The organism is Sphaerisporangium sp. NPDC051011, assembly GCF_040653595.1.
Lineage (GTDB): Bacteria > Actinomycetota > Actinomycetes > Streptosporangiales > Streptosporangiaceae > Sphaerisporangium.
In genome coordinates this window covers 342,888-400,283 of record NZ_JBFAGG010000002.1, presented here as the reverse complement: position 1 = coordinate 400,283, position 57,396 = coordinate 342,888, and the positions used below count along the sequence as shown (strand labels likewise).

Sequence of the window (57,396 nt, the reverse complement as noted above, 5' to 3'; positions counted from 1 at the left end):
GCTCAAGCTCGGCGCCCACGACCGCGCCCAGCTCGTCGTCATCGCCTACGAGACCGGCCTGGTCCGCCCCAGGTCCCTGTCCTGAGACCCCCCGCGCGTGGTAGTTCGCCGCGGGGCGTACGACGTTCGCGGTACATGAAGACCATCCGATCGGCGGACCTTTCGCGCTCGTCCCGGCCACGAGCCTTGTAAGGGTGGGCCTGCGGCGACGCCATCGTCCGGTGATGACCGGCGCGCAGGCCCGCCATGACACCGAGAGAAGTGGACCGATGTCGTTACTCGCAAGGCTGAGCCTCAAAAACCGGGGCCTCGTGGCACTGATCACGATCGCGGTGGCCGCGTTCGGCTTCTATACCATCCCGGCGCTCAAGCAGCAGTTGCTGCCCTCGCTCGCGTTTCCCGCCGTGTCGATCATCGCGCCGTATCCGGGGGCGGCGCCGCAGATCGTGGAGGACCGCGTGGCGCGGCCGCTGGAGGACGGCGTGCGCGGCGTGGCGGGCGTCACGGGGGTGACCTCGACGTCCCGGGAGTCGAACGCGACCCTCCAGGTGCAGTTCGAATTCGGGGAGGACCTCGAGGCGGCGCAGAACCGGATCCAGCAGGTCATCTCCCGGGTGAAGTCCCAGCTCCCGGACGGGGTGGACCCGCAGGTGTTCACCGGTAGCACCGACGACATCCCGGTCGTCCAGCTCGCCGTGGCCTCGACGCAGGACGAGCGGCGGCTCGCGGACAAGCTGCGTACCGAGGTGGTGCCCGCGCTCGCCGGCATCGACGGGGTCCGGGAGGCGACGGTCTCCGGCACCCGCGACGAGGTGGTCACGATCACCCCGGACGAGAAGAAGCTGGCCGAGCACGGGCTGTCCGCCGCGGCGATCGCCACCGCCGTCCAGTCGGCCGGCACCCCGCTGCCGGCGGGCTCGCTGACCGACTCGGGCAAGTCGCTGACCGTCCAGGTCGGGACGGCGCTCGGCTCGGTGAAGGACATCCGCGACCTGTACCTGCCCGCCGCCCCCGCCGTCCCGGGCGCTCAGGGTCAGGCGCAGCGGCCGGGCGCCCCGCCCGCGCAGCCCGTACCCGCGCAGCCCAAGCCCGTCCGTCTCGGGGACGTCGCGACCGTCGAGCAGGGGCTCACCGACTCCACCACGCTGACCAGGACGAACGGCAAGCCCAGCCTCGCCGTGGCGATCACGATGAAGCCGGACGGCAACGCGGTGTCGATCTCGCACGCCGTGCGGGACAAGCTGCCCGGCCTGGAGGCGTCGCTCGGCGGCGACGTGAAGTTCACGGTCATCTTCGACCAGGCGCCGTCGGTGGAGAAGTCCATCGAGAGCCTCACCACCGAGGGCCTGCTGGGCCTGGCCATGGCCGTGCTGGTGATCCTGGTGTTCCTGTTCTCGCTGCGCTCGACGATCGTGACGGCGCTGTCGATCCCGCTGTCGGTGCTGGTCGCGCTGATCGCCCTGTGGACGCAGGGCTTCTCTCTCAACATGCTGACGCTGGGCGCGCTGACGATCGCGATCGGCCGGGTGGTCGACGACTCGATCGTCGTCCTGGAGAACATCAAACGCCACCTGTCCTACGGCGAGGACAGGCGGACGGCGACGGAGAACGGCGTCCGGGAGGTCGCGGGCGCGGTCACCTCGTCCACGCTGACGACGGTGGCGGTGTTCCTGCCGATCGCCTTCGTCGGCGGGCTGGTGGGCCAGCTGTTCAGCCCGTTCGCGATCACGGTGACGGTGGCGCTGCTGGCCTCGCTGCTGGTGTCGCTGACGGTCGTCCCGGTGCTGAGCTACTGGTTCCTGAAGCCGCCGAAGAGCGGCGACGCCGAGGCGATCCGGCAGGCGGCCGACGAGAAGGAGCGCAACAACTGGATGCAGCGGGCGTACGTCCCGATGATCCGGTTCGTCACCCGCCACCGCATCTCGACGATCGCGGGCGCGATGGTGATCTTCGTGGGGACGCTGGCGCTGGTGCCGCTGCTCCAGACCAGCTTCATCGACAACTCCGGCCAGAACACGGTCAGCGTGCGGCAGACCTTCCCCGCCGGCACCTCCCTCGCCTCCGCCGACGCCATGGCCAAGCGGGTCGAGGACGTGATCGCGGGCACCAAGGAGGTCCAGTCGTACCAGGTGAACGTGGGCGGCGGGGGCGGCCTGTTCGGCGGGGGCGGGGGCGGGCAGTCCAGCGCCAGCCACTCCATCACCCTGCGCGACGGGACGGACGCCGGCGCCGTCGAGAAGCGGCTCACCGACCGGCTCGGCGCGATCAAGGGCATCGGCGAGGTCAGCGTGGGCCAGTCCGACGGGTTCGGCGGCGACGCGCTGGAGGTCGTGGTCCGGGCGTCCGAGCTCGACACGCTGCGGACGGCGACCAAGACCGTCCAGGACGCGATGGCCGCGGTGCCGAACGTCGCCGAGGTGACCAGCAGCATGGCGGACACCTCGCCGCGCGTCGAGGTCACCGTAGACCGCCGCAAGGCCGCCGAGAAGGGCCTCAGCGAGATCGCCGTCGGCCAGGCCGTGGCCCAGGCGTTCCGGGGCAGCACGATCACCCAGATCACCCTGGACGGCGGGGCGGCGGACGTGATCCTGCGCGGCGGGGACGTGCCCGCGTCCGTGGAGGCCCTGCGCGACCTGAAGATCGCCGGGGACATCACGGTCGGCGACGTCGCCACCGTCGACCGGGTCAACGGCCCCGTCGAGGTCACGCGCATCGACGGCGACCGCAGCGCGACGATCTCGGGCAAGGCCACGGGCTCGAACCTCGGCGCCACCACCCAGGAGCTGACCACCAAGCTGAAGGCACTGAAGCTGCCGACGGGGGCGACCTACACGATCGGCGGCGTGAGCGCCGACCAGGCGGAGGCGTTCGGCAACCTCGCGCTGGCGCTGGTCGCGGCCGTGGCGCTGGTGTTCTTCGTGATGGTGGGCACGTTCCGCAGCCTGATCCAGCCGCTGGTGCTGCTGGTGTCGATCCCGTTCGCGGCGACCGGCGCCATCGGCCTGCTGCTCGTCACGGGCACGTCGCTGGGCCTGGCCGCCATGATCGGCATGCTGATGCTGGTCGGCATCGTGGTCACCAACGCGATCGTCCTGCTGGATCTGATCAACCAGTACCGCGAGCAGGGGATGCCGCTGCACGAGGCGGTGGTCGAGGGCGGACGGCGACGGCTGCGGCCGATCCTGATGACGGCCCTGGCCACGGTGTTCGCGCTGCTGCCCATGGCGCTCGGCGTCACCGGGGGCGGCGGGTTCATCAGCAAGCCGCTCGCCATCGTGGTCATCGGCGGCCTGATCAGCTCCACCTTGCTCACGCTGCTGCTCGTCCCGACCCTCTACACGATGGTCGAGACCCGCAAGGAGAAGCGGCGGGCCAAGCGGCTGCGGCGCCAGGGCGTTACGGCGCCCGTCGAGGAGGCCCCGGCCAGGCACGCGGTCACGGGGGCGGGCAGGTCCTGATCGACCACTCGGGGAGGGAGACCGCGCGCCGGTCTCCCTCCCCGACGTCCACGCTCGCCTGACCTGTGTTCATGGCCGAGCCTCCGGCTCGGCGGTTCTGGGCGCCTCTTTTAGGCCCCGAACAACATCTCAGAGCAGGTGGTCGAGCAGGCCGTGGAGGGTGACCGCGCCGGTCAGGCGGCCGCCCTCCACGACGGCCACCACCGGGCTACGGGTGCGGGCCATCAGCGCGGCGACCTCCAGCACGGTCGCGTCCGGGTCGGTGATCGGCAGCTCGCGCGGCTGCTCGGGCAGGCACTCGCGCACGGTGCGGGAGCCGAGCGCGCGGACGAACAGGTCGGCGTGGCCCTCGTCCACGACGCGGGCCAGCGCCGGATCGTCCTGGCAGTAGCGCGGCACCGCCATGCGCAGCACCTGCGTGCCCGGCAGCACGCACAGCGGCCGGGCGTCCCCGTCCACGACGATCAGGCCGGGCAGGTCGTGCTCGGCCAGCAGCCGTGCGGCCTCCACCGCGGGGGTGTCCATCGCCACTGCGGGGAAATCGACGACGAGATCGCGCGCGTGCACCAGGGGCCTCCTTCGCCCGTACGACCAGCCTAACCGGCCAGGTAGCGGAGCCAGAGATAGGGAGTGGCCAGGCCGATCGTGACCACGGTGACGATGAGACCGTACTTCGTGAACTCCCAGAAACCGATGCGGACGCCGTTGCGGGCGGCGATGCCCAGCACGACGACGTTCGCCGACGCGCCGACCGCGGTCGCGTTGCCGCCGAGGTCGGCGCCGAGGGCCAGCGCCCACCACAGCACGTCGCCGCGCGGGCCCGCCGCGTGCGCCAGGTCCGCGACGATCGGGCTCATGGTGGCGACGTAGGGGATGTTGTCCACGATGCCCGACAGCGCGGCCGACCCCCAGAGCAACCCCATGGAGGCAAGGCCCAGCCTGCCCTCGGTGGCCGACGCGGCGGCCTGCGAGACCTGGCCGATCACGCCGGTCTCGACCAGGGCGCCGACCATGATGAACAGGCCCATGAAGAACACCAGCGTCGCCCACTCGACGTCGCGCAGCGCGTCCTCGACGGTGACCCTGGTCGCGGCGACGAGCAGACCGGCGCCGAGCAGCGCCACGACGGACGGCTCGTAGTGCAGCACCGGGTGCAGGACGAACGCGACGACCACCACCGCGAGCACGGCGAGGCTCTGCCACAGCAGCCGCGGGTCGCGGATGGCCTCCCGCTCGTGCAGCTTCATGATCTCGGCGGCGCGCGCCGCGTCGTAGGTGAAGGCGGAGCGGAACAGCCACCGGCACAGGGCCAGCAGCACGACCAGCAGGACCACGACGAGCGGCGCGAGGTGGACGAGGAAGTCGTTGAAGGTGAAGCCCGCCCGGCTGGCGATGATGATGTTGGGCGGGTCACCGACGAGCGTCGCGGTGCCGCCGATGTTGGCGCCCATCACCTCGGCGATCAGGAACGGCGCCGCCGGGAGCGCGAGCCGGTCGCAGACCAGGAACGTGACGGGCGCGACCAGCAGGACGGTCGTCACGTTGTCCAGCAGCGCCGAGGCGACGGCGGTGATCAGCACGAGCATGACCATCAGGCGGAACGGCCTGCCCCGGGCGCGTTTGGCCGCCCAGATGGCGACGTACTCGAACACGCCCGCCTGCCGGAGCACCCCGACGATGACCATCATGCCGAGCAGCAGGAAGATCACGTTCCAGTCGACGCCGGAGTGCTCGGAGAAGAAGGCGGAGCGGGCGTTCGCCGCGTGGATCAGCAGCATCAGCGCCGCACCACCGAGCGCCGCCGCCGTCCGGTGGATGCGCTCGGTGGCGATCAGGATGTAGGCGACGGTGAATACGGCGACGGCCGCGATGGCGGTCATCGGAGATGCCTCCCGGAAGAATCGGCACGAGCAACGTCAAAGACCCAACGCCGACCAGACTTCCCGGCACACCCAAGGGCACCTTAGACCACAACGCCCACTTCGCGCTCCCCCATAGCGCCGACGTCTCGCACTGGGTGCTCGCCGGACGCCGGATCCGCCGCTCGCGGTCCGGCGGCGCTCAGCCGGTCTTCGCGACCGTGAACAGCAGGACGGAGTCCTCCAGCGCCACCACGCTCTGCCGGCTGTCCGGCAGTTCCAGCAGGTCACCGGCCAGGACGTCCCACGACGTGCCGCGCGCGCTCACGCGGATCCGGCCCTCCAGGACGTGGAAGGACCCCTCGCCGGGGTTCTCGAAGTCCTTCATCTTCGCCCCGCGCATCAGGGCGATCACCGTCTGGCGCAGGACGCGTTCGTGCCCGCCGACCACCGTGTCCGCCGCGTGCCCTCCGGACGAGTCCGCCGCGCGGTTCATCTGGAGACGGCCTATGGCTACGAGCGAGAACTTCTGCATGGCACTTCCCCTGAGTCCGGGACGGCCGGCCGGAGCCGGGCCGGGCGCGAAACCCGTCCCCGCCCCGGCCAGCGCGGTCCAGCGATCCGGCAGGACGTCGGTGAGCCGGACGGACCCGTACGGCGGGCCCGGCTCACGAGGCGGGACGCCCGGGCGGCGTCTCACCTTCACTACCGGGCGCTTACCCCGGTCAGGTCCCCGCAAGCGCGACACCCGGCCCAGGCCCCGGCGAGCACCGGCTCAGGTCCCGGCTCCCGGCGAGCACGACGCCACGCTCAGGTTCCGGCGAGCGCCACGGTCGGCGAGAGGCGGGCCGCGCGCATCGCCGGGTAGAGGCCGGCGACCGTGCCGATGACCAGCGTCGCCGCCAGCGCGCCGCCCACCGCCCAGGACGGGACCACCGCCGGCCATCCCTTCACCAGCGCGTACGCCGTCGTGGCCCCCGCGCCGAGTACGGTCCCCACGGCCCCGCCGAGGGCCGACAGCAGCAACGACTCGGCGAGGAACTGGAGCCGTACCTGCCCGCGCGTGGCCCCGAGGGACCGGCGCAGGCCGATCTCTCGGCGGCGTTCCAGCACCGAGATCACCATCGTGTTGGCGACGCCGACCCCGCCCACCAGCAGCGCCACCGCGCCGAGCCCGAGCAGCAGGTTCGTGAACGCCCCCGCCGCGGCGGCCTTGGCCGCGAGCGCGTCCGACGGGCGGCTCACGTCCACCTGGTCGGGGTTCTCGGGGTTGACCGTGCGCGGCAGCACGGCCCGTACGGCCTCCACCGACGCGTCGTCCGACCGCTCGTAGATCTTGGTCGGGTGCCCGTCGAAGCCCAGGTAGCGCTCGGCGGCCGGCCAGCCCATGAGCGCGGAGCGCTCGATCTCCGGGGCCAGCGGCATCGCGTCGAGGATGCCGACCACCGTGAACCAGCGACCCGAGATCCACACCCGCGGCCCCACCCGATCGATGCCGAGCAGGCGCGCGGCGAGCGAACCCAGCACGACGGCGGGCCGGTCGGCGTTGGCGGCGTTCAGCCACGTCCCCTGGCGGACCGTTCCCTCCAGGGTCGCGGCGAGCTCCATGGTGGCCGCCTGGACGGCGATGCCGCCCGTGACCTCCTCGGGGATGCGGTTCGTCCTGCGGACCGTGGCCTCCACGGCGCCGGTCGCGGCGGCCGTGGTCACCGGGCCGATCCTGCGGACCATGTCCACCGACTCCTCCGGCAGCTCGGCGTCGTCGCCGAACATGGTGCGGCCGGGCTCGACGGTGAGCAGGTTCGTCCCGAGGCGGTCGAGCCGGCGCAGCAGTTCCTCCCGCGAGGAGGACGAGATGCCGATGACGGCGACCATCGTGGCGATGCCGATCGCGATGCCGAGGGCCGACAGCACGACGCGCGCGGGCCGCGTCCGCAGGCCGGCCGCGCCGACCCGCACCACGTCCCGCGATCCGAGCCGCGCCGGGACAAGCCCGGCCCTCGCCCTCACGCCGACCCCCTTCCCGGCCCCGCACTCGCCGCGCCGTCCATCCCGGCGGCTAGGGACGTGCGGCCGTCCGAGGCGAGGACGGAGGGGTGACCGTCCGCGGCGGGAGCAGCGGCGGGCGAGCGGGCGCCGGAGACGGGTGGGGCCGGGGGACGGCGGCCGGTGCCGGGGCCGTCGTCGGAGGCGATCAGGCCGTCCTTGACCCGCACCCGGCGCGGGGCCCAGGCGGCGATCTCGCCGTCGTGCGTGATGACCGCGATCGTCGTGCCGGAGGCGTGCAGGGCCCCGAGTACCTCCAGCACCTCGGCCCCGGCCGCCGAGTCGAGGTTGCCGGTCGGCTCGTCGGCCAGCAGCAGCGGCGGGTCCCCCACGACGGCGCGGGCCACGGCGACCCGCTGCTGCTCCCCGCCGGAGAGCTGGTGGGGCCGGTGCCCGAGCCGATGCCCGAGGCCCACGCGTTCGAGGGCCGCGGCGGCCCGCTCGCGCCGTTCCCGCAGGCCGGGGCCGCTGTACAGCAGGCCGTCGGCGACGTTGTCGAGCGCGGAGGTCCCCGGCGACAGGTGGAACTGCTGGAACACGAACCCGATGTGGCGGGCGCGCAGCGCGGACAGCTCGCGGTCCGACAGCTCCCCCACCTCGTACCCCGCGATGCTGACATTTCCCGATGTGGGGCGGTCCAGCGTGCCGATCATGTGGAGCAGCGTGGACTTGCCCGACCCGGACGGCCCGACAATGGCCAGCAGCTCCCCCGGCTCGACCGTCACGCTCACCCCGCGCAGCGCCTCGACGTGCCCGGCGTAGGTCTTGCGCACGTCCTTGAGGTGGATGATGGCGGTCACCGGGCCGGCACCCCGACCTTCATGCCCTCGGCCAGCCCGTCGCCGGAGACCTCGACACGGCCCCCGCCGTACGCGCCGGTCTTCACCGCGACGACGCGGGTGGACGAACCGTCCACGACCTCCACGCCGAACCCGCCCTCGGCGAGCGCGAGCAGCGCGTCCACCGGCACCGAGAGCACGTTCTTCACACGCTCGCTCTCCATGGCGACGGTGACCGGCGCCTGGTCCAGCCGCCCGACCTTCTTGGCGGAGGCGAGCGAGATCTCCACGTCGATCGTCGCGCCCCCGCCGCCCCCGCCGGGCCGCCCGTCGTCGCCGGACGCCACCGCCACCGTGCCGACCTCGCTGATCTTCCCCTTGACCTGCGCGCCCCCGGGCAGCTCGATCACCACCCCGGCCCCCTTCCTGGCCATGGACTGGTCGTCGGTGTCCAGGTCGACGTGGACGGTGCGACGGGTCGAGGTCACCGACAGCGCCCGGCGTCCCGGGGCCGCCGGATCCCCCACCTCGACATCCGCACCCGACACCCGCACCGGGCCGGGGAGGAAGACGACCTGGGCCGCGTCCACCGTCCCGGTCTCGGGCAGGCCCCGGTCCTCCTGCCAGTCCAGGACCGCCTGCCGGGTGGCGGAGGTGAACTCCTCGTCCACCGTCATGTCGTCCCCGTACCCGAGGGCCTTCAGGTTGCGTTCGAGCTGCCGCACGTCGGGCCCGTCCGATACGCCGAGGCGCAGCGGACGGTACAGCGGCAGCGTCCCGTACATCAGTACGAGCGGCTTGCGGTCGATCTTCAGCAAGGGGCGGCCGCGCGCCACCGTCGTCCCCTTCTTCGCGACCGCCGTCACCGTGCCCGCCGCCCCCGCGTACACCCGGCGCTCGCCCGCGTACGTCAGCTTGCCGTCCACCGAGGTCGTGTCCACCAGGTCGCCGCGTACGACCTCCGCCGTGCCCGCCGGCAGGGGCTTCCCGGACGGCTCGGCCGTGCCCGGCCGCGCGTTCATCACCGCCGCCGCCGTCGCCGCCCCGGCCAGGGCCACCGTCACCCCGATCCCGGCCGACAGGGCGGCCAGGCGCCGAACTCCCATAACGTGTCACCTCCGCGCGCCACGGGACCCACGCCCGTCAGCACAGCCGGTTTTCTAGCCGCGCGCCGATTAGCGGCGGATAAGCCCGGCGGCGCCTCCGCGCGCTTACCGGTGCCTAACGCCGGATGGTCCACGCTGGTCAGTCGCGGTCTCGCGCGAGGCCGTCGTAAAGCGGGCGGAACCGGGAAGAGGGGGTGCTGGGGAGATGCGTGTGCTCGTCGTCGAGGACGAGGAGGAGCTCGCCGACGCCATCGCCCACGGGCTGCGGCGGCGGGCCATGGCCGTGGACGTGGCCTACGACGGCGCCGACGCGGCGGACCGGCTCGCGTACGTGCACTACGACGTCGTCGTCCTGGACCGGGACCTTCCCGGACTCCACGGAGACGAGGTGTGCCGAGGGTTGGCTGAGGCGGGGTCGGCGAGCCGGGTGCTCATGCTGACCGCCGCCGCGCGCGTCGGCGATCGGGTCCGCGGCCTCTCGCTCGGGGCCGACGACTACCTCGTCAAGCCGTTCGCGTTCGACGAGCTGGCCGCGCGGATCCGCGCACTGGCCCGCAGGACCGCGCCCGCCAGGCCGGCCGTCCTCGAAGTCGCGGGCGTACGGCTGGACCTGGCGGCGCGCACGGCCGCCCGGGACGGGGTCGCGGTGGCGCTCACCCGCAAGGAGTTCGCGGTACTCACGGAGCTGATGCGCGCGGAGGGGGCCACGCTGTCGCCGCGCGAGGTGGTGGCGCGGGCCTGGGACGAGAACATCGAGTCGGGAACGGGGGCGTTGCGGGTGACGATCACCACGCTGCGCAGGAAGCTGGGCGCCGAGGTCATCGAGACCGTGCCCGGCGTCGGGTACCGGGTGGGCCGGCCCGCGGGGGCGCGAAGCGACGGGATGGAACCGTGACGGGACGGGTGCCGTCCGCCGTCCGGGGGCCGCGGGCGGTTCGCGTACGGGCGGGGCTGCGGACGGTTCGGGTGCCGGGGGCGCTGCGGCGCGCGCCCGGCCTGCGGGGCCGGCTGACGCTCATCTACACCGGCCTGTTCTTCGCGGCCGGCGCCACGTTGCTGTGGGTGACCTACCTGCTCACGGCCCGCGCGCTGGACCGCGAATTCTACCTGTCCCTGCCGTCGGCCCCGCTCCCCGAGCCGACGCCGGGGCAGGCGGACCGGAAGTTCCTGGCCGTCAGCCTCCCCAAGGCCCTCGTGACGCGGATCGAACAGGGCAAGGCGCAGGTGCTGCAGGACCTGTTCCAGAACTCGGCGCTCGTCATGGTGGGGATCGGGGCGCTGGCGATCATCCTCGGGTACGTGGTCGTGGCCCGGGTGCTGCGCCCGCTGCACCGCGTCACCGAGGCCGCCGAACGGCTGTCGGAGAGCACCCTGCACGAGCGCATCGCGCTCAGCGGGCCGCAGGACGACGTCAAACGGCTCGCCGACACCTTCGACGCGATGCTGGACCGGCTCCAGCGGGCCTTCGACGCCCAGCGGCGCTTCGCCCTCAACGCCTCGCACGAGCTGCGCACGCCGCTGGCGATCAACCGGACGCTGCTGGAGGTCGCGCTGGAGGAGCCGGACGCCTCCGAGGACCTCACCCGGCTCGGCAAGGCGCTGCTCGCCACCAACGCGCGGCACGAGCGGCTGATCGAGGGTCTGCTGATGCTCACCCGCTCCGAGCACGAGCTGGTCGCCCGCAAGCCGGTGGACATCGAGGACGTCACACTCGGGGTGGTGGAGCTGCTGGAGCCCACGGCGCGGCGCAGGCACATCACCGTCACCGAGCGGCTGGGCCCGGGCGTGGCGGACGGCGATCCGGTGCTGATCGAGCGGTGCGTGTTCAACCTGGTGGAGAACGCGCTCAAGTACAACGTGAAGGACGGGGTGGTGGAGGTCGAGGTGGACACCGAAGACGGAAATATCGTGATTCGGGTGGCGAACACCGGGCCGCTCATCCCGGCGTACGAGGTGGCCGACCTCTTCGAACCCTTCCACCGGCTGCGCGAGCGCGTCGGCTCGGCCCAGGGATCCGGCCTCGGCCTGTCCATCGTCCGCGCGATCGTCACCGCCCACGGCGGCGAGGTGGAGGCGGCGCCCCGCGCCGAGGGCGGCCTCACGATCACCGTGCGCCTGCCCTCAGCGGCCCGCGTGCCCGCGCCCGCACGGTGAACGTACTCCCCGCGATCGTCCTCCCGGCGCGGACGGGTGTACCGCCCCGGCGGGGGCGGCACGTGAGGTCTCCCGCCGCGCGGGCTGGCCGCCCCGTCCCCGAGCCCGACCGTCCTACGGGGCGCCCGGGAGGAACTCCTCGCACGCCTTCTGCGCCGCCTCGAACTTCTTGCCGTCCATGTTCGCGCTCTTGGGGATCTTGATCATGCCCTCCCCCGGGGCGGGGTCGGGCATGTCCACACCATGCTCGCGCATACACTGCGCGAGCTTCAGCGCCGCGTCCCGGAACTTGGGATCGTCGGCCCTCTTCGCTTCGCCGCCCTGCATGTACTTGCCGCACTCCTTCTGGGCGGCCTCCATCTTGTTCCTGTCCCCGCCCGTGATCCGTAGCTGGATCCTGCCGCCGGGCTCCGGATCCTTCACGTCGATCCCGTGCTCGCGCATACACTGGGCGAACTTGAACGGATCGCTCGACGACGTGGCCGACGGCGACGCGCTCGCCGCGCTGGTTCCGTTCCCGGCCGAGGCGACCCCCGTCCCCTCCTTCGGTGCCCCGCACCCGGCCACCGCGAGCGCGGAGACCACGCCGACCACCACACCGGCCACCAGGGCCAACCGCCGGACACTCATCTCGTTCTCCTCCTCGGCCCCAGGCCGGACGCCTGGCGGGCAAGCCCATGTCTACGGAGGCGGGGATTAGCGAGGGGTAAGCCATCCACCGGGAGGGAGCCCGAGGGGTAGGCCATCGGGAGTCCCGAGCCGCCGCTGGAGGACACCCTCGGGTGCTCCGCCAGATAGGGTCGTCTGGTACCGGTTGGTCCTGACCAGTGCCGCGATGGGACCGCCCGTGAGTTCACGCCCCGAACAGAAACCGGAATGATGACCCCACGCGACTCACGAGCCACCTCCGAGGCCGTTCCCGACGTCGAGCCAGGAACAGCACCTGACACCGCGCCGGAATCCACCTCCGAGGCAGCACCCGCCACCGTCCCCGCGGCAGCGCCCGGCACCGTCCCCGCGGCCGTGTCCCGCACCGTGCCTGAGGCCGTATCCAGCACCATGTCCGAGGCTGCGTCCGAGGCGGCATCCGAAACCGTGCCCGAGGCCGTATCCAAGACCGTGTCCGAGGCCGTGTCCGAGGCTGCGTCCGAGGCGGTCTCCGGCACCAGTCCGGGGGCGACCGAGGCGGGTCCGTCCGCCGCCGTCCGGGCCGCGAACGCCGTGCGACTGCCGGAACCCTGGGCGTCCGCGGCCGTCACCATCGTGCTGCCCACGTACAACGAGGCCGGCAACCTGCCCGTCATCCTGGGCGCCCTGTTCGCGCTGCCCCTGCCCGGCCTGCGCGTGCTCGTCGTGGACGACAACTCCCCCGACGGCACCGGCGACCTCGCCGAGCGCCTCGCCGACGACGAGTACGGCCGCGACCGGCTGTCCGTCCTGCACCGCCCCGGCAAGCAGGGCCTCGGCCGCGCGTACGTCCACGGCATGGGCCACGCGCTCGACCAGGGCGCCGACTACGTGGTGCAGATGGACGCCGACCTGTCCCACCCGCCCGAGGCCATCCCGCAGATGCTCGGCACGCTGCTGTCCACCGAGGCCGACGTCGTCATCGGCAGCCGCTACGCCACGGGCGGCAAGCTCGCCGAGGACTGGTCGTTCCGCCGCAAGGCCCTGTCGGCGTGGGCGAACTTCTACGTCCGCGTGCTGCTCCACCTGCGCGTCCGCGACGTCACCGCCGGTTTCAAGCTCTGGCGCCGCGAGACGCTGGACGCGATCGACGTCGCGGGCGTCACCAGCAACGGGTACGCCTTCCAGGTCGAGATGAACTACCGGACGCTGCGGCAGGGCCTGAAGATCGTCGAGGTGCCCATCCGGTTCGAGGAACGCCGCGCCGGGCAGAGCAAGATGAGCCTCGCCGTCCAGCTCGAATCAGCCCTGATGCCCTTCAAACTCCGCCGCGACATCACCCGCCACCCCACCCCACCCCACGAAACGCCCGACAGCACGACCACCGGCCCATCCAATGGCGCAGCCGACAGCCCATCTAACGCCACCGCCAACGGCACGTCCGACAACACAGCCGGCAACGTCGCCAATGGCGCAGCCGACGGTCCATCCAACGCCACCCTCGACGACACGTCCGCCGGCATGGCCAACAGCCCATCCGACGACACAGTCAGCGAGGCGGCCAACGGTCCATCCAACAACACGACCAACCGCCCATCCAACGGCGCGGTCGGCGGCACGGCCAGCGGCCAATCCGGCGGCACGGCCCCCGCCACAGCCTCCCGGGACGACTGAGCTCGCCCTCCCCACCCACCCTCTGCGCCCTGGGTACCGGGGCGTGCATGGCGGGTCAGGGGTTGTCGCGGAGGGTTCGGGCGTTCTGGTGGGCCTTGGTGGCGCGGCGGGCGGCTTTGTCGCGTTCGCGTTCGGCCATCGTGAGGCGTTTGCCGGCGATCTCCTGGCGGTGCAGGGCGGCGGCGAGTTCGTCCCGCAGGCGGTCCACCTCGTCGCCTGCCGCCGTACGGGCCTCGTCGGCCTCCCGGGCCTCTGCCTCCCATTCGGCGAGGGCGCGGTCGGCGTCCCGCGCCTCCCGCTCTGCGGCCGCGATCCGCTCGGCGACCTGCATGCGACGCTCGTCCTCCTCCCTCCGCCGCTTCTCCTCCCGCTCACGCTTCTGCCGCTCCGCCCGCTCCTGCTTCTCGCGATCCCGTTTGTCTCGCTCACGCACGTCCGGTGCGCGTTCGTGCTGCTCGGCCCGCTCACGCTTGCCCGGCTCGGCACGCTCGTGCTTCTTCTGCCGGTCCCGCTCGCGTTCGGCAGGGCCTTCGGGTTCCGGCGCGCCGGCGACCGGGGCGGGGGCATGCTCGGCCGGTTCGGGGAAGCCTCCGGCGGGAGCGAAGCCCACGTAGCCGCGGGGCTGCGCCAGCCGGCCGGCGCGCACCTCCTCGGCCACGTCCGGGTCCATCGTGGCGGCGTGCAGGGTGTCCTCGACCTCACGAACCGCGGGCTCGCGCAGCGGACGCCCGGCCTCGTCGGCGAGGGCCTGGGCCCTTCGGAGCAGGCGGGAGACCAGCTCGCCGCGCCGCTGATCCAGCTCGCCGATCCGCCCGCCGGACGTCCACGCGGCCCGTAGCTCGTCACCGAGGTCGAGCAGACGGCCGACCTCGTCCGGCGCGGACCTGGCCAGTTGATTGGTCGCCCACGCCGACACGGTGGGCCGCCGGAGCCCGGCGATCCGCTTGGCCAGCCCGGCGTCCCCGCCCTTCTTCGCCTCGGCCGCGAGCCGCTTGCGCGTCTCGACGAAGTCCTCGGGCGCGCCCGCGTAGAGCTCGTCAACCGCCGAAGACAGATCCACACCAATCTCTTACCCGCCCATGCCCTCCGGATCCACCCCTCCTCCCCCGTCCGAGTGGGAAAGCCTGGGAACCTCGGGAAGACCAGGGGGCGGTCACGGGCCAGGACGGGGCCGCCTGCATGGTCGTATGGCAGGGCAGGTCAGGCGGCGAACAGGAGGAGTAGGCCGCCTACCGTGTAGGTGACCATCAGGACGAGTAGGGGGATCTGGCCCATCACTGCTGTGCGGCGGGGGAACAGGGCGAGGGCGCGGTCGTGGGCGAGGACGGTGCCGATCACGTGGCCGACGACGATCACCGTCACCTGGAGCATGGCGATCCCGGCCGGGCTGGTGCCCACGGCGCTGACCTTCCACCCGGCCGTGCCGAACCAGTTCGCCCCGATGACCAGCGGGTCGGACAGCAGGGCGAGGGTCCGCTGACCTTCGAGCAGCAGCAGCGTGAAGTAGTGGGCGATCAGGTACCCGACGGCGATCGGCACGATCGAGTGGGCCAGCTCCCCCGCCATCGTCCCGCGCTCCACGCCTCCCCAGCGGCTCGCCAGTGCGGTCGCTCCCAGGTACGCCGTGAGTACCAGGCCGATGACGGCGACGAGCCCCGCCGTCCCGGTCACGACCGGCGGTAGCGGGCTCTCCTGCACGAAACGCACCCAGAACGGGGCGTTCGAGAGGCTGTCGTACATGGTGGAGCCGAGCAGCACCACGACGAGCGTCGCCAGCCCGCGCGCCGGCTCCAGCCCGGCCATGCCGTCCAGTGAGTTACGCCAGGTCAGAGCGCCGTCGGGACGCCTGCCCACAGGGGCGAGCCTGCCGATGAGGGCGCTGTGGACCTCGAACGCGTCCCCCTTGTCGAACCACCCGGACCCGAACACCACCGCGCCCGCGAGCATGGCCACGGCGTACACGGCGAGCCACGCGCCGATGACGGGCAGCGTGGCACGCTCGGGGGCGACGAGTTCCAGCCACACGAACGCGAACAGTCCGGCCACGGCGGGCCAGTACCCGAGCCGTTCCGGGAGCGGACGCAGTCCCTGGTGATGGTCTCGTCCAAGGGCGGCGCACGCGAGCCGGTGCAGGGTGCGCAGCGGGTTCAGCGTCCGCCAGACCGGGCCGAACAGCAGCGACAGCGGGATCAGGCCCACCCAGAACAGGACGTAGACGACGCCCGCCGTCGGGTTGGCGACCCGGTCGGGGCCGAAGAGCAGGCCCAGGCAGAAGTACGCGGCGGCGAGCAGCCCCGCGACCCGCCAGAACCACCGCCAGGCCGGACCGGACACCACGCCCTGGACCAGCGCGGACACCGGGCGCGCGTACCGCAGGTCACCGCCGAGCCGGGGCTCGGTCCACAGCGTGCCGAGCGCCGCGAACGACGCCAGCAGCGCGACGATCGCCCCGGCCATCGCGGCCGAGAACGGGATCGGCAGGTCCTGACGGCCTCCGATGCCGTGCGCCAGGAACGTCTGGGCGGCCTGCTCCGGGAACACCTCCGCGGACCTATCGGACGAGGAGTTGGAAGAGCTGCAGCTCCTGTCCGTGCGTCTCCGCCTCGAACAGCCCGCTCTGGTCGGCGACGAACTCGATCGTCGCGGGGGTCCCGGGTTTGAGGTCCGTCCCCTTGTCGTAGCCATGGACGTGCGCGAAGTCGGCCACGTCGCTGGTCACCGTGATCCGCACCGTCTGTCCCTTGGCCACGTCGACACGCCCCGGCGGCGGCGTCACCTTGCGCGCGGCGATGGTGACGGTGATCTCCTTGACGCCCGTGGGGGCCGGGGTGGCGGCGCCCGAGGAGCCGCAGGCCGCGACGCCCATCAGCACGGCGAGGCCGAGCAGCGGGACGAGGACCAGCCGGCGCACGAGACCGGCGGACGGCCGACGGGCGGCCAGGGTCCGCGGGGGCATACCGAGGGCGGCGGCGCGCATGGGAAGTCGGAGGGGGGATCTCACTGTGGTGCTCCTGAATATGCGGGACGCGGGGGTCAGCGCCGTTTGGCGGACTTGGTTGGGCTTGGGGTCAGCGCCGCTTGGCGGACTTGGTTGGGCTTGGGGTCAGCGCCGCTTGGCGGACTTGGTTGGGCTTGGGGTCAGCGCCGCTTGGCGGACTTGGCCTTCGGCGCGGGGCGGGCGGCGGGCCCGCGCCGAGCCGAGGGAGGCGTGTTCTTGCGGTTCTGACCACCGCTCGGGTTCTTCCGGTTCTGACCGCCGCTGGGGCCTTTCCGGTTCTGGCCGCCGCGGGCCGTGGCGCCGCCGGGAGCCGGCCGCCGGGCGGCGCGTACCACCATGACGCCCACTCCGACGACGAGGAGCGCGGGCAGCAGCCACACCAGCAGGTCCACGCCGCCGTCCTGCGACGAGGCGGAAGACGAGGCGGCCTCGGTGGACGGAGCCTGGGACGCGTCGCCGGGCGTGCAGCCGGTCTCGGGCATGGTCCTCGGCGTGCACGAGGTCTGCGGGGTCGGGCCCGCCGCCGCCACGGGGGACGGCGTGTCGCTCGGGGTCTCGCCCACCTGCGGCGCGCTGGTGCGGCCGGCGGCGGCCTCGAAGGCAGGGTCGGGCGAGTTGGTGGGGGTCCGCCATCCCTTGGGGGCTTCGGTGGTCTTGCCGTTGTAGGTGAACTTGACCTCTCCGCGCACCTCCTCCCCGTCTGAGGCGATCGTCCGGTACGTCGCGACGTACACGCCCTTGTCGGGCCAGTACGCCACGGGGATCTTCGCCGGGAAACCCTCGTGGTAGAGCTTCGGCTCCCACGTGCCGTTGATCAGGTGGTACTCGCGGACCGGCTCGTCGAGGCGCTTGGGCGGGCCCTGCGTCCACGGCTTGTCGACGCGGACGCCGCTCGGCGCCTTGACCGTGAAGTACGCGTACGAGATCGGCGCCTCGGTGAAGTACAGCTCGACGGCCTCGATGGGCGACGAGATCGTGCCGTCGTTGGCCGGGTTCGACATCGCGAGCTGGCCGTGGGCCGACGCGGGCGGGGTCACTGCGGTCAGGGCGAGCCCGCCGACGAGGGCGAGCATGACCACGCGGGCCGTCCACCGCGCCGTCGCCGCCCAGGCGCGCGCCGACCAGGAACGCGCCGACCAGGAACGCGCCGGACGGGCGGCCCTGAAGGTGAACCCAGTGAACCGGGTGAACCAGGAGAACCGGGCGGACCGGGCGGGAAAAAGACCTGAAATACCCCGAAAACGCCGGTCGGCGGACGACGACGTCTCCCACTGCTTTTCTTCCACCGGTACTCCGCTCATCCGCGCCGCGCTACCTAGAAAGACGACGGGCGAGATCTCACGCCGGAGCCGGAACGGCAGGACGCGGGGACGGGAACGCGAGAACGAACGCAGGGCCGATCCTTTCAAGTACCGGACACGTGCGCCGAACACGTCTAATTCGGGAGCCACAAATCGGGAGTGACGAGCCATCGCGCCGCCAGGTGCCGACCGGCATACGCAATGGTCATCGCGCCACATTGTGGCCACGCGCCCGCATGACCGTCAAGGGCGCACCCGGGCGGCCACCATCCCGCCGGGAGCCCGGCCGCCCATCGGGGACCGGCCGACGGTCGGTCACTCACCGGTCAGAAGGCCGGCCGCCCGGCCGTCACTCGCCGTCGGAGGGCCGCCGCCGGGCCGCCACACTCGCGTCCGGCGGGCCGGCGTCCACGTGGTCACTCGCCATCCGGCGGAGCCTGTGTCCGCGTGGTCAGTCGCCGTCCGGTGGGGTCTGCGTCCGCGTGGGATCGGACGCGGTGTCCGTCCGTACGGGCCCAGGCTTCGCCGATCCGCGACCGCGCAGCAGCATCGCGGCGATGACGACCACGAGGAGTGCCAGCGCCGCCCAGATCCACACCGGGAAACCTCCGCCCGACGCGGCCTCGCCGGAGGAGGGCGCGGTCGCTCCCTGCTCGGAGCTGGACGGGGCGGCGGGGGCCGGGGCCGTGACGCCCGGCGCGTTCACCGTGAACGGGATCTCGCCCTCCACCGGGTGCCCGTCGGAGGACACGACCCGCCACGCGATGACATAGCTCCCGGACGGGAGCGGCCCGGCGACCTTCTCGATGACCTTCGGGCCTTCGGCGGTCGGCGGACCGGACTCGAAACGGCGGCCGGCGGCGTCGTGGAGCACGACCGCGGGGAAGCTGACGCGCGCGCTGAACTCCAGCTCGATCTGGTCGAGGCTGGTGACGACGGCGTCCTTGGCCGGGGAACTGCGTTTCAGGCTGTCGTGCGCCAGCGCGGCGGGGGTGGCGAGCCCGAGAAAGGTCGAGGAAAGGCAGAGCACCAGCAGCGCTCGTACGAAGGACGGTTTCACGGAAGGGACTCCAGGCGGGGTCGTGGAGGCCGCTCGCGAGCCGCGTGCCGGGTCCTGCGAGCGGCGGCGAAACGGCGGACGGCGGTGGGAACGCGGACGACGGTACCCGGGGGCGGAGGTGCCGGCTGTGTCGAACCACCAGTGCAGGAGGAGTTGGGCGGTGAGCAGCCATGCGACCACGGCGGCGGGCGGGCGTTCGCGGCGGGCGAGGAGCGTGGTCGCGGTCATGACGGCCGGCGCCCCGGACGGCAGCACCCACGGCGCCGGGCCCGTACCGCCCGCGAACCGGTGTGCCCCGGCGGCAAGCCCCAGGCAGACGACGGTGAAGCCCGCCGACCGCGCGAGCCTGAACGGCAGGGTGGCGTGCATGACGCGACGAATCGTCTCATACCTCTCTGCCCCTCGGCCAAGCGCTATGACGCCCGCCCGGCCCCCGTCCGAGCGCCGCACGGTGAGCGCCGGAACGGCGACGTTCCTGCTCATCGGCGGGGCGCCGGGATACCGCCGGATTCTCACCAAGGCGGGTCGCTTGGGGTGAGAGAAGCCCCGCGAGGGCCTCCGGAGAAAGCCGACAAGAGGGGCATTGACGAAGATTTATTACATGTTATCTATGGGAAAAGTCAGGAAATTTCCGTAATGGCTGCACCACCAAACCGGGGGACCGTAAGAGCCCACCCTAGGAGGACGCGCATGGCGCGCAGCCGACCCACCGATCCCGTCGATTTACTCGGACCCGTCCAGGGCGAAGTCTCCTGGTTCTGCTGCGGCGCGGCCTGGGGGCCGTGCGGCACCGTGGGCAAGGGCGCCTGCGGCACCTGCAACTCGGGCAGCCTTCAGCACGCCTGGCCCAACACCTCCGACGCCTGCTGGGCGATCACGCGCCCGGACAGCTGCGGCGTCACCCTCTCGCGCCGGACCTGCGGTTTCGCCCACCGCACGACGGCGCTGTGCGGCGGCGCCAGCGTCGTCACCACCATCGCCGACTGCGGCCCGCAGACCGACCTGTTCTGCGGCGAGCGCAGCTGCTGCGGCGCGACCTGCGCGAGCAACCGGCTCATCGACCTGACCCCCGCCGCCTACAGCCAGATCGCGAGCCTGTCGTCGGGCCTGCGGCCGTGCGAGATCTCGGCCTAGGAGGAGGCGGACATGACCACGAGAAGGCAGCTGCTGAGGTCGGCCGTGCTCGGCGGCGGCGCGACCGTCGTCGCGGCCACCGCGCTCGGGTCGCTCGGCCCGGAGGCGGCGTTCGGCCAGGCGGCGCCGGACATCGAGCCCGGCGCGGTGGACCCGAACTTCGCCGAGGGCCGCATCCGCTCCATCAAGGACAACACCCTGCTCGTCCTGGGGTCGAACATGGTGTTCCACAGCATCCGGGTCGTGGACGGCACGAGCCTGTGGAAGCTCGGCCCGGTCCCGTTCGACCAGGCCAAGCCCGGTGACGGCCTGTACGCGCGCGGCGTGCGCATGCCGGACGGGGTGCTGGCCGCCGAATCGGTGTGGCTGAACATCGTCAACATCAAGGGCCACATCATGAACATCACCGGCGACAAGCTGCACCTGGACCACGGCGGCAAGGAGATCCTCTGCCACCGGATCCCCGGCAAGTCGGTCGCCATCTATTCGGACTCGCCGCCCTCGGCCGACCTGTCCCCGCTGCGGGTTGGCCAGCACGTGCAGGTCCTCGGCGCGTGGCGGCCGGACACCAACGAAGTCGACATCGCCACCGTCTTCTCCCCCCACTAGGAGCCACCGATGCACGGGATCGCCGCGCTGCAGCCGTACGTTGTCGGCCTGGTCCTGCTCTGGGCCTCCCTGACGAAACTGTTCAGCGCCAGGATGCGGGCCGAGGCCGGGCGCACGGCCCTGGCCCGGCTGGCCGGCCCGGCGCGCGCGGTCCCGGCGCTCCGGCTGACCGGGGCGCTGGAGCTCGTCGTGGCGGCGGCGCTGCTGCTGCCGCCGGCGCTTCCCGTGGAGGGTGTGGCCGCCACCGCGCTCTCCACGGGGTTCCTCGCCTACCTGGCGTACGCGCGCCTGACCGTCCCGGAGTCGTCCTGCGGCTGCCTGGGCGCGCACTCCCGCCCGATCGAGGGACGGTCGTTCACGCGCGCGGGCCTGCTCCTCGCCGGGAGCGTCGTCTCCATCTGGGCGGGGCCGTACACGGGCGGCGTGGGGGCCGCGCTGGTGGCGGCGGCGCAGGTCCTCGTCCTGCTGGGGTTGTCGCCCGAACTGGACCGCCACTGGCTGATGCCGCTGCGCCGGCTCGTGGTCAGGGTGCGCAGGCCGCTCGCCCCGGTACCGTCGGGCGAGGTGCCGCTGGAGGTGACGCTGCGCCTGCTCTACCGCAGCCGCGCGTACTGCTCGGCGTCGGCGCGGCTCACCTCGGACGTCCAGGACGTCTGGGACGAGGACGGCCTGCGGTTCGTGGTGTACACGACACGCGAGGGGTCGGCGGTGTTCGCGGCGCCGCTCGGAGGCACGGACCCGGCGGACGTCCGCGTCGCCCTCGTCGGCGAACCCGCGCTCGCCTGAACGCACTCCCCTGAAGTTGCTACGGTAGCGGGCATGGACGGCGCCACCACCATGCCCGCCCGGCTGGCATGGCTGGACGCGCTGCGCGGCGTCGGCGCCGTCGCGGTGCTGGCCGAGCACCTGCTGCCCTGGGTCGTCCCCTCCCTGCGCCCATACTGGTTCAACCTCGGCCTGTACGGCGTGCTGGTGTTCTTCCTGGTCAGCGGCTACATCATCCCCACGTCGCTGGAGCGGCGCGGCGACGTGCGGGCGTTCTGGATCGGCCGGGGGTTCCGCCTCTACCCGCTCTACCTGGCGGTGATCGGCCTGGTCCTGGCCATGAGCCCGTGGCTCGGGGTCCGCGAGACCGTGCCGCGCGACGCGTCCGGGGTGGCCGCGCACGCGACGATGCTGCTCGACGTGGTCGGGGTCGGCGGGGTCGCGGACACGATGTGGACGCTGTCGTACGAGATGGTGTTCTACCTGCTGGTCACCGCGCTGTTCGCGACGGGGACGCACCGGCGCAGCGGCGTGCCGGCGGTGGCGTTCGGCGTCGCCGCGGTCGCCGAGGGGCTGCTGCTGGCCGCGGCCCCGCTGACCGGCGTGTGGCCGGCCCTGGTGTCGTGCGCGGTGTTCCTCGTCGGCCTGGCCTGCGTGGTCGCGAACCGGTTCCGTACGACGGCCGCGTGCGCGCTCGGGTTCATGGCGGTCGCGCTGCTGCTGTCGAGCAGCAGGACTCCGTGGTTCGGCGCGGCCATCCTCGCGGTGATGTTCACCGGGACGGCGATCCACCGGTGGGAGCAGGGCACGGGAGGGCTCTGGCCGGTGGCGGTCACGGCCGGGCTCGTGGCGGTCTCCCCGATATGGGCGATCCAGGCGGGCTGGTGGTGGGTTCAGCCGCGGGTGTGGCTGACCACGGTGGCGATGGCGGGGGTGACGTTCGCGGGCGCGATGGCGCTGCGGCGGCGCCGCCTGCCGCGCGCCCTGCTCTGGCTCGGGCTGATCAGCTACTCGCTCTACCTGGTGCACCACCCGCTGCTGAAGCTCGGCACGAAGATCACCGGCGATCTGCGCTGGTCGCCGCTGTCGGTGCAGATCCCGGTGGCCGTGACGTTCGTGGCGCTGATCCTCGCGGCGAGCTGGGTGACGTACCGGTTCATCGAGAAGCCCATGCAGAACCTCGGACGCCGCCTGTCCGCGCCGCGCGCCCCGGCCGCACCGCCCGCCGGCTCGCTCATCGGCAAGTGACGCCCACGCGCAGCCCGGGGTGCCGTCCGTACGGCGGGGAGGCCGATCGGAGGCGCCGTCCGTGCGCCCCGCAATGCCGGATCACCGGTACGGAACGTGCGCGCTCGCCAGTACTGGTTCAATGATCGTGATGACCACGCACCTCTGGCACGGCACCGAGGGTGCGACGGCTACGGGAGCGGGGAGCGGCGGCTGTGCGGGTGCGATGGCGGGATCGTCTGCGGTACTGGTTCGACGGCACGATGGACCGCGGGACGCCCGCGCTCATCGGATGGCTGGCCTTGGCCTCCGTCGCGCTCATCCTGGTGGTCACCTCGCTGGTCATCGCCCTCACCGACAAAGACCAAAATGAGAAGCTGAGCTGGGGTGAGGTCACGTGGATGAGCCTGATGCGGGCCATCGACCCCGGCACCGTGGCCGGCGACACCGGCCGGCCCCTGTTCCTGGGGCTCATGCTCGCCGCGACCATCGGCGGCATCTTCATCGTCAGCTCGCTCATCGGTGTGCTGACCGCCGGCCTGGAGAACCGCATCGCCCAGCTCCGCAAGGGCCGCTCGCGGCTCATCGAGAGCGGGCACACGGTCGTCCTCGGCTGGTCGGAGCAGATCTTCACCGTCATCGAGGAGCTGGTCAAGGCCAACCACGGGCAGCGGCGCTCCTGCGTGGTCGTCCTGGCCGACCGCGACAAGGCGGACATGGACGATGAGATCCGCTCACGGCTGGGCGAGACCGGCCGTACGCGCGTCATCTGCCGGTCGGGCAGCCCTCTGAAGCGTGCCGACCTGGAGCTGGTGAGCCCGGACACCGCCAAGGCGATCCTGGTGCTCCCGCCGCCGAGCCCGGACGCCGACATCGAGGTCATCAAGGCGTTGCTGCTGCTCAACAACCGCGTCTGGCGCGGCGCCCGCCCGCATGTGGTGACGGCCGTGCAGAACTCCGAGAACCTCGCCGCGGCCCGGCTCGCGGGCGGCGAGTCCGCCCTGGTCGTGGACGCCGACGACATCGCGGTGCGTCTGGTCGTCCAGTCGCACCGGCAGGCCGGGCTGTCCACGGTCTGCACCGACCTGCTGGACTTCGCCGGGAACGAGTTCTACATCCGCCCCGAGCCCGCGCTGGTCGGCTCGACGTACGGGCAGGCGCTGCACTCGTACGCGCGCGGCGTCCCGGTCGGGCTGCACAAGAGCGACGGCACGGTGGTCGTCAACCCGCCGATGGAGACCTCGATCGGCGCCCGCGACAGCCTGATCGTGCTGGCGGAGGACGACCTGCTGATCCGGCTGGCCGACTCCCCTCCCCCGGTGGACGAGACGGCGATCGTCTCGGCCCCTGACCAGCGGCCGATGCCCGACTGCACGCTGCTGATCGGCTGGAACACCCGCGCGACGAAGATCATCGACCTGCTGGACCGGCTGGTCGAGCCGGGCTCGGTGGTGGACATCGCCGCGTCGCGCCGGCCCGAGGAGGTCCTCGCCACCGCCCGCCACAACCTGGTCGTCGGGTACAAGCACTGCGAGCCCACCCGCAGGACGTCCCTGGAGTCGCTGGACCTCGGCGGGTACAAGCACATCATCGTGCTGGCGGACGACGGCGCGGGGCCCGGGCAGGCCGACGACCGCACCCTGGTGACGCTGCTGCACCTGCGCGACATCGAGGTGAAGCTCGGCGACCCGTACTCGATCGTCACCGAGATCAACGAGGACGACAACCGCGAGGTCTTCCAGGTCACCAAGGCCGACGACTTCATCGTCAGCACCAAGCTGATCAGCCTGCTGCTCACCCAGCTCGCCGAGAACCGCCACCTCCAGGGCGTGTTCGGGCAGCTCTTCGATCCGGTGGGCTCCGAGATATACCTCAGGCCCGCCTCCGACTACCTCACCCCGGGGGCGAGCGCGGACTTCGCGACCGTGATCGAGGCGGCCCGGCGGCGCGGTCAGACCGCCATCGGCTACCGCACCAAGCACGACAGCGACCAGGCCCCGTCGTACGGCGTCGTCCTCAACCCGCCGCGGACCGAACCCCTGTCCCTGGGCGCGGACGACAACGTGATCGTCCTCGCCGTGGGGTAGCCAGAAGGGCCCCGGCGCGCCGCGGCAACGCCAGGGCCCTCCGGTTCAGGGCGTCAGGAAGGGATCACGGCTTGACGCCGGGCACCCTTCCCAGCGGGACCTTGTCCGCCTCCGGAGCACCACTGCGGTCGTCCAGGCTGACGATGAGCCAGCCCTTCACCGGAGTGGACGCCAGCCGCGCCGGGTCGGCGGTGAGCTGGAGTGTGCTGGACGCGCCCGGCTCCAGCGGCACGTACGCCCCCGTCGAGACGGGCGGGGCGAAGGCGTCGAACGCCGCCGACTCGGTGTCGTCCACCAGCCCCTCAGGGACCTTGGAGAAGGCGCTGACCGAGTAGGTGAAGCGGGAGGCGCCCTCGGCCAGCCCCACCTGGGAGGCGAGGACCGGCATCAGCAGCGTGCCGCCGTTCATCGGGGCCGTGGCGACCCACGTGTCCACCAGCGACCCGTCGGCCTTGAAGACGAACGTGGCGAAGCGGCCGTCGGAGGAGCCCGCGGTCACCCGGCCGTAGTCCGCGCCGACCAGCACGTAGTCGGCCGTCCCGTCCCCGGTGGTGTCGAGCGGGATGTCGAACTCGTTGGCCGAGGCGTTGGACCAGCGGCCGGAGGTGTTGACCGCGAAGATCAGCGTCCGGTCGGTGTCTGCGCCGCCGAGCACCGAACCGGGCAGCGCCTGCGCGCCCGCCGCGCGGACGTCCATCGAGTCCTCGGCCCCGCGCACGTCGCCGGGGTCGGTGATGCCCCAGGCGTAGACGTCGGCGGCGCCGGCGTGCGCCCCCTCGTTCCGCACCTGGACGGACGTCGTCGCCACGCCACCGGTCACGGTGTACTTGGACGGCTGGGAGGCGGTCACCTCGGACTGGGCGTCCGGGACGAGCAGGAACGCGGCCCGCAGCGGGTACACGCCCTCGGCGACCGTGCGCGGCGTCGCGGTGACCGCGCCCTGGATGTGGACGACCGACCCGAAGTTGGACGTCTCGGCGGCGGGCAGCGCGGCCACGGCCTGCGCGGTGAGCGACAGCGTGACCCGCACGTCGCGGCTGCTCTCGCGGCCCACGGTGACCGACGCCGGGGAGACCGCGACCTGCGCGTCGTACGACTGGCCGGTGAACGCGGCGGCCAGGTCGTAGGTGACCGGCGTCTTACCGGTGTTGTGGATGGTGAACGTCTCGCTCTGCCGGTACGCGCCGGTCAGGGACTGGAGGCCGAACGAGAGGTTGCCCCCGCCGTGCCCGGTCTCGCCGAGGACGGTCGCGGCGACCGCCCGGCGGGCGGCGACCACGCCGGAGCCGGCGACCCTGGCCGTGTAGCCGGCGATCTTGGTGGACGCGTCGGCGGTGCTGACGATGGCGGCCTTGATCTGGGCGGGCCTCCAGCGCGGGTGCGCCTGCTTCACGAGCGCGGCGACACCGGCGGTCATCGGGGAGGCCATCGAGGTGCCGGAGATGGTCGCCGGGCCCGAACCGGTGCCGACGCCCGTCGAGACGATGGACACGCCGGGCGCGGTCACGTCGGGCTTCAGCGCGCTCGCGCCGTTGCCGGGACCGCCGGAGGAGAACGAGGCGAGCTTGGCGTAGCCGGGGTTCGGGACGGCCGTCCCGGTCAGCGCGGCGCTCTTGCCGTCCAGCGCGGTGGCCGCCGCGCGGTCGGTGCTCCGGATGCCGAGGAACGGGATGGTGACCGTGTACTGCTCGCCGGTGTCGGGGTCGGAGGTGATCGCGCCCTCGATCGGCGGGAACGCCGAGTCGGTATTGATCATCGCGACCGCGGCGGCGCCGGCCTTCTGCCCGAGGACCGCGCGCTTCACCCGGGCGCACACGCCGCGCAGCGTGACCACGAGCCTGCCCGTGACGCCGCCCGGGTAGGCGGTGTAGTCGGCCAGGTCACAGCCCAGCGACACCGGCCCGGACGGGTAGCTCGTACGCAGCACCGCGATCGGCGGCGCCCCGGAGGGCAGGGCCGCCTCGTTGGAGTTCTGCGCGATGAGCTCCGCGCCGTTCGCCGAGATCTTCACCGCGGGCAGCGTGGCGCGGGCGGCGTCCAGGGCGGCCACCGAGATGGCGGTCGGGGCGACTGCCGGGGCGCCCGTGATGTAGGCGTTCGGCCCGGAGTTGCCCGCCGAGGCGACCACGGTCACGCCCGCGCGGGTCAGCGTCCGCACGGCCTGCGCGCTGGGCTCGTCGGTGCGTCCGAAGGGCGAGCCGAGCGACATGTTGACGACGTTCGCGCCGTCCTTGAGCGCCCGCTCCATGGCGGAGACGATGACGTCCTCGCTCGCCGAGCCCTCGCAGCCGAACACGCGGTAGGCCAGGATCGACGCCTTCGGCGCCACGCCCGGCCCGACCTTGAAGGACTTGGTGTGCGTGGTGGAGTCGTACGGGCCGGCGTAGGTCTTGCCGCTCGCGTCCACGCCGAAGCCGGCCGCGCTGCCCGCCACGTGGGAGCCGTGGCCGTTGCAGTCCAGCGGGTCGGGGTCGGGCTTCGGCACCGAGGTCGGGTCGTTGGAGTCGTAGTCGTCGCCGACGAAGTCGTACCCGCCGATCACCTTCGCGGTCGGGAAGGTGCCCGGCTCGAGGACCGTGCCGTCGTTGCGCTCGAAGTCGGCCGGGTCGCCCGAGCCGCCGAAGTTCGCGTGGGTGTAGTCCACGCCGGTGTCGATGACGGCGACCTTGACGCCCTCGCCGGTCTTGCCGAGGTCCTGCCACACCTGCGGGGCGCCGATGTAGGGGACGCCGGAGGCGTTGTCACGGCTGAAGGTCCGCACCGGGTGCACCGAGACGACCTTGGGGGTCTCCTCGATGGCGGCCAGGCTGCGCGCAGGGATCGTGGCGGCTATGCCGTTGAAGCTGTCGGTGTAGGTCGCGAGGACCTTCCCGCCCTCGTCCTTCACCTTCTGCTCGACGCTCTGCCGCTCGTCGCGCAGCGCGGATCGCAGGGCCGGCTTGTCGACGGACGTGCCCGCGTCCTCGGCGTTGGCCGCCGCGTCGCCGACCGGCGTGCCGGTGACCTGGATGAGCACCTTGAGGGAGCGGGCGGTTTCCAGGACGGCGGGCTTGAAGCCGGTGTAGCTGTACGCGCCGGGCAGGTGCTGGAAGGCGGGTGGGCGGGCGGGTTCCGCGTTCGCCGTGGACGGGATCACCGCCGGCGGGACGGCGACGCTCGCTGATGCGAGTATCGCGCCGAAGAGCAGGCGCCTCTTCACTGATCACCTCATAGGGGGTGGTGGGACATACGTGATCAGAGCGTCGCGTCACCGACGAAGCCGTTCGGCACCACTTTGATAACAAATAGGACACAAGGTCAGTAAGTGTCGAAGTTGCCGGACACCGACGGTCAATTCCGGTCGCTTAGCCGGACACTGCGGTCAATCCGGGCGCGCCGGGCCCCGGTCGCGTCCCGAGACGGCCGGGTCTCCGCACGGCCCGCGCGGTGACCCGGCGCCGTCGGTGCGGCCTGGGCCCCAAGCGGACGGCTGCGCGGCGCGCCGCGCTTCACGATCACCTGCGGCAGGGTCTCCGCCATCGACGTGGTCGCCGACCGCGGCACACTGGAACACATGGACGTCACGTTCTTCGGCGCGTGATTCCGCCCGGATGCCCCGGGCCATATCATTGGGCCCTCTGATCTCGCCGCGATTCATCGGGTCCATATAAGGGGTGGGCGGTGTCCGATGCTCACCTTCCCGGTCCGGACGAACCCTCGCAGATCGGCGGTTACCGGCTGATCCGCCGCCTCGGTGGCGGCGGGCAGGGCAACGTCTACCTCGGCCGGTCCCCGTCGGGCGACGACGTCGCCGTCAAGGTGCTGCACGCCTGGATGTCCGGCGACGCCGACGCGCACAGACGCTTCATGCGCGAGGTCGACGTCGCGCGCCGCGTGGCCCCGTTCTGCACGGCGAAGGTGCTCGACATGGGCATCCAGGGCGACCGCCCGTACATCGTCAGCGAGTACGTCCCCGGCACCTCCCTGGAGCAGCTCGTCCGGACGGCCGGGCCCCGCGCGGGCAGCGGCCTGGAGCGGCTCGCGGTCTCGACGATGAGCGCGCTCGCCGCGATCCACCGCGCGGGCATCGTCCACCGCGACTTCAAACCGAGCAACATCATCCTCGGCCCCGAGGGCCCGGTGGTGATCGACTTCGGCATCTCGCGGGCCCTGGACACCAGCGTGACCCGCACCGGCTCGATCGGCACCCCGCCGTACATGGCGCCCGAGCAGTTCACCCACGAGCACACGGCCGGGCAGAGCGCGGACGTGTTCAGCTGGGCGTGCACGATGGTCTACGCGGCGACGGGCCACCGCGCGTTCCCCGGCGAGACGGTCCCGGCCGTCGTGAACGCGATCCTGTCCCAGGAGCCGGACCTTTCGGGCGTGCCACCGATGCTCCGGTCGCTGCTCGCGGCGTGCCTGGCCAAGAACCCGGACCAGCGCCCGGCCAGCGCCGAGGTGCTGCGCGTCCTGACCGGCGAGAGCCCCGCGCCCTCCCCTGCGTCCTCCTCTGCATCCCCGGAGCCCCCGGTGTCCCCGCCGTGGCCGGCGCCCACCCTGCCCATGCCGCCGGCGGGATCGGCGGCGGGCGGCTGGGGCACGGAACCGGTCACGGACCCCTCCCCCGGTGCTCGCGCCGGCATGGAATCGCCCCAGGGCACCCGACCGGCCGCGGAACCGCCCCACGGCACCGTACCGGTCACGGAACCGTCCTACGGCACCCAGCCGGGCGCGGAACGGCCCCAGGGCCCGGCGCCGGTCACGCGTCCCTCCCCGGGGCCGGTGCCGATCACGCATCCCGCGCCGGAGCCCGCGACCCAGCCCGGGACGCCGGAGCGCCGTGGCCCGATCCCGCGCCGGGCGCTGCTGTCCGCCGGGGCGGGCCTGGCCGTGCTCGGGGCGGCGGCCCTGACCCTGCCCTCCCTCTTACGGGAACGCGACAACGCCAGCGGCCCTGCCGCCGAGTCCACGGTGACCCCGTCCGGCCGGTCCCCCGCGACGACCACACCCGCGACAACCGGGCCCGCGACGAGCGCCCCCGCGACCGGCCCCGCACAGGGCCACCCCTTCGGCACCCCCCTGTACAAAGAGATCACCGAGCACAGCAATGACATCCGGTCGATCGCCGTCGGCACGCTGAACGGCGCCCCCGTCGCGATCTCCGGCGGCGACGACAAGACCGTGCGCGTCTTCGGCCTCGCCGACGGCGGGCAGATCGGCGCCCCCTACACCCAGCACACCGGATGGGTCCGGGCGGTCGCGTTCACCGACCTGGACGGCGCGCCGGTCGCGGTCACCGGCAGCGACGACGACACCGTCCGCGTCTGGGACCTGACCACCAGGAAGGCGGTCGGCTCGCCGTTCCTCGGGCACACCGGCGACGTCAAGGCGGTGGCCGTCGGACGGCTGGACAACCGGCCCATCGCGATCAGCGGCGGGGCCGACCTCACCGTCCGCGTCTGGGATGTGGCCACGGGCAAGGAGGTCCGCCCGGCCATGCGAGGCCACACCGGGACGATCTGGTCGATCGCGTACGGCGAGGTGGACTCCAAGCCGGTGGCCGTCACGGTCGGCGACGACAGGACCGTCCGCGTCTGGGACCTCTCCCGGGGCGCTGAAATCGGCAAGCCGCTCACCGGGCACGGCGACTCGGTCCGGGCGGTCGCGTTCGGCCGGCTGGACGGCACGGCTGTCGCCGTCACCGGGAGCATGGACAAGACCGTGCGCGTGTGGGACCTCGACAAGATGGAGCCGCGCGGCGACCCGCTCACCGGGCACGAGGGGCCGGTGTGGGCGGTCGCCTTCGACGAGGTGGACGGCGTGCCGATCGCCGTCACCGGCGGCGACGACAACACCGTCCGCGTCTGGGACCTACGCGCGGGCAAACCCCTCGGCAAGCCGCTCACCGGGCACCGCGACCGCGTGTGGACGGTCGTGACGGCCCGCGTGGACGGCCTCCCGGTCGCCGTCAGCGGCAGCCGCGACGAGACCGTCCGGGTGTGGAGCCTCGCCCCACCGCTGCCGGGCTCCTGACGGGACGCTCACCAGCCACCCCGCGAGCAGCGAACTCCTGACCCACCCACGCCAGCGCCCCGCAACCAGCAACTCCCACCCCACCGCGGGAAATGACGACGACGGACGTTGTCAGGACTGTTCGGTTTCCAGCACGTCCTTGTCGGTCACGCCGGCCGAGTCGAAGGTGGCCACGTCGCGCAGCGCCCGCGCGGCGCTCTGGACGAGCGGCAGCGCCAGGACCGCGCCGGTGCCCTCGCCGAGTCGCAGGTCGAGGTCGATCAGCGGGCGCAGCCCGAGGTGCCGCAGCGTGGCGGTGTGCCCGGGCTCCTGGGACCGGTGCCCGGCCAGGCATCCCGCGATCGAGTCCGGCGCCAGCGCGGCCGCGACCAGCGCCGACGCGCCGACGATCACCCCGTCCAGGACGACCGGCAGCCGCGCCGCCGCGGCGCCGAGGAAGAAGCCGGCGATCGCGCCGTGCTCGAACCCGCCGACCGCGGCCAGCACGCCGAGCGGGTCGGCCGGGTCGGGCCGGTGCAGGGCCAGCGCGCGGCCGATCACGTCCACCTTGTGCGCCAGCGTCGCGTCGTCGATGCCGGTGCCGCGCCCGGTGACCTCCTCCGGGCCCAGCCCGGTGAACACCGAGATCAGCGCGGCCGAGGCGGTGGTGTTGGCGATGCCCATGTCACCCGCGACCAGGCAGCGGGCGCCGGACGCGGCGAGCTCCCCGGCGACCCTGATGCCCGTCTCGACGGCCTGGCGGGCCTGCTCGGGCGTCATCGCCGGGCCCTGGGTCATGTCCGCGGTGCCGGGCGCGACCTTGTACGGCAGCAGCCCCGGCACGGCCTCGAGGTCGGCGGCCACGCCGATGTCCACGACCGTCACCCGTGCGCCGACCCGCGCGGCGAACGCGTTGACGACCGCGCCGCCGGCCAGGAAGTTGTACACCATCTGCGCCGTGACCTCCTGCGGCCACGGCGTCACTCCCTGGGCGTGCACGCCGTGGTCGGCGGCGAAGACCGCGACCGCGGCGGGCTCGGGCGGCTCGGGCGGGCACGCGCCCGCGAGCCCGGCGAGCTTCACCGAGACGTCCTCCAGGACGCCGAGCGAGCCGCGCGGCTTGGTCATGCGGTCCTGCCGGGCGCGGGCCTCGGCCATCGCGGACTCGTCGAGCGGCCGGATGGCGGCGATCGTTTCCTCTAGCGTGCTCACAGGCTCCTCCTCGGGGTGGTCCGTCAAGCCTGCCACCCCGCGGGCCCGCACGGACGCCGGCGGAACTCGACGGCCTCCTCCTGCCGACTCTCACCAGCTTCGCCGTCGCCGCGCCGGCGCTCGTCGTGCACCGGTTCCGCCGGCCGGCCCTCCTCTTGACCAGCGCGCATACCCGGCGGACGTGTGCGGGGGACGCGCGGGTGTGATCGGGATCTCCCTTCCCGATTTGCCCGCGCGGGTCTCGCCATCCCCGATGGTGATCCAGAATCGTGTGGATCATGTGCCTCACAGGGAGCGGTGTCGGTGTCACCACACGAGCGTGTTCGTTCCGTCCTGGAGACCCAGCTTGTGCAGCGGGCGGTCATCCTGGTCATCGTCGTCAACGCCGTCACGATCGGGTGTGAGACCAGCGTTTACCTGACGGCGCGGATCGGCGGCCTCCTGCACGTCGTGGACCGGATCGCGCTCGGCATCTTCGTCCTCGAACTGGCCGCCCGCCTGTACGCGTACCGGAAGTCGTTCTTCAGGGACCCGTGGAACTGGTTCGACGCCCTGATCGTGACGATCGCGCTCATCCCGGCCTCCGGTCCGACCTCGGTGCTGCGCGCCCTGCGCATCCTGCGCGCCCTGCGCCTGCTGTCGGTGGTCCCGAGCATGCGCCGCGTCGTGAACGCGCTGCTGGCCGCCGTCCCCGGCATGGCGTCGATCATCGGCCTGCTCGTCCTGATGATCTACATCGCGGCGGTGATCGCCACCAAGCTCTTCGGCGACATCGCGCCCGAGCGCTTCGACGAGCTGCCCCGGTCGCTGTTCACCCTTTTCCAGATCATGACGGGCGACGACTGGGGCAGCACGGCGCAGACCGTGATGGAGCAGAAGCCCTGGGCGTGGATCTTCTTCATCGTCTACATCCTGATGTCGACCTTCGTGGCCCTGAACCTGTTCATCGCCGTGGTGGTGAACGCGATGAACGAGGTCGAGCCCTCCCCCGCCGAGACGGCGACCCAGGCCGAGCTCCAGCGCCTCAGGCAGGATCTGGCCTCCGTGAACGCCAAACTCGACCAGCTCCTGACCCAGAGGAACGGCCACCAGCCCCGCTCGCGCACTCCCGTGTGACCTCCCGGGCTCCGCGGCCGCCCGGCGAGCGACCCGGCACCTGGCCGGCCGCCCCGTCCTTGTCCAGGACGGCGATGCCGTCGCCGACGGCCGCGAGCCAGTGCCCGGGGCCGTCTAACGCAGCGTCTCCTCCGCGCGCATGCGGAGGGCGGGCAGTTCGTCGCGGGTGGGGAGACCTTCCCAATCTCCGTCGCAGGCCACGCAGGCCGCGCCCAGCAGGGTCGCTCGTTCGAGCCGGCCGTGCGCGTCGAGCCCGTCGAGCCGTCCGGACAGGTATCCGGCGGTGAACGCATCGCCCGCACCGACGACGTCGACGACCGGCACCGCGACAGCGGGAACGTCCAGCGACGTCCCCGCGTCGTGGTAGCTCGCGCCGGCGGCGCCGCGCTTGATCACCACCTCTTGGACACCGGCGTCCAGGAGGGCGTCCACGCGATCTCGTTCGCCGTCGCCGTCCGCCACGATGGCCAGTTCGTCGTCGGAGGCGATCAGCACGGTGACGTTCGGCAGCAGCGGGCGCAGCGCACGCGCGGCCGCGTCCCGGGTCCAGAGCAGAGAGCGGTGGTTGACGTCGAGGCTGACCCAGGCGCCGGAGTCGCCGGCCTTTTCGGCGGCTGTGGTGACGGCCCGCAGCGGTGCCGGTCCCAGCGCCGCCGTGATGCCGGTCAGGTGCAGGCCGTCGAAGCCGTGATCGGCGGCGGGGCGGACGTCGTCCCAGGTGAGGGTCGAGGCGGCCGAGCGCTTGCGGTAGTAGTGCACCCGCGCGCGGCCACCGGGCGCCACGTCGCGCAGCAGGAGGCCGGTCGGTGCGTCCGCGCGCCGGATGACCGCGTCGGTCAGGACGCCTTCGGCTCGAAGGGTGCGTCGAACGAGTTCGCCCGGTTCGTCGTCTCCCACCGCCCCGGCCCAGCGTGCCGCATGCCCGAGGCGGGCCAGGGCGATGGCGACGTTGGACTCCGCGCCGGCGATGGAGATCCGGGATGCGCCGCCGAGGCGGAGCGGGCCGGCGCAGCGTACGGTGGCCATCGCCTCGCCGATGGTCAGGATCTCGGCTCTCACCGCGGGCCGGCCAGGTCCAGCGCGGTTCTGACGCGACGGCGCAACTCGCCCAGGTCGCCGCCGTTCGCGGCGTCACCGAGCAGCGGCGACCCGAGACCGACCGCTACGGCACCGGCTTCCAGATATTCCTGGACGCTGTCGAGGCCGACCCCGCCGACCGGCACGAACGGCACGGCGGGGAACGGGTCGCGGAGCGCGCGCAGGTAGGGGACGCCTCCGGCGGAGGCGGGAAAGAGCTTCACGGCGGCGGCGCCCTGCTCGACCGCGGCGATGACCTCGGTGGGAGTGAGCGCCCCGGCGAGCACGGGCAGGCCGAGACGGATCGCCTCGGTCATGCCGGCTCCCAGCCCGGGTGTGACGATGAACGTCGCGCCCGCATCCCTGGCCGCCGTGGCGTCCCGCGCGGTCAGGACCGTACCGGCTCCGAGGTGGACGCCTGAGCCCCCCGTGCCGGTTCCCAGCGCGGCGGCGGCCTTCCGGACGACCGTCAGGGCGTCGGCGCCGCTGAGCGAGACCTCCATCATGGTCACGCCCTCTTCCGCGAGCACCTCGATGGCGCGCAGCGCCGCATCGGGATCGCTTCCTCTCACGATGGCCAGCAGCCGCCGCGACCGGAGAAGATCGAGCAGGGGGGTCGTGGGATGTGGTCGCACAGCGGTCACCATTCTGCGAAGGAATGGTCGGGATAGCGCCATACCGGGGAGCGCCAGTGGTGGCCCTTCCGGTCGGCCTCGCGCACTCTGGCCTCGTCGATCTGGATGCCCAGGCCAGGGGCTGTGGGCCGAGAGAGCCGACCGTCGGTGAAGGTGAAGACCGAGGGGTCGACGAGGTAGTCCAGCAGCTCGTTGCCGTCGTGGTAGTGGATGCCGATGCTCTGTTCCTGGATGAGGAAGTTGGGGGTGGCGAACGCCACCTGGAGGCTGGAGGCCAGGGAGATGGGCCCCAGCGGGCAGTGGGGCGCCAGCAGGGCGCCGAACACCTCCGCCTGGGCGGCGATGCGGCGGACCTCCGAGATGCCGCCGGCGTGGGAGAGATCGGGCTGGGCCACGGCGACGCCTGCCTGCAGTGCGGGCATGAAGTCCCACCGTGAGTAGAGACGTTCTCCCAAGGCGATGGGGATGTTCGACGCCTCGACGAGGCTGCGCACCTGGTTCATGGACTCGGGGACGACGGGTTCCTCGACGAACATGGGGGTGAGCGGTTCGAGCAACGTGAGGAGCCGCCGCGCGTTGGGGTAGGACACCCGGCCGTGGAAGTCGATGGCGACGTCACGGCCGGGGCCGAGCACCTCGCGTGCGGCCGCGGCGCGTTCGACGACCGCGTCGAGCTCGCCCGGGCCCGCTATCGGTGACATGCGACCGCTGGCGTTCATCTTCACCGCGGTGAACCCGGCCTCGACCTGGCGCTGGGCCTGCTCCCCGATCTGCCCCGGTTCGTCGCCGCCGATCCAGGCGTACGCGCGGACGTGGTCGCGCACGGGACCGCCCAGCAGTTCGTGCACGGGGACGCCGCGCGCCTTGCCGGCGATGTCCCACAGGGCCTGGTCGAGGCCGGCGACGGCGCTGGCGAGCACGGGCCCACCGCGGTAGAAGCCGCCCTTGGTCATGACCTGCCAGTGGTCTTCGATGCGCAACGGGTCGGCGCCGACGAGCAGTTCGGTGAGCTCGTTGACGGCCGCCCTGACCGAGCCGGCACGCCCTTCGACGACCGGTTCGCCCCAGCCGACGTGTCCCTCGTCGGTCTCGACGCGGCAGAACAGCCATCGTGGCGGGACCAGAAAGGTTTCGATGCGCGTTATCTTCACATGTCTCCCTGAATTGGTGGGCGGCTGTCAGGTTCACTTCCAGCTGCCGGTTCCACGACGCCACGCTCAGGTCGTGCGCGGGCCGCACGTCCACGACGTAGGCGTTGCCGACCAGATGCCGGACCGGGCCAGAGCAATGCAAGAGTGCAGGTCGTGGCTTCCTCGACACGCTCGTCCAGTGAGTCACGCCGGCCGTCCCAGGCGGCCCAACGGCTTGCGCCCTCAAGGATCGTCATGGCGAACTTGACCGCTCGGGCCGGCGATTCGTGCCCCATGTCCGCGGCGGCGGCACGATAGAGGGCCTCATAGAGATCGACCCAGGCGTCGGCCTCCTCCCTCAGGCTCGACGGGAGAAAGCGGGCCATCCGATCCGTTGCCACGAGGAGATCCCAGAGATTGCTCTCAGGGAGTGTGAGCTGTCTGATCACGTGGACCCGCACCATCCGTCGCCAGGCCTCACGAGGATCGGTCACCTCCTTGACATCCTCGACGATGGCCATGCCGAAGCGGTAGAAGTGCCAGCGGAGAGACTCGGCGACGATCTCGTCACGCCCATCCGGAAAGTGCGCGTACAGGCTCGGGGCCTTGACCTTTACCTCTCGTGCGATCATCCGCATCGACACCGAGTTGAAGCCGTGTTCGATGGCGAGCCGGAGGAACGCCTGGAGGATGCCGCGACGCGATGGCGTCTGGTTCGACCAATCGAGCTTAAGCAGGTGTCCCTCGAAATCCTCAAAGGCGTGCCGCCACTCCTGAGTCACGTCATCCTCCGTCCGTCGACCCTCACGAGCACCTCGCCTGCGTTGGCACTCGAAAACGGAGTGGAGGACGCGACACCCCACATCTCCGGCCGGGCCTCCGCCGTGCCCCTTCTGACTACCTTACGTCCGTTAGGCATACAGGGGAGCCCGACGCTCTGTTGCCGGCGCCTGTTTCGGAACCGGCAGAGCTACTAGGGCGCGTTGCTGAAGTGGTGAGGGTGACCCGTGGGCGAGTCTTGTCGGGTAGCTCGCAGTGAGATCTCGGATGAGGCGTGGGTTGTGATCGACCCGTTGTTCCCGATGCCTGATGCGACGGGTCGGCCGCCGGTGGAGCGTCGCGCGGAGGTCGAGGCGACCGCCTGGCGGTATGGAACCGGTGCGCCGTGGCGTGCGGTTCCGGAGCGGTTCGGGAATTGGCACGCACTTGGCATTCTGGGGTCAGCGCGTCTCCGCCGTGATGGGCGTCGCGGGGGTGAGAGCCGGCCCTGACTTCCGCGTCCGCCACCAGACGATCGCGGTGATGACGATCACGGCGATCGTGGGGACGAGCAGATACGGTGAGCCCGCACCGGCCGAGCGGTCCTGCAGTACAGCGCCGAGATCCACTCGCAGGTACGGAGCCACGATGAGGGACGACGTGTTGAGGATGGCGTGGAGCACGACCGCGACCTCGATGCCGCCCGTGCGCCAGGTGATGATGGCCAGCCCCGTCCAGAGCACGAAGTACCACACGATGATGTACGGATCGGTCGAGCCGTGGGCGGCCGTGAACAGCACGCTGGTGATCAGGATTCCGGCGATCAATCCGGCCTTCGGCCCGCGGAACCAGCTTCCGATCACCCGGAAGATCAGTCCGCGCACGCCGTACTCCTCGCCCGCTGCCTGAAGCGGCGTCAGCAGGAGCGTGGCGAGGAAGAACGCGATGAGGTCGGCCCGCGACCACGCCCCCTCCTGCTGCGGCGCGATGGCGCCCAGCACATTCACGACCAGCCACGCGGGGCCGAACACGAGGAGCGCCTTGCCGAACAGGTCGAACCGGAATCGCGCCGTCACCGAGTGCAGTGAGGCTCCGGGCACGCCGTAGAGCCATCGCTGGATGAGCATGCTCCACGGCACCAGGAGGGCGAGCGAGATCATCGAACCGGCGTGAAAGAGCGGCGTGTAGTCGGTGCCGCCCAGGATCGGAGGAGTGTGGCCCATCTGCACGTCGATGGGCGCGAGAGCACGACCGATGACCGTGGGGAAGATGACGAAACCCGCCGCAAGGAGCACGATTGCGAGGATGCCGCGACCGATCCGGCGCTTGTCGCCGGCGAGGACACGGTGGTACTCCACGCCGGCCGGGACCATTGGCGGGTTCTTGGCCTCGCCCGGGCTGAGCAGCCAGTTCTGCGTGGTCGTCATTGTCATGGGTTCCTCCATTGGTGGTGTGGTCAGTTCCCCGCCCTGTCCAGCAGGGGGTTGTAGCGCAGCCGCAGCGAGCGCTCCACGCTGGCCAGCACCGCCGCAAGACCGAGGGCGATGTTGAGCCAGAGCGGCAGGTGGATGGGCGACTCGAAGATCCCGGCCCTCTCCGCGATCGGGGGGATCCGCGAAAGCGGTTCGGCGATCTGCAGCAGGTTCAGCCCTACGCCCACCAGGAGCGTCAGCACCGAGAACACACCGATCGAGCGGCTCAGCGCGGGGTGCTCGCCATCGAGGCGGGCGCGGCGCCCCTCGGCGGACTTCGGATCGGGAGTCAGCTGGTGCTCCGCACCCGCACGCGTGACGTAGTGACAGCGGCGGATCCCGTAGGCGCTCATCGCGACCTCGATGGCACCGCCCTCGACGGGGAACATCGCCGGGAGCTTGGATTCGAAGCGGTGCGCGCCGTCCACGTAGAGGTGCGCCCTGACCTTCTCCCTGTCCATGTTGGCTCCGTGCCGGACGTCGACGGCGTACTCCGTCTGGCGATCATCACCCGAAGACACCGAGAGCCAGAACAGTGCGCGGACTGGGAGCTGCCACCAACGGAAAGGCTGCAATGACCGCCCATCCCCGTCCTTGATGCGCGTGGACGCCCGCCACCGCCGCCAGCCGTCGATCACGTTTCCCCTCTCTACGCCGACTCTCGCAGCACTATTACAGTGTGCTAGTCGTAACGCTAGCACGGCGTGTTAGTAGGATCGAATGGTGGCGCAAGACGAAGATCACATCAGCTCGCGAGAGAAGGTCATCGCCGCCGCGGCGGCGATGCTCGCCGAGGACGCCGGCGCAACGCTGAGCGTCCGGGCCGTGGCGGCACGGGCCGGAGTCAGCACCGGCTCACTCAGATTCCATTTCCCCACCCAGCGCGAGCTCCAGGACACCGTGCTCGCGAGGATCTACGGCCACTTCTTCCCGGACGACCCGATCCACGACCGTTCCCTGCCCCCCCGAGACCGGCTGGTGAACTGTCTTCGTCAGGTACTCGCCCCGGCCGGCGTGGGACAGCAGGCGCGAGAGGGGTGGAGCCAGGTGTACCAGACCTATCTCGCCGCGGAGCCCACCGAGGATGCGCGCGCCGCGTACCTCGCGATAACACGGGAAGGGCGGCGCCGTATCGAGCACTGGCTCGCAGTGCTCGCCGACGACGGCGCCCTACCCCGAGACGACCATGCACGGCACGTGAGACTCCTGCTCACCGTGCTGGACGGCCTCTCCGTCGCGCGTGCTCTCCCTGCCGAGGAGTCGATCCTGAAGTCCGAGACCGAGACCCTGTACCTGGCGGTCGATTGCGTCCTCGGCACTGCGCCGACCAGGTGAGCCCGCCGACCCACCGCCCCGGAGGATGCGGAGGACATCGAGGGGAGTGTCGTTTTCGCGGGATCGCCTGCGGACTCAGCGCCCGAGGAGGCCGGGGAGCGCGTTCATCACGATGTAGGTCGAGTTGAAGACGACGTGCATCACCACGCCGGGCCAAATCGATCGACTGTAGCGGAACAGCAGTGCGTTGCAGACGCCGACGATGAGCGCGTTCACGATCACCGCGTTGATCCCGTGGGCGAGTGCGAAGATCACCGCGCTGCCGAGGACGCTCACGACCGTGCCCCAGCGCTGCAGAACATTGGCGACGACACCACGGTAGAGCAGCTCCTCGCCGAGCGGGGTGAGGATGCCGCCGAGCAGGATCCCGCCGATGAGTGCCACAACACCGGCGCCTCCGGCCGCCCGATAGTCCGACTGGACGGATTCGGATCCCGGGAACAGCTGCGCGAGCGGCTCGGAGATCGCGTACGTGAGCGCGACACAGCCGGCGGCGATCCCGATCGCAGCGAGGATCCACCACAGCTTGGTGCGTCGCAATCCGAACACTCGGACATCGCGGATGCGCAGCAGGACCGCGGCAATGAAGGCACCGAGCGGCGCGAGGCCGCCGAGCGCGTACTGCCCGAAGCCCGCGGCAACCGGATCGGCGTTCGGCATCGCGACCAACAGCAGGAGCGCGCCGCCCACGAGCAGCACGACCGCCGCGGCTGCGGCGACACCCAGCTCCGGCCACCCGGGGCGGGAGGGTGTGGCGCGCTCGGGGTACGGCCTCGAGGCGACCGGGCTCGAGGTGAGGTCGTCGTTCATCGTGTCTCTTTACTGTTCGCTCGTCGAGGGCGGACACCGAAAGCCTGTCGTCTGCCCCAAGGGCGCAGTCAATTGAGCCTGCGGAGCTAGACCCAGGAGCAGGCCCTGCGTCAGGATGGACGCGCAGATGTATCGAGGAAGGCGCCGATGGCCTGGAGCACGCGTCAGCTCGCGCGCCTGGCGGGCACCACCGAGAAAGCGGTGCGGTACTACCACGGCATCGGCCTGCTCAGCGAACCTGACCGTGATCCGAATGGCTACAAGCGTTATGAAGTCGCGCACCTCATCCGCCTGATCCAGATCGTCCGGCTCGTTGATCTCTGCGTGCCCCTCTCGCAGATCCCGGCCGCCGACGACGTCGACGATCCGGAGGCCTCGGTGCGTGCATTGGACGCGGAACTGGCGTCGGGCATCGAGCGGATGCAGCGCATCCGTTCGGAGCTGGCAGCCATCCTGCATCACCGTGTCCCGTGGGACGTCCCTCAGGGCTTCGCGGAGGTCGTAAAACCGCTCAGCGCTGCTGATCGCGGCGTCATCACGGTGGTCTCGGGCATGCTCGACGCCGACGTGCTCGGCGACATCAAGCAACTGGTCGCCGAACGCGATCCCACCGACGATGAGCTCGACGCGATCCCCGACGACGCGTCGGACGCTGATATCGAGCGACTCGCACAGCGGATGGCACCTGTCATCCGTGACTACTGGCGACGCTTCCCCGCCGTCGCCGATGCGGCAGCGCACGCCTGCGTCCCAGCGCCCGTCGCACAAGAGGCGATCGATACCGCGTTCGCGCAGCTCTACCGACCCGTACAGCTCCGAGTCCTGCTGCTCGCCAACGAAATACTGCAGTCCCCACGTTCGCGCGACTGAGGTAGTTGCCACCGGAAGCGCCCAGCAGGCAAATCCTGAAAGGCGGCTCCTACGAACACAACACGTTCTTCAGATCTGCACTTGACCTCGCCGACGGGCCCTGACCGAACCGAGACTCGACGAGGACCAGCCGCAGGTCGATGCAACAGGGCGGATGCCCGCCGCGGGTGCGCGCGCCTAGGACCGCTGACGGTGCGGCACTGTCAGCGGAGGCGGATGGGCGGCTTGTCGAAGCCCCGCGTTCGGCGCCGAGGTCATGCTGCCGCCCGACGACCTCCTCCTCGCCGACCTCACCGCGCCGACGTGGAGAGAGAGACGACGGGCATCCCGCCGCGGATCCAGATCGAGCCCAAGGAAGACCTCGTCGCTCGCCTCGGCCGCTCGTCCGACCGAGGCGACGCGGTCGTCATGGCGTTCTGGGCGGAGCACCTCGCCGCCGGCATCGTCCGTTCACCCGCCCGGCGCCAAGCACGGGCGCAGGGGACCGCCGCAGCCCGGTACGGCCGCCCCGTTGTCGGAGGGGGCCGATAACTGGCCTGCCACCGGCCCCGCCCTGTCAGTCTTCGCCCTCCTGACCCGCAGCGGCCCGGATCTTGGCGATTTCGTTCGGCGTCGCCTCGAACTGGACCGGCCCGAACGTCCTGTAGCCGCGCGGCTCCTGGCCCGGGTCGTAGTCGTCCTTGGGCACGACGTACACGAGGTGGTCGAACAGGTTGAGGTCGATCTCGTACGTCTGGAACTCCTGCTCAACGTCGAAGGGGTAGCGGTCGAGGTCGGCAATGTGGGCCCACTGCTTCGGGCGTGGAGGGTAGGTAGACCCTGAGGGATGGTGCTCGTTGGAGTAGACGAGCACGGCGTATCCGGTTTCGGTGAACTCATCACCGTCTGAAGCATTAGTCATGGCTCCAGGCTAGGGAAGATCGTCCCGCTGGTTGTAGTTCCCGGCTTCGCTGTCCGGGGTGAGGGAGCCACCTGATCAGCGGTTGAAGCGGCCGGAGGCATCACCAGGCAACGCGAAGGGCAGGAAAGCGAGCCGAATCTCGCGGTCCCGATCCCCGTCCGCATGGATCACGCTCCGCACGCCGAACCATCCGGACGCTAGTTCGGGTGGTGGCCTGGCGGTGGGGCGGTACGGGCGGCCCGTGGCAACGGGCGGTCGCGGCCGGTCTTCGCGATGAGCGAGGCTCCGCGGTCGTTGTTCGCCTCCTTGCGGAACCGAACGCGGGAGCCTCAACGGTCGCAGCCTCAGCCGGCCGCCTCCCGAAGTTCTCTTTCCGCCGCGTGCTCCGGCGACTCGCCTTCTTCCACCTGCCCGCAGGGCATCTCCCACAGGCCCGGCACAGCGTTTCCCGGCGCTTGGCGCAGCAGGAGGGTCCGCCCCTTGCCACCTTGTGGGATCGCCGAGCGTGCGGGGCCAGGTCGGCACGGAGGTCGGCCAGCAACATGAGGCACCGGGCCGAGGTCACCATGGGCAGGCGGTCCAGTGCAACGCAACCTATCTGCACAGCTTGATCAAGATCGCCTGCGCGGACGTAGGCGAGGCTCAGCCAGGCTCCGTGTCGTAGGGCCGACCTGCGATGATCCTCAGCCGGGTCCAGGGCGCGCTCACGCAGGAGCGTCTCGGCATCACGAATCAGGCTGCCCTGGCGGCGCCCGGGGACGTGGCGGGCCAGCATGACGAGAGCCCTCCCGGCGATCGCGTCCACCTCTGTCGCCGTAACGTACCTGGCCCACGTCGGCCGCTCATCAGCGTCGTTGATCAGCTCGGCGGCACGGGCACGGGCACGCTCGACCCCCGTCAGATCGCCCGCGCCTGCGTGCGCCAGAGCACTACGCGCGGCGATCAACGCCTGTACGGCGGCGGGAGTCTGGGATGCGGCCTCCCCGGCAGCGGCAGCGAGCTGGAGCGCGTCACCGTGCCTGCCGAGCGCTGTGGCGTGATTGCTCATCAGCGCCATGATGCTGGCGGCCAGGCTGCGGTCTCCGGCGGAGTGAGCGTTACGCAGACCGAGGTGATACCAGCGTTGCGCGAGACCGTCCTGGGCGGCCTCCTGAGCCATCCAGCCGGATGTCTGGGCGAGCTGGGCAAGCGCGGCGCACAGGCGCCGCCCCGTCTCGGCGTCGTACGTGCTGCGGCGCACGATCCGCGCAACCGTGGCGAACTGGCCGGCCACGAAATCAGCCGCGGCGCTCCCGTGCTTCTCGTCGAGCTGCTGGGCGCCGGCCACCATGCCATCAATGATGGGCAGGAGCGGAGGCGGAACCTGCGTGGAGGTTCCCCCTCGCGCCGGAACGGGGACGGGGGCGTCCAGCCACTGCCAGGCAGGGTCAGTCAGCGCCGCGCCGCTCAGGGCCAGAAACGTGCGTCGCGTCAGCATGCCAGGCCACGCTCCCAAGAGTTGCAGCAGTCCCGTGTGATCCCACGGTACGTCGAGGTCCTCTACCCGCCAGAGCTGGGGACGACCGTTTCGGACTGTGGTCGGCCATACCTCGTCGTGCGCCACAGGGTGCCCGATGGCCTGTCCGAGCAGGTCCACCACGATGTCCGGGATGGGGGGATGCGGCACCTCGCCGCGCAACCACTTGTAGGGCGTCTTCTCGTGGATACGGCGCTTCCAAGGCGGCTGTTCGAGAACGGCGTTGACTCTCCGGGCAAGAGCCTCGGGGCGCCATCCAACCTGGTCGAGCAGCCCCCTGAGCGACAGGTTGGGCGCTGCCGACGGATCCCCAGCGGTGCGAGTGCGGGCCATGCAACGGGCCTTCCAGCAGGAGGAAGCACAGGCAAGCTGACTCTGAATGTACGCCGGGATCTGCGGCGCGGAACGGAAACGCACCAAGCGCACCAAGCGCACCAACTCAACGGTCAACCGCACCGGCCGCACCACGGCACCCTCTACCGCGACCATGGCCCTTGGCCCATCGTGTGAGCAGCACACTCCGACGTCCCCAGCGCGTTGCTCAGACGCAGGCCAGCCTGCTCGGGCAGGCTAACCCCCAAAAGGGAGCCGCATGAAACTCAGTGATCTTCTCGCCGGGTACGACCACCACGTGGTCCAGGGCGATCCAGAGACGACAGATGTCCGGGCCGGCATCGCCTACGACTCTCGGCGGATGACCGCCGGGTCCATGTACATCGCGATGCGGGGCACCCGAAGCCACGGGCACGGGCACATCCAGGATGCCGTCGAACGGGGCGCGATCGCCATCCTGGTGGAGCACCTCATCGAGCAGCCCGTACCACCGCACGTGTGCGTCGTGCAGGTGGCCGACACCCGGGCGGCGGTCCCCACCGTGGCCTCCCGCTACTTCGGGGAGCCCGCCCGTGAGATGAACGTCATCGCCGTAACCGGCACCAACGGCAAGACCTCGATCAGCTACATGGTCGAGGCGGTGCTGCGCCTCGGGGCCAAACAACGGGTTGGCGTGATCGGCACCGACGGCTACCGTGTCGCCTACGAGCCGATCCAGGTGGACAAGACCACCCCAACCACTCCCGAGTCGGTCGATCTGCACCACATCATGCGGTGCATGCGTGATCGAGGGGCCGGGACCGTTGTCATGGAGGCGTCCTCGATCGCCCTGGAGCTGCACCGCGTGGACTGCGCGGACATCGACGTCGGCGTCTTCTCCAACCTCACGCCGGACCATCTGGAGAGTCATGGCACCATGGCGGCGTACGCGCAGGCCAAGCTGCTGCTCTTCGGTGGCCTGTGCAAGCGGGCGGTGGCCAATGCGGACGACCCGGTCACCGCCGACATCGTCAGGCTGATGCCGGACGCGACGACCACGTACGGCCTGGACGCCGCAACTGCAGACTTCCGGGCCACGGACCTGGTCGTTGACGCCACGGGAACCCGGTTCGTCCTGCACCACGCCGACCGCGAGTATGAGGCGCGCGTACCGATCCCCGGCCGGTTCGCCGTCTACAACTCGCTGGCCGTGATCGCCACCAGCCATCTGCTGGGGCATGACCTGGAGGCCGTCCTGGGGGCTCTGAGGCAGCTGCCTCCGATCCCTGGCCGGTTCCAGTCGTACCAGTCCCCGGCCGGAGTGTCGGCGATCGTGGACTACGCCCACTCGACCGACTCCTTGGAGAAGGTACTCACGACGATCCGAGACGTCGCCGCTGGCCGCGTCATCACGGTGTTTGGTTGCGGTGGCGACCGGGACACGACCAAACGCGCCCCCATGGGCGAGATCGCGGGCAAGAACAGCGACTACGTGATCGTCACCAGCGACAACCCGCGCAGCGAGGACCCCGACGCCATCATCGACCAGATCATCCCTGGACTCGCCGCAACCGGCACCGACTACGAGCGCATCCCCGACCGCCGGGCGGCCATCGCGCGGGCGCTCGCCGTGGCCGAGCGGGACGACGTCATCCTGATCGCGGGCAAGGGTGCCGAGACGTATCAGATCGTCGGCGACCGCCAGGTGCACTTCGACGACATGGAGACCGTGCAAGAGCTCGCCGCCAGCGCGACGCAGTCCTTCTAGGACGGGACGACGCCGCTATCCGGCGTCATCCCCACCAACGGCGCCGGCCGCCATCCGGCCGGCGCTTCTCATCTCTCGGCTGGCTCCGTCCAGCCATCCCCCTTGGAGTCATCATGCTCCTTAGTCATGCCCGCATCCTGGTCCTTGGACTCGGAGCCAGCGGAGAAGCCGCCACAGCATTGTGTGCCTCGCGCGGCTGGCCGGTGACCGTGACCGACATCCGCGACCGCGATGACGTTGCCTCGGCGTTGACTCGGCTCGCCGGTCTCCCGATCTTCTACTGCCTCGGCCAGGCGCCTCCGAGCTGCGCCGACTTCGACCTGATCGTCCGCAGCCCTGGCGTCCCTCGCGACCTGCCCGTGCTGCACGAGGCGCACATGCACGGCATCCCAGTGTGGAGCGAGATCGAACTTGGCGCCGCCGTCTGCCCGTGCCCGATCACGGCCATCACCGGCACGAACGGCAAGAGCACCACAACCGTCCTGATCCGCGACCTGATGCGCGCCGCAGGCCGTACCGCGCTCGTCGCCGGAAACATCGGTCACCCGTTCACCTCGTCGGCGTCCCTCATGCAGGACGACGACGTCGCGGTCATCGAGGTCTCCGCCTCCCAGTTGGAGAACTGCCACGCTTTCGCACCGCGCACAGCGGTCCTGACCAACGTCCGCCGCGAGCACATGGACGTCTACACGTGGGAGCAGTACGTCGCGGCTAAGACACGGATCGTCCGCAACCACACGCCTGACCACGCCACGATCGCCAACCTCGACGACCCGGTGTGCCGCCAGATCGCCGAGTCCAGTCCCGGCCGCGCCATCTTCTTCAGCACCCGCGGACCGCTGCCCGCCGGCCGTGAAGGGGTGTTCCTCGAACGCGGCCAGGTGGCGGCGATCTACGACGGGGACCAGGTCACGGTGTGCTCCCGGCGTGAGCTGCAGGTGCCCGGCAGCCTGCCCAACATCATGGCGATGATGGCAGTCGGCCTGCGCGAAGGCGTCCCCGTCAAAGCAATCCGCGACGTCGCCACAAGCTATCCAGGGCGCGAGCACGTCATCGAGCATGTCGCCACCGCTGCCGGGGTCGACTACTACAACGACAGCAAGGCCACCAATCCGTGGTCCACGCTGCACGCCCTCGACGCCTTTCCTGACCGGCCGATCGTGCTGATCACGGGAGGCAAGGACGACAAGGAAGCCGACGTTACCCCACTGGCGGCCACCCTCACTGGTCGCGTGCGCCATCTCATCACGCTGGGGCAGACCGGGCCTCGCACGATCGCGGCGGCGCGTGCACACGGCATGACCGCCATCACCGAGACCACCAGCCTGGCCGAGGCGATCAGCCAGGCCGTCAAAGTGGCCGAGCCCGGCGACGTGGTGCTGTTCTCGCCTGGCGCCAACAGCAAGGACATGTTCCCTGACCACCGCACGCGCGGCTCCAACTTCAAACAGCAGGTGCGTCTGCTCTGCGGTGCGGGCAGATCCACCCTGCTGCCCGCGGGGTGAGGACGTGGCCGAGCGGATACGCGTCTGCCTCGACGAGGCAGCGATACGAGACAACATCCGCGCGGTCCGCCACTTGAGCGGGACGGCGCAGGTGATGGGCGTCGTCAAAGCGAACGCCTACGGACACGGTCTGGTCCCAGCCGCCCGGCTGCTCGTTCACCACGGTGTCCACCAGCTGGCCGTAGCCACTCCCGAGGAGGCATGCGTCCTGCGGGAGGCCGGACTCCGTGCGCCGATCACAGTCCTATCGCCGACCTCCGCATCTGCAATGGCCGAGCTAGTGGCGCGCAGAGTACGTCCGTCTCTGTCCACGCTCGCCGCCGCCCGAGATCTGCACCGCGCCGCCGTCCGCCTCGGCCGGAGGGCGCCAGTTCACCTGGAGGTGGACACCGGACTGGGGCGGTACGGGTGGGCGCCTACCCCCGCCGGCGTCGCCCAGATCGAGCGCCTGACCATGCTCGACCACCTGGTGGTGGCGAGCGTGTACACCCACCTGGGCGGCACCTGCCGTGACTCGCTCGCTGACGGACTCCAGCGATTCCAGCGGATGTACGAGAAGGTCGTCGAGGTGCTCGGGCACCGTCCTGCGCGGCATGCGCTGGCCAGCTCCGCGCTCGCCGCCGGCCTGCACAACGACACCCCGTTAGAGATGGTCCGCCCTGGCGCCCTGCTGTACGGCCTGGCACCGGCCTACGCCGCCGCGCCCCTCGGGATCGGCCTGCGCTCGGTGCTGTCGCTGACCTCCCACATCGCGCACGTCAGCGAGATGCCCGCCGGCGCGAGCATCGGCTACGACGCCACCTACCGCACCTTGGAGCCTGTGGTCGTCGCCGTGGTGCCCGCGGGTTTCGCTGACGGCATCCCGCGGGTGCTCGCGGGTGCCGGCCGTGTGCTGATTCACGGCTGCCACGCGCCGATCATCGGGACCGTTGGGATGAGTCACCTGACGGTCGACGTCACCGACATCCCGCAGGCCGCCCTCGGAGACGCCGTCACCCTGATCGGAGCCCAGGGGGTCCGCGCCATCGACGCTCAGGAGTGGGCTCGCCTCGCCGGGACCATCAACAGCGACGTACTTACTCGCGTCGCTCCCACCTTCCCGCGCACCGTCATCACCCCGCATGCCCCAATGGAGCTTTCCGCATGACCGCTGCCACCATCCCCATCGTCCTCGGCACCAAGGCCCAGACGCTCGCCCGGGTGCGCGGCGCGCTGACCACGGCAACCGTCTTGGATCAGGTGACCGTCACCGTTGCCCAGTGGAGGAACGACCAGCAGAGCGTCATCGACGCAGTACGTGAAGCCTTCCCTGACGAGGAGCTGATCGTGCGCAGCAGTGCGCCAGACGAGGACACAGACACCCACTCCGCCGCCGGCCTCTACGCCAGCGTGCTCCACGTCCCCGCATCAGAGATCGCCGCTGTCACCGATGCCGTCGAGGCCGTCATCTCCAGCTACACGCGCCGCCACGGGCAGGATGTCGACGACTTCGAGGTGCTCATTCAACCAATGCTGGCCGATGTCACCGCCAGCGGCGTTGCCTTCAGCCGTGACCTGAACGGTGCGCCGTATCTGGTGGTGAACTACAGCGAGGGCAAGCTCACCGACACCGTCACCAGCGGCGTCGGCGCCGTCCCTGAGGGGGTGCGCATACACCATGACGTCTTCGCCGCGGAGCTGCGGCCACCGTTGGGCGCGGTGGCCGCCATTGTCCGGGAACTGGTGCAGCTCACCGGAACCGAGTTGGACGTGGAGTTCGCCGTGAGCTCGGGACACCTGTACGTGCTCCAAGCCCGTCCGCTGCAAGTGGGGGTTCGTGACCGTACCGACGAGGACGCGCGTGTAGCCGCCGAGATCGCCCAGATCAAAGACGCCATCCACGGGCAGAAGCGCCCCCGCGGTGGCCTGTGCGGCAGCTACGGCGGCGTGTACAGCACCATGGCCGACTGGAACCCGGCCGAGATGATCGGGTCACATCCTCGCCCTCTGGCGCTGTCGCTATATCAACGGCTCATCACGCGGGAGGTGTGGCGCGAGGCTCGGGCCCGACTCGGATACCGCAACCCGGCACCTCACCAGCTCATGGTCACCCTGGCGGGTCACCCGTACATCGACGTGAGGGCAGACCTCAACTCCTACCTGCCCGCGGACCTCGATGACGGTTTGTGCAACAGCCTGGTGGACTTCTATCTGGCCCGCCTCGGTCGCGCCCCACAAGCCCACGACAAGATCGAGTTCCTCGTCTGTCCCAGCGTCTTAGACCTGGACTTCTCCACCCACGCCACCGCGATGGCCGAAGCAGGCTTCACGGCGCAGGAGATCGACCAGCTGCGCGGCAGCCTCCTCAGGCTGTCCAACAGCGTGATCCGGGACCTGCGCGGCGTCCGCTCCCACATGCACTACCGCATCGACCAGCTTCCCGCCCGTCGGGCCGAACTACTCGACCGGATCGGCGAGGAACACCCTCTGTTCCTCGCCGACGCCCTTTTGGAGGACTGCCTGCACTTCGGCACGTTGCCGTTCGCCGTGGCGGTCAGAGGGACATTCATGGGGGTCGCGCTCTGGCGATCGCTGCTCACCACGGGCGTAATCGACCAGGAGCAGCACGACGGGTTCCTGGCCGGCATCGAGACCGTCTCCACACGATTCGCGGCAGACCTGGCCGCATGCCAGCACGGCGATCTACCTCAAGAGGACTTCCTGGCCCGGTACGGGCACCTCAGGCCCGGCACGTACGACATCACGATCCCCAGCTACGCGGCAGCACCCCACCTCTACCTGTCCGGGGTGGGCTCACAGCACAGGCGCCAAGCGCCGGCCACCGGTGTGCTGCCCGCCCGCGTCATGGGAGACATTGACGACCACCTGGAGCACGCCGGGTTCGAGTTCGACGCCTCAACGCTGCTCGACTTCATACGTGAAGCCCAGGTGCGCCGTGAAGGGTACAAATTCGAGTTCACGGCGAACCTCTCGCACGCGCTCGACCTCATCAGCGCATTCGGGCAGCAGCACGACCTGGATGCTGCCTGCCTTTCCTGGCTCACGGTGGAGGACCTACTGGCCTGCGCGACGTCCACTGTCACCTCCCGCGATACTGACCGGCTGCGGCACGTCGCGGAGGATCGGCGCCGCATCTACCAAGCGCAGAGCCTTGTTCATCTTCCCGACGTGATCTCTGGGCTCTGGGATGTCGATGTCGTCACCGGCCGTTCGGCGCCGAACTTCATCACCAACAAGACCATCACCGGGCCGGCCGTCCTGCTCGCGCAGACGCAGCTCGCCGACGTCGATCTGACCGGGCGGATCGTCCTGACCACGAATGCCGACCCCGGCTACGAGTTCCTGTTCTGCCGGAACATCGCAGGACTGATAACCCAGTACGGCGGGGCCGCCTCTCACATGGCTATCAGATGCACGGAGATCGGCATCCCGGCGGCGATCGGATGCGGACGCGACATCTTCGACCACCTCGCCCATGCGGGCACCATCACCCTCGACTGCGCGCAGCAGCGCATCATCCCAGGCTGAGCCATGCTCGACTTCCACGACACCATCGCCGAGCAATTCGACCAGGCTGTACACCAGCAGGTGTTTCCCGGTGCGGTCTGGGCAACCGGCAGCGCCGACGCCGTGCTCGATTTCGGCGCCTGCGGGCTGGCGGACCCGACCAACCCCACATCCGCGATGCGATCGGACATGCTCTTCGACGTCGCCAGCCTCACCAAGATCCTCGCTGTGTGGACAGTGATCGGGACTATCTGGCACGACGGCATGCTCCCTCTCGACGACCCGCTGGCCACCATCTGGCCCGAGGTCGTCGACTACCCGATCGGCCAGGTCACCGCCCGCCAGCTACTCACCCACACCGCTGGCCTGCCGCTCCGATCCAACCTCAAAAACCTGTACGGCACCGACCCTCAAAGCATCCGTGACGGCATCCTGCGCGAGCAGCTACACCGGCCACCAGGCGAGGCTGTCGAATACACCAACCGAGCCGGACTCATCCTCGGCTTCCTGGCCGAGCACCTCACCACTACCCCGCTCGACCAGCTCGCCACCGAACGGATCTGGAAACCGCTCGGCATGACCAGCACACGCTTCGGCCCGCTGCCGGCCACCGATCGGAGCCGATGCGCGCCCACCGAGCTCGACTCAGACACAGGCACCCGTCTCAAGGGTGTTGTCCATGACTACTCGGCCCGTCTGCTGGGCGGAGTGTGCGGCAGCGCGGGGGTGTTCTCCACGCTGCCGGACCTGACCCGGTTCCTGCAGCACCTTCTGTCCCTTGGCTCCGATCCTGACCGGGCCGGGTTCGGCCCTGCTTGGCTCGCCGAGTCCCTTCAGGTCCATACCGGAGATCTCACCCCGCCATGGGGCCTGTTCTGGTTCCCCCCGCCCGGTCAAGAGGTCGTATACGTCCACTACGGCTTCACCGGGACCGGCATGTGGCTGTCGCCGAAGCAGGATAGCTGGGCTGTCATGCTCACCAACAAGCTGTATTACAGCTCGGACCGCACACCGATCATGAACGTCCGCGGGGTCTTCCGCGCGGCGATCTTCGGGTGATTTCTACGGGCCAGGCCGGAACCCACACCCCCGGGGGTCGGGATGCCGTCCAGTCCTGCCAGCAGTCGCGGAAGAGCCTGTCGGTGCGCACCTCGATCGGCTCTTCGGCGAGCTCGACAGGGGAGTAGCGCTCAGCGACAAGGCCGAGGATCGTGTTCGTCTCGGCGCGGGCGAGGAGCTGCCCCGCGCCGACCCGCGGCCGAGCCCTGGGAAAGAGCGAGAGGCGCCTCACCCGCCCCGATCTATCCGGCCGTGTAAGCCCCGTCCACCACAACGTCGCTGCCGGTCATGTACGACGACTCGTCAGAGGCAAGAAACACCACGGCGGAGGCGATTTCCTCGGCACGCGCCCATCGCCCGAACGGCAGCCCGGTGGGGGGAGAGACCGTCGGGTCAGCCCTGATAAGCGGCGTGTCGGTCTCTCCAGGGCAGACGGCATTGACCCTGATCCCGTCCCGCGCGAGTTCGAGCGCCGCGGCCTTGGTCATGCCCCGAACGGCCCACTTGGATGCGACATAGGAGAAGTTGTTCTCAAAGGCGACCAGGCCCGATGTGGAGCAAATGTTGATGATCGAGCCGCCGCCCTGGCGGCGCATGGGCCCGACCACCGATGAGCGCACCGACGTTGGCGAGGGCGAGCACGAAGATCGCGAAGAGCCCGAGCAGGCCGAGCGCCGGTGCGGCGAGCGTAGACCACGCTCGGCCGGCTCGAAGCGTCCGGTGCCGCCGGAAGTAGCCGAGGACCGCCAGCGAGACGCAGCACATCAGGAACAGGGCGGCGATGGTGCCCAGCTGAGCCCGTTGACGCGGATTTGAACTCCTCCCCGGCCTGAAGTGAAGGCCGGAGATTCTCCCGTCGCGTCGTGGTTAAGCGGCGCGCGGGGGTTGACGCTTCGCAGACCGGGCAGCCCCGAGGTCTCCACGTCCTGACACCACAGTTCCTGCGGCGTTGCGAATGTTGATCGCGGCGTTGGTGTCTGCGTGGCCGGTCCATCCGCATCCGGGGTTGGTGCAGGAGAACCGGGTGCCGTCACGGGAGGCGGGGTCGCGGTGCCCGCACCGGTGGCAGGTCTGCGAGGTGCCCGGGGCGGGCACCTTCACCACCAGGCCGCCGCGATCACGGGTCTTGTACTCCAGCAGGGTGACCGTGCGGCCCCACGCCTCGCCGCTTATGGCACGGTTCAGCCCTGCCTTCCGCGTCACGTTCCGGCCGGGCCGCTCGATCGTGCCCTTGGCGGAGCGGACCATGTTCGTGATCTTCAGATCCTCCACCACGACCACGCTGAAGGTGCCGGCGAGTTCGGTGGTGGTCTTGTGCTGCCAGTCCACGGCTCGGCGCTTGGCTGTCGCGCGGAGCCTGGCCATCTGGTCATAGGTACGGGTCAGCCGATGAGAGGTCCGCTGCCCGGGGGTACGGGCGGCGCGCTGGCGGGCGGATTTCTTCTCCAGGCGGCGCAGGTGTTCACGCTCGCCGCCGGTGAGCCAGGGCCCGTGCTCACGCGGGGTGCCGTCCGACAGGGCCAGGGCGACGTTGATGCCCCGGTCGATCCCCACGGCCGGGCCGGGATGGGTGTCCATGACCGCGGCGGCCATGGTCTCGGTGCGGAAAACGATCTGCCAGCCGAAGGCGTCCTTGACCAGCCGGGCTCCGGTGATCCGCCCGGCCGGGCCGCCCTTGGTGACGCCGGGCAGGTCCTTGGTCCACCGGAACCGGACCCGCCCGGCCTTGGGCAGGCCGACCGCGCCCCACCGCCGGTTGACCCGCTTGATCTGCAGATCGCGGGCCTGGGGCACATCCACGGCCATCCGGGATCGCACCCGGGCCTTGAACGTCGGGCGCCCCGCGGGGTGATCAGGGTCGAAGAAGTTCGCCCACGCCTGCCGGTAGGTCTTCAGCACGGCTTGGGCGGCCTGGGCGGGCAGCCGGCCCATCCAGTCGATCTCACGACGAGCCACCCGGATCGCCTCGTCGCAGTCCTTCAACGTCGCCAACCGGCCCTGCCGGAAGGTGGCGTACTCGTGCAACAGGTTCCACAGCGCGCGGGCGGTGTGCGCCTGACCGTCCAGCACCGCCACCTGGGCCGTGCTCAACTCCAGGCGGGCCACATGCGCCCGCGCCTGCTTTACCTTCTCCACACCGTGATCGTATCGTTTCGTTGCGTCACCGGGAGGGAAACCGAGCCCGGATGTGCGCAGCGGACGGCATGTCGTCTGCAACCTTCACGCGCACTTGGTGTTCGTCACCAAGTATCGGCGGGGGGTGTTCACAAACGAGATGCCGGCCCGCTGCGAGGAGATCATGCGGGAGGTGTGCGCGGACTTCGAGGTCGAGTTGGGCGAGTTCAACGGCGAACACGACCATGTCCATCTGCTGATCCACCACCCGCCGAAGGTCGCCCTGTCCAAACTGGTCAACAGTCTCAAGGGCGTCTCGGCACGGCTCCTGCGCAAGGAGTATGCCGCGCATGTCCGCGAGTACCTGTGGAGTGGGCACTTCTGGTCCGGGTCCTACTTCGCCGGATCAGTCGGCGGTGCACCGCTCACGGTAGTCAAGCAGTACATCGAGCAGCAGCAACGCCCACTGTGACCTGCGGGTGAAGACACGCTCGCGCCCTAGCGGGCACTCCCGCGCGAGCCTTCACCCCCAGCCTGAAGTGAAGGCCGGAGCACTGGCCCGCATTTCGGTAGAAGGCACCCGGGCGGTCCACATAGCGGGTGATCGTCGTGTAGCCGATGGAGAACAGCAGGAGGATCCGCGTGGTCGCCGCGAAGCTCGCGATGATTCCTGAGCCGGCGAACCCGATCATCGACGGCATCAGGCCGACGACCACAAGCAGCGGTGCCGCCCACGCGAGGACCGAGAAGAAGACGCTCGCGACGCCGAGATTTCCTTGCAGCGATGGCTGCGACCCGTCGTCCGGGGCCCCTCCGGGTCGATTCGCCTCGCTCAGACCGGCAGCGGGTCCAGAGGTCGATTCAGCGGTCACGGCCAGTCCCTTCTGCGCTTAGAAGCGAGGGAGAGCGGCGGGCCTGACGGAGTCGCAGGCCGTCAGGCCACCTTGGTGGAAAACGGTGCGTCATCGCGCACCGCCGGGCCGGAGCCAGGGTGGGGGAACCATGCGCTTGGCCGTGGTCGCCTCGTAGGGCATCTGGCCGGGACGCCACCGCAGAAGCTCGATGACAAGTCCCCACGGCGTCAGCAAGTACGCCCAGTCCAGGCCGTCGAGTGGACCGCCCTCCTCCCGTACGACGGGACAGAGGAACCTGATGTCGTCGCGCTGCTTGAGCTGCCGCTCCACCTCGTAGATGTCCTCCACGTAAAACGCGAGGTGCATACCGCCCGGGTCGGCGGGCCGGGGCGCCGCGGGAAGTTCGCCGACCGAACGGTCGCTGTATTCGAGCAGCTCGATGTTGTGAGAGTCACCATGGCGGAGCACCGCGAGCCTCAGGGTCGCCTTCTCGGGGCCGGTGTCTCCGGGCCAGACGTAGCCGAAGTCGTCGTAGGGGCCGGCATGGAGCACGACCTCGCAGCCGAACACGTCGACGAAGAAGTCGACCGCCTGGTCCAGGTCGGGCACCGAGAGTCCGACGTGGTCGATGGCGACCTTGCTGTTGATCACCTGTTCCTCCGGTTTTTTCTATCGGGATGGGACGCGGCCGAGGTCCGCCAGAACGATGGATGGATCCGGGCCTCGCCGACGCCACGGACACCGCTGTCCGGGTCGCTCCAGGCCCGCAGGGATGTGCCGCTACACGGCCAACCTAACGAACGTTAGTGTGGATTTTTATCACAGGTGTTACAGGATGCGACAGCCATGCCTCCCGCCTCACCGAGGCTGGGACACGGCACTCAGAGTGAATGGAAACGTAAGGTCGCCGTAACCGAGGGTCAATGGTTTTCGCTCCACGAATCGGCGATTTGTCCGAATCCGAATTACTGTTATGTCGATCGCGGATCAATCCTCACGAGCCCCGCGGCCCGCACCTGACGCCCTCGCCGCCGTACACCCCGGCCACCACAAGCCCCTGCCACCACCCGACGCCCTGACCGCCGACCGCACGCCTCGGCCGCCGCACGACGCCTTGGCGACACGCCCGCGCCATGGCGAACACCGCCGTGATCCCGTTGATCACCATGCGTGCCGCGTGGGACATCCTGGGTCTGACCTGACGAACACAGGGCGACGCGGACACTGGAACGCCCGTCGTTTGCCGGAACCATGCCGAACCAGGGAGCGACCAACGGCCGCTCTCAACCTCGTCCGAGAGTCCTCGAGAACCAAGAAACCCCAGCTCAGTGCACCGAGCTGGGGTTTCGTGCGGTGCGCCGCCAGGGACTCGAACCCCGGACCCGCTGATTAAGAGTCAGCTGCTCTAACCAACTGAGCTAGCGGCGCGTGACTCCATCTAGAGTAGCGGCACAAAGAGGGTGCCTGTGACATTGTTCCGGCATGTCCTGTGACCTGGGCTCTCGGCGAGGGGTGATGTGGGCTTTTCAGGGCCAGCGGATGTCGGCGTCCTCCGCGGGGGGCTTGGGGCAGGCCACGCCGAGGCGGTCCAGCAGGGTGAGGAAGGTGGAGGCGTACGGGGAGACCGAGACGACCTCGGCGACCCGGTCCCAGTTCACCTGCTCGCGCAGGGCGCGGACCTGCGGCAGCAGCGAGCCGTAGTCGCAACTGTGCTCCGACATCGGCATGATCCACGTGATGACCAGGTCGGTGGCGTCCAGGACCGGCAGGCTGAGGGCCGCCGTGTTGATCATGTGGGAACGGGAGATCATCTCAGGGGTGATCGGCCGCTCCTCGATCCTGAAGATGAGGTCGACGAGCCTGTCGTCCTCGTCGAAGGCCTTGACCAGCCAGTCCTCCGGCGGCTTGGCCGTGCGGAACCCGGCCTGCCTCAGGGTCTCCAGCGCGCGGGGCACGTCCTCCTCCACGAGCGCGAAGTCGACGTCGTGCAGCGACGGCGCCGCGCCGCGCGCATAGGCGGCGCACCCGCCCGCCAGCGCGAACCGGATGCCCTCGGCCTTCAGCGCCGAGCCGGCCCGCTTGAGCGTGTCGATGATCGCATCGGTGACCTCATGCGTGTGGCTGCCCAAGGCTCACCCCCCATGAAGAGCGATGGTCGAAGATCATCACGACTACCCCCTTTTCCAGCCCAAACCCTGGGCATGGACGTGCCCAGCGGGGGTACTCGCCGCCTATGACCCTTTCTGTGAAGAACAAGCTTCGTGAGGAGGAACGGGCCTACGAGAGCGGGACCGATCGTCCGCTCGGTTCCTACCTGCGCATTCTCACCGTCTACGGCGGTGCCGTCGCGGGCCTGGTGGGACTGGGCAGGATCACGGGCATCAAGGCGCCGGAGCGGATCGCCCCGCTGGACCTCGTGCTCATGGGGCTGACCACGCATCGCGTGTCCCGCACCCTGACCAAGGACCCCGTCACGAGCCCGCTCCGTGCCCCCTTCACACGGTACGCCGGAGTGAGCGGTCCTGCGGAACTGAGGGAGGAGGTCCGGGGCCACGGCGTCCGGCA

The 57,396-nt window shown here is 70.7% G+C and carries 52 protein-coding genes, 1 tRNA gene and 2 pseudogenes (2 of these 55 running past the window's edge); 25 read left to right on the top strand and 30 right to left on the bottom strand.

Going from position 1 to position 57,396, the window contains the following annotated elements; genetic code table 11:
• Together AB0H21_RS05990 and AB0H21_RS05985 are read left to right on the top strand one after the other, a co-directional pair.
• Positions 1–85: the final stretch of a response regulator transcription factor gene (locus AB0H21_RS05990; RefSeq protein WP_358512412.1), read on the top strand. Its footprint begins 590 nt before the window's first position; the window shows 85 of its 675 coding nt (coding positions 591–675); its start codon lies beyond the left edge, outside the window; the stop codon is at positions 83–85.
• Positions 86–224: 139 nt separating this feature from the next.
• Positions 225–3,458 (top strand): efflux RND transporter permease subunit, encoded by a 3,234-nt coding sequence (locus tag AB0H21_RS05985; RefSeq protein ID WP_358512409.1) that lies wholly within the window; start codon positions 225–227, stop codon positions 3,456–3,458.
• Positions 3,459–3,587: 129 nt separating this feature from the next.
• Here the strand turns inward: AB0H21_RS05985 and AB0H21_RS05980 are convergent, their stop codons facing one another.
• From AB0H21_RS05980 to AB0H21_RS05955, 6 genes are all read right to left on the bottom strand, one after another.
• Positions 3,588–4,025, bottom strand: a complete 438-nt coding sequence (locus AB0H21_RS05980; RefSeq protein WP_358512406.1) for a CBS domain-containing protein — start codon at positions 4,023–4,025, stop codon at positions 3,588–3,590.
• Between the two features lie 29 nt (positions 4,026–4,054).
• Complete coding sequence (locus tag AB0H21_RS05975; protein ID WP_358512403.1) at positions 4,055–5,338, bottom strand: ArsB/NhaD family transporter; 1,284 nt, start codon at positions 5,336–5,338, stop codon at positions 4,055–4,057.
• 181 nt (positions 5,339–5,519) lie between these two features.
• The gene (locus AB0H21_RS05970) at positions 5,520–6,023 is read right to left on the bottom strand and encodes a hypothetical protein (protein ID WP_358512400.1); all 504 of its coding nucleotides are present in this window, start codon (positions 6,021–6,023) and stop codon (positions 5,520–5,522) included.
• Between the two features lie 104 nt (positions 6,024–6,127).
• Complete coding sequence (locus AB0H21_RS05965; RefSeq protein WP_358512397.1) at positions 6,128–7,327, bottom strand: ABC transporter permease; 1,200 nt, start codon at positions 7,325–7,327, stop codon at positions 6,128–6,130.
• Positions 7,324–8,154 (bottom strand): ABC transporter ATP-binding protein, encoded by an 831-nt coding sequence (locus tag AB0H21_RS05960; protein ID WP_358513024.1) that lies wholly within the window; start codon positions 8,152–8,154, stop codon positions 7,324–7,326. Before AB0H21_RS05960 ends, AB0H21_RS05965 begins: the two co-directional genes overlap by 4 nt.
• Before the next feature lie 5 nt (positions 8,155–8,159).
• Positions 8,160–9,248 carry a peptidoglycan-binding protein gene (locus AB0H21_RS05955; RefSeq protein ID WP_358512394.1) on the bottom strand — a complete coding sequence of 363 codons (1,089 nt, stop codon included), beginning with the start codon at positions 9,246–9,248 and terminating at the stop codon, positions 8,160–8,162.
• 205 nt (positions 9,249–9,453) lie between these two features.
• On the opposite strand from AB0H21_RS05955, the gene AB0H21_RS05950 reads away from it, so the two are divergent.
• Together AB0H21_RS05950 and AB0H21_RS05945 are read left to right on the top strand one after the other, a co-directional pair.
• Complete coding sequence (locus tag AB0H21_RS05950) at positions 9,454–10,143, top strand: response regulator transcription factor (RefSeq protein ID WP_358512391.1); 690 nt, start codon at positions 9,454–9,456, stop codon at positions 10,141–10,143.
• Entirely contained in the window at positions 10,140–11,402 is a 1,263-nt protein-coding gene (locus AB0H21_RS05945; protein WP_358512388.1) for a HAMP domain-containing sensor histidine kinase, read from the top strand. Before AB0H21_RS05950 ends, AB0H21_RS05945 begins: the two co-directional genes overlap by 4 nt.
• Before the next feature lie 114 nt (positions 11,403–11,516).
• Here the strand turns inward: AB0H21_RS05945 and AB0H21_RS05940 are convergent, their stop codons facing one another.
• The gene (locus AB0H21_RS05940) at positions 11,517–12,032 is read right to left on the bottom strand and encodes a hypothetical protein (protein ID WP_358512386.1); all 516 of its coding nucleotides are present in this window, start codon (positions 12,030–12,032) and stop codon (positions 11,517–11,519) included.
• Positions 12,033–12,623: 591 nt separating this feature from the next.
• Here AB0H21_RS05940 and AB0H21_RS05935 point away from each other — a divergent pair.
• Positions 12,624–13,361 (top strand): annotated as a pseudogene (locus tag AB0H21_RS05935) (polyprenol monophosphomannose synthase); the annotation flags it as partial.
• A gap of 397 nt (positions 13,362–13,758) precedes the next feature.
• Here AB0H21_RS05935 and AB0H21_RS05930 read toward each other — a convergent pair.
• From AB0H21_RS05930 to AB0H21_RS05910, 5 genes are all read right to left on the bottom strand, one after another.
• Entirely contained in the window at positions 13,759–14,763 is a 1,005-nt protein-coding gene (locus AB0H21_RS05930) for a hypothetical protein (protein WP_358512383.1), read from the bottom strand.
• 140 nt (positions 14,764–14,903) lie between these two features.
• On the bottom strand, positions 14,904–16,244 hold the full coding sequence (locus AB0H21_RS05925) for a hypothetical protein (protein WP_358512380.1): 1,341 nt from the start codon (positions 16,242–16,244) through the stop codon (positions 14,904–14,906).
• A 10-nt stretch (positions 16,245–16,254) separates the two neighbouring features.
• On the bottom strand, positions 16,255–16,704 hold the full coding sequence (locus AB0H21_RS05920; RefSeq protein ID WP_358512378.1) for a hypothetical protein: 450 nt from the start codon (positions 16,702–16,704) through the stop codon (positions 16,255–16,257).
• A gap of 137 nt (positions 16,705–16,841) precedes the next feature.
• Entirely contained in the window at positions 16,842–17,987 is a 1,146-nt protein-coding gene (locus AB0H21_RS05915) for a copper resistance protein CopC (protein ID WP_358512375.1), read from the bottom strand.
• A 466-nt stretch (positions 17,988–18,453) separates the two neighbouring features.
• Complete coding sequence (locus AB0H21_RS05910; RefSeq protein WP_358512372.1) at positions 18,454–19,431, bottom strand: copper resistance protein CopC; 978 nt, start codon at positions 19,429–19,431, stop codon at positions 18,454–18,456.
• 321 nt (positions 19,432–19,752) lie between these two features.
• On the opposite strand from AB0H21_RS05910, the gene AB0H21_RS05905 reads away from it, so the two are divergent.
• The 5 genes from AB0H21_RS05905 to AB0H21_RS05885 all read left to right on the top strand — a co-directional run bounded on the left by AB0H21_RS05905 (position 19,753) and on the right by AB0H21_RS05885 (position 24,884).
• Positions 19,753–20,196 (top strand): hypothetical protein, encoded by a 444-nt coding sequence (locus tag AB0H21_RS05905; protein WP_358512369.1) that lies wholly within the window; start codon positions 19,753–19,755, stop codon positions 20,194–20,196.
• 12 nt (positions 20,197–20,208) lie between these two features.
• Positions 20,209–20,805: a cell wall protein gene (locus tag AB0H21_RS05900; protein WP_358512366.1), complete on the top strand. Its 597-nt coding sequence runs from the start codon at positions 20,209–20,211 to the stop codon at positions 20,803–20,805.
• 9 nt (positions 20,806–20,814) lie between these two features.
• On the top strand, positions 20,815–21,591 hold the full coding sequence (locus tag AB0H21_RS05895) for a MauE/DoxX family redox-associated membrane protein (protein ID WP_358512363.1): 777 nt from the start codon (positions 20,815–20,817) through the stop codon (positions 21,589–21,591).
• Positions 21,592–21,624: 33 nt separating this feature from the next.
• Entirely contained in the window at positions 21,625–22,818 is a 1,194-nt protein-coding gene (locus tag AB0H21_RS05890; RefSeq protein WP_358512360.1) for an acyltransferase, read from the top strand.
• A gap of 194 nt (positions 22,819–23,012) precedes the next feature.
• Positions 23,013–24,884, top strand: coding sequence for a potassium transporter TrkA (locus AB0H21_RS05885; protein WP_358512357.1), 1,872 nt, complete (start codon positions 23,013–23,015; stop codon positions 24,882–24,884).
• A 64-nt stretch (positions 24,885–24,948) separates the two neighbouring features.
• Here the strand turns inward: AB0H21_RS05885 and AB0H21_RS05880 are convergent, their stop codons facing one another.
• A complete protein-coding gene (locus tag AB0H21_RS05880) occupies positions 24,949–28,083 on the bottom strand; it encodes a S8 family serine peptidase (RefSeq protein WP_358512354.1) in 3,135 nt (1,044 codons plus the stop codon).
• Between the two features lie 461 nt (positions 28,084–28,544).
• Between AB0H21_RS05880 and AB0H21_RS05875 the strand changes: the two genes are divergently transcribed.
• On the top strand, positions 28,545–30,899 hold the full coding sequence (locus AB0H21_RS05875) for a protein kinase (protein ID WP_358512351.1): 2,355 nt from the start codon (positions 28,545–28,547) through the stop codon (positions 30,897–30,899).
• 111 nt (positions 30,900–31,010) lie between these two features.
• Here the strand turns inward: AB0H21_RS05875 and cobT are convergent.
• Positions 31,011–32,105, bottom strand: a pseudogene (gene cobT, locus AB0H21_RS05870) (nicotinate-nucleotide--dimethylbenzimidazole phosphoribosyltransferase); the annotation flags it as partial.
• Positions 32,106–32,393: 288 nt separating this feature from the next.
• On the opposite strand from cobT, the gene AB0H21_RS05865 reads away from it, so the two are divergent.
• Positions 32,394–33,206 carry an ion transporter gene (locus AB0H21_RS05865; RefSeq protein WP_358512348.1) on the top strand — a complete coding sequence of 271 codons (813 nt, stop codon included), beginning with the start codon at positions 32,394–32,396 and terminating at the stop codon, positions 33,204–33,206.
• A 114-nt stretch (positions 33,207–33,320) separates the two neighbouring features.
• On the opposite strand, the gene AB0H21_RS05860 is transcribed toward AB0H21_RS05865, so the two are convergent.
• From AB0H21_RS05860 to AB0H21_RS05845, 4 genes are read right to left on the bottom strand one after another with little or no spacing between them, the layout of a single operon-like run.
• Positions 33,321–34,265: a sugar kinase gene (locus AB0H21_RS05860; RefSeq protein WP_358512345.1), complete on the bottom strand. Its 945-nt coding sequence runs from the start codon at positions 34,263–34,265 to the stop codon at positions 33,321–33,323.
• Positions 34,262–34,918, bottom strand: a complete 657-nt coding sequence (locus tag AB0H21_RS05855; protein ID WP_358512342.1) for a bifunctional 4-hydroxy-2-oxoglutarate aldolase/2-dehydro-3-deoxy-phosphogluconate aldolase — start codon at positions 34,916–34,918, stop codon at positions 34,262–34,264. The genes AB0H21_RS05860 and AB0H21_RS05855 overlap by 4 nt, the downstream gene beginning before the upstream one ends.
• Before the next feature lie 5 nt (positions 34,919–34,923).
• Entirely contained in the window at positions 34,924–36,069 is a 1,146-nt protein-coding gene (dgoD, locus tag AB0H21_RS05850; RefSeq protein WP_358512339.1) for a galactonate dehydratase, read from the bottom strand.
• Positions 36,066–36,830, bottom strand: a complete 765-nt coding sequence (locus AB0H21_RS05845; protein ID WP_358512336.1) for a TetR/AcrR family transcriptional regulator — start codon at positions 36,828–36,830, stop codon at positions 36,066–36,068. The genes dgoD and AB0H21_RS05845 overlap by 4 nt, the downstream gene beginning before the upstream one ends.
• A gap of 225 nt (positions 36,831–37,055) precedes the next feature.
• Between AB0H21_RS05845 and AB0H21_RS05840 the strand changes: the two genes are divergently transcribed.
• A complete protein-coding gene (locus tag AB0H21_RS05840) occupies positions 37,056–37,319 on the top strand; it encodes a transposase (RefSeq protein ID WP_358512333.1) in 264 nt (87 codons plus the stop codon).
• Here the strand turns inward: AB0H21_RS05840 and AB0H21_RS05835 are convergent.
• Together AB0H21_RS05835 and AB0H21_RS05830 are read right to left on the bottom strand one after the other, a co-directional pair.
• Complete coding sequence (locus AB0H21_RS05835) at positions 37,269–38,240, bottom strand: CPBP family intramembrane glutamic endopeptidase (RefSeq protein WP_358512330.1); 972 nt, start codon at positions 38,238–38,240, stop codon at positions 37,269–37,271. The two genes, AB0H21_RS05840 and AB0H21_RS05835, sit on opposite strands and share 51 nt — an antisense overlap.
• Positions 38,241–38,263: 23 nt before the next feature.
• Positions 38,264–38,740, bottom strand: a complete 477-nt coding sequence (locus tag AB0H21_RS05830; RefSeq protein ID WP_358512327.1) for a hypothetical protein — start codon at positions 38,738–38,740, stop codon at positions 38,264–38,266.
• 262 nt (positions 38,741–39,002) lie between these two features.
• On the opposite strand from AB0H21_RS05830, the gene AB0H21_RS05825 reads away from it, so the two are divergent.
• The gene (locus tag AB0H21_RS05825) at positions 39,003–39,614 is read left to right on the top strand and encodes a TetR/AcrR family transcriptional regulator (protein ID WP_358512324.1); all 612 of its coding nucleotides are present in this window, start codon (positions 39,003–39,005) and stop codon (positions 39,612–39,614) included.
• A 75-nt stretch (positions 39,615–39,689) separates the two neighbouring features.
• Here AB0H21_RS05825 and AB0H21_RS05820 read toward each other — a convergent pair whose 3' ends face one another.
• Entirely contained in the window at positions 39,690–40,424 is a 735-nt protein-coding gene (locus AB0H21_RS05820; protein ID WP_358512319.1) for a type II CAAX endopeptidase family protein, read from the bottom strand.
• A 147-nt stretch (positions 40,425–40,571) separates the two neighbouring features.
• Here AB0H21_RS05820 and AB0H21_RS05815 point away from each other — a divergent pair, with 147 nt between their 5' ends.
• Together AB0H21_RS05815 and AB0H21_RS05810 are read left to right on the top strand one after the other, a co-directional pair.
• Positions 40,572–41,294 carry a MerR family transcriptional regulator gene (locus AB0H21_RS05815; protein WP_358512316.1) on the top strand — a complete coding sequence of 241 codons (723 nt, stop codon included), beginning with the start codon at positions 40,572–40,574 and terminating at the stop codon, positions 41,292–41,294.
• 303 nt (positions 41,295–41,597) lie between these two features.
• Entirely contained in the window at positions 41,598–41,825 is a 228-nt protein-coding gene (locus tag AB0H21_RS05810; RefSeq protein ID WP_358512313.1) for a hypothetical protein, read from the top strand.
• A 25-nt stretch (positions 41,826–41,850) separates the two neighbouring features.
• Here AB0H21_RS05810 and AB0H21_RS05805 read toward each other — a convergent pair whose 3' ends face one another.
• Complete coding sequence (locus AB0H21_RS05805) at positions 41,851–42,195, bottom strand: hypothetical protein (RefSeq protein WP_358512310.1); 345 nt, start codon at positions 42,193–42,195, stop codon at positions 41,851–41,853.
• Positions 42,196–42,539: 344 nt separating this feature from the next.
• Complete coding sequence (locus AB0H21_RS05800; RefSeq protein ID WP_358512307.1) at positions 42,540–42,746, bottom strand: NUDIX hydrolase; 207 nt, start codon at positions 42,744–42,746, stop codon at positions 42,540–42,542.
• 125 nt (positions 42,747–42,871) lie between these two features.
• On the opposite strand from AB0H21_RS05800, the gene AB0H21_RS05795 reads away from it, so the two are divergent.
• The 6 genes from AB0H21_RS05795 to AB0H21_RS05770 all read left to right on the top strand — a co-directional run bounded on the left by AB0H21_RS05795 (position 42,872) and on the right by AB0H21_RS05770 (position 51,862).
• Complete coding sequence (locus AB0H21_RS05795) at positions 42,872–44,221, top strand: hypothetical protein (protein ID WP_358512304.1); 1,350 nt, start codon at positions 42,872–42,874, stop codon at positions 44,219–44,221.
• Positions 44,222–44,303: 82 nt separating this feature from the next.
• A complete protein-coding gene (locus tag AB0H21_RS05790) occupies positions 44,304–45,791 on the top strand; it encodes a UDP-N-acetylmuramoyl-L-alanyl-D-glutamate--2,6-diaminopimelate ligase (RefSeq protein ID WP_358512301.1) in 1,488 nt (495 codons plus the stop codon).
• Positions 45,792–45,904: 113 nt separating this feature from the next.
• Positions 45,905–47,296, top strand: a complete 1,392-nt coding sequence (murD, locus tag AB0H21_RS05785; RefSeq protein WP_358512298.1) for a UDP-N-acetylmuramoyl-L-alanine--D-glutamate ligase — start codon at positions 45,905–45,907, stop codon at positions 47,294–47,296.
• Between the two features lie 4 nt (positions 47,297–47,300).
• Positions 47,301–48,443: an alanine racemase gene (gene alr, locus AB0H21_RS05780; RefSeq protein WP_358512296.1), complete on the top strand. Its 1,143-nt coding sequence runs from the start codon at positions 47,301–47,303 to the stop codon at positions 48,441–48,443.
• Positions 48,440–50,824: a PEP/pyruvate-binding domain-containing protein gene (locus AB0H21_RS05775; protein WP_358512293.1), complete on the top strand. Its 2,385-nt coding sequence runs from the start codon at positions 48,440–48,442 to the stop codon at positions 50,822–50,824. Before alr ends, AB0H21_RS05775 begins: the two co-directional genes overlap by 4 nt.
• Before the next feature lie 3 nt (positions 50,825–50,827).
• Positions 50,828–51,862: a serine hydrolase domain-containing protein gene (locus AB0H21_RS05770; RefSeq protein WP_358512290.1), complete on the top strand. Its 1,035-nt coding sequence runs from the start codon at positions 50,828–50,830 to the stop codon at positions 51,860–51,862.
• A 242-nt stretch (positions 51,863–52,104) separates the two neighbouring features.
• Here the strand turns inward: AB0H21_RS05770 and AB0H21_RS05765 are convergent, their stop codons facing one another.
• Positions 52,105–52,458, bottom strand: coding sequence for an SDR family oxidoreductase (locus AB0H21_RS05765; RefSeq protein ID WP_358512287.1), 354 nt, complete (start codon positions 52,456–52,458; stop codon positions 52,105–52,107).
• Here AB0H21_RS05765 and AB0H21_RS05760 point away from each other — a divergent pair.
• A complete protein-coding gene (locus AB0H21_RS05760) occupies positions 52,430–52,678 on the top strand; it encodes a hypothetical protein (RefSeq protein WP_358512284.1) in 249 nt (82 codons plus the stop codon). The genes AB0H21_RS05765 and AB0H21_RS05760 overlap by 29 nt on opposite strands.
• 51 nt (positions 52,679–52,729) lie before the next feature.
• Here AB0H21_RS05760 and AB0H21_RS05755 read toward each other — a convergent pair whose 3' ends face one another.
• A complete protein-coding gene (locus AB0H21_RS05755; protein WP_358512282.1) occupies positions 52,730–53,998 on the bottom strand; it encodes a transposase in 1,269 nt (422 codons plus the stop codon).
• Between the two features lie 52 nt (positions 53,999–54,050).
• Between AB0H21_RS05755 and tnpA the strand changes: the two genes are divergently transcribed.
• Positions 54,051–54,449, top strand: a complete 399-nt coding sequence (tnpA, locus tag AB0H21_RS05750; RefSeq protein WP_358512279.1) for an IS200/IS605 family transposase — start codon at positions 54,051–54,053, stop codon at positions 54,447–54,449.
• Here the strand turns inward: tnpA and AB0H21_RS05745 are convergent.
• The 5 genes from AB0H21_RS05745 to AB0H21_RS05725 all read right to left on the bottom strand — a co-directional run bounded on the left by AB0H21_RS05745 (position 54,412) and on the right by AB0H21_RS05725 (position 56,960).
• The gene (locus AB0H21_RS05745; protein ID WP_358512274.1) at positions 54,412–54,849 is read right to left on the bottom strand and encodes a hypothetical protein; all 438 of its coding nucleotides are present in this window, start codon (positions 54,847–54,849) and stop codon (positions 54,412–54,414) included. The genes tnpA and AB0H21_RS05745 overlap by 38 nt on opposite strands.
• Before the next feature lie 90 nt (positions 54,850–54,939).
• Complete coding sequence (locus AB0H21_RS05740) at positions 54,940–55,482, bottom strand: VOC family protein (protein ID WP_358512269.1); 543 nt, start codon at positions 55,480–55,482, stop codon at positions 54,940–54,942.
• A gap of 343 nt (positions 55,483–55,825) precedes the next feature.
• Positions 55,826–56,017 carry a hypothetical protein gene (locus AB0H21_RS05735; RefSeq protein ID WP_358512263.1) on the bottom strand — a complete coding sequence of 64 codons (192 nt, stop codon included), beginning with the start codon at positions 56,015–56,017 and terminating at the stop codon, positions 55,826–55,828.
• A 168-nt stretch (positions 56,018–56,185) separates the two neighbouring features.
• Positions 56,186–56,259 (bottom strand) — tRNA-Lys (locus AB0H21_RS05730).
• Positions 56,260–56,357: 98 nt separating this feature from the next.
• Positions 56,358–56,960: a hypothetical protein gene (locus AB0H21_RS05725; RefSeq protein WP_358512260.1), complete on the bottom strand. Its 603-nt coding sequence runs from the start codon at positions 56,958–56,960 to the stop codon at positions 56,358–56,360.
• 104 nt (positions 56,961–57,064) lie between these two features.
• Between AB0H21_RS05725 and AB0H21_RS05720 the strand changes: the two genes are divergently transcribed.
• Positions 57,065–57,396, top strand: partial view of a DUF1360 domain-containing protein gene (locus AB0H21_RS05720; protein WP_358512257.1) — the 5' portion only. Its footprint extends 211 nt past the window's final position; only the first 332 of its 543 coding nucleotides appear in the window; its start codon is at positions 57,065–57,067; the stop codon falls past the right edge of the window.

Excerpts from the sequence above, each read along its gene's own strand:
- AB0H21_RS05985 (WP_358512409.1), top strand. The coding sequence starts at position 225 with ATGACCGGCGCGCAGGCCCGCCATGACACCGAGAGAAGTGGACCGATG.
- AB0H21_RS05975 (WP_358512403.1), bottom strand. The coding sequence starts at position 5,338 with ATGACCGCCATCGCGGCCGTCGCCGTATTCACCGTCGCCTACATCCTG.
- AB0H21_RS05955 (WP_358512394.1), bottom strand. The coding sequence starts at position 9,248 with ATGGGAGTTCGGCGCCTGGCCGCCCTGTCGGCCGGGATCGGGGTGACG.
- AB0H21_RS05950 (WP_358512391.1), top strand. The coding sequence starts at position 9,454 with ATGCGTGTGCTCGTCGTCGAGGACGAGGAGGAGCTCGCCGACGCCATC.
- AB0H21_RS05940 (WP_358512386.1), bottom strand. The coding sequence starts at position 12,032 with ATGAGTGTCCGGCGGTTGGCCCTGGTGGCCGGTGTGGTGGTCGGCGTG.
- AB0H21_RS05910 (WP_358512372.1), bottom strand. The coding sequence starts at position 19,431 with ATGCACGCCACCCTGCCGTTCAGGCTCGCGCGGTCGGCGGGCTTCACC.
- AB0H21_RS05905 (WP_358512369.1), top strand. The coding sequence starts at position 19,753 with ATGGCGCGCAGCCGACCCACCGATCCCGTCGATTTACTCGGACCCGTC.
- AB0H21_RS05900 (WP_358512366.1), top strand. The coding sequence starts at position 20,209 with ATGACCACGAGAAGGCAGCTGCTGAGGTCGGCCGTGCTCGGCGGCGGC.
- AB0H21_RS05895 (WP_358512363.1), top strand. The coding sequence starts at position 20,815 with ATGCACGGGATCGCCGCGCTGCAGCCGTACGTTGTCGGCCTGGTCCTG.
- AB0H21_RS05890 (WP_358512360.1), top strand. The coding sequence starts at position 21,625 with ATGGACGGCGCCACCACCATGCCCGCCCGGCTGGCATGGCTGGACGCG.
- AB0H21_RS05835 (WP_358512330.1), bottom strand. The coding sequence starts at position 38,240 with ATGACAATGACGACCACGCAGAACTGGCTGCTCAGCCCGGGCGAGGCC.
- AB0H21_RS05830 (WP_358512327.1), bottom strand. The coding sequence starts at position 38,740 with ATGGACAGGGAGAAGGTCAGGGCGCACCTCTACGTGGACGGCGCGCAC.
- AB0H21_RS05820 (WP_358512319.1), bottom strand. The coding sequence starts at position 40,424 with ATGAACGACGACCTCACCTCGAGCCCGGTCGCCTCGAGGCCGTACCCC.
- AB0H21_RS05815 (WP_358512316.1), top strand. The coding sequence starts at position 40,572 with ATGGCCTGGAGCACGCGTCAGCTCGCGCGCCTGGCGGGCACCACCGAG.
- AB0H21_RS05805 (WP_358512310.1), bottom strand. The coding sequence starts at position 42,195 with ATGACTAATGCTTCAGACGGTGATGAGTTCACCGAAACCGGATACGCC.
- AB0H21_RS05795 (WP_358512304.1), top strand. The coding sequence starts at position 42,872 with ATGATCCTCAGCCGGGTCCAGGGCGCGCTCACGCAGGAGCGTCTCGGC.
- AB0H21_RS05790 (WP_358512301.1), top strand. The coding sequence starts at position 44,304 with ATGAAACTCAGTGATCTTCTCGCCGGGTACGACCACCACGTGGTCCAG.
- murD (WP_358512298.1), top strand. The coding sequence starts at position 45,905 with ATGCTCCTTAGTCATGCCCGCATCCTGGTCCTTGGACTCGGAGCCAGC.
- AB0H21_RS05775 (WP_358512293.1), top strand. The coding sequence starts at position 48,440 with ATGACCGCTGCCACCATCCCCATCGTCCTCGGCACCAAGGCCCAGACG.
- AB0H21_RS05770 (WP_358512290.1), top strand. The coding sequence starts at position 50,828 with ATGCTCGACTTCCACGACACCATCGCCGAGCAATTCGACCAGGCTGTA.
- AB0H21_RS05760 (WP_358512284.1), top strand. The coding sequence starts at position 52,430 with ATGATCGAGCCGCCGCCCTGGCGGCGCATGGGCCCGACCACCGATGAG.
- AB0H21_RS05765 (WP_358512287.1), bottom strand. The coding sequence starts at position 52,458 with ATGCGCCGCCAGGGCGGCGGCTCGATCATCAACATTTGCTCCACATCG.
- AB0H21_RS05735 (WP_358512263.1), bottom strand. The coding sequence starts at position 56,017 with ATGTCCCACGCGGCACGCATGGTGATCAACGGGATCACGGCGGTGTTC.